We start from the raw sequence: 52,403 nt of genomic DNA on the forward strand, positions 1-52,403 counted from the left end.
ACTTTTAACTCCGTTAAAAATTGAGGGTTAAGCATACTCACTACACCTTCTAACGTATCATGAGAAGGACATCCATCACTCAAATCAACATATTGTCCAAGAAGGGATTCATTCATCTCAATAAAATATTCCATTTCTTTCCAAGTTTCAATACCTGCCAGCTGACTAACAAAAACAAGAAACAAAATGGTAGATAGGGAATAACGAACTTTCCACGGTTGGTGTTTATCTAATTCTTCACTTTGGGCTTCTAGTGAAACAAGAAAATCAATCATCGTAGTTATCACTTTCTCTAGTTTACTACTTTGATTGATTTTGTCACTATGTAAATAGTTTTCTGAAAACTATCTTTTCTTCATGCGTTTGACGTGTGAAATTGTTTTCTCAGGATTTACCGCGCCTTTCTTTTGGACTGACACCAAAAGACCATTCCGAGGCACAGGCCTTCATATAAGACGAAAAAGAGCAGGAAAGAGTGTAGGAAAAATTCAGCTGGTAAGATGTAGATTACGGGATCAGTATTGGGGTTAAAGAGCCAGCTACTATCCCCTACAAAGAGAATCTGATGAAAGAGGGTAAAAAAACTGTCAAACCCAATGATAACACCAAAGATACCAGTCAGAACTGGCAAGACTGCGGCCGTCACAAAAACAGGACGATACAAGTTCCCGTATCCTTTTTTCACAACATGTTTCCAAAAAGATAGAAAGCCCGGCAGACTTACCAACACAGCAGCTTGAGCAAGGTGAAAGAGCCACTTGACTTGCTGAAAATGGTGTAGGCCGTCTGCTGATGAGGGAAAATTTGGCATAGAGAGCGTCTGCTCCCACGGTAGGGTCAGATAGCGCAGGAGGATATTGAAATTATAGCTGATAGCTGCACTCTTCATGTAAACGACTTGTTCCAATCTCAACCACTTGATTTCTAGAGGATAGAAAAGCCACGCGCCATAAATCGTTGCCACAATGGCCGCTGCTAAAAGAAAGAGGAGGCTCATAACTACTGAGAATTTAGTTTTCATCGAAGCTCCATTCATCTAGGCTATTCAGCACATGGGTCGGTGCTACTGGGAGTGTCGCCACCTCTTCAGGCTTGGTGAAGCCTGTTAAGACAAGAAGCGTTGGAAAATCATTGTCAATTCCTGCCCGAATGTCTGTCAAATAATTATCCCCAACCATGAGGGTCTCGCTCCGCTCAGTCCCCAAAATGGCCAGAGCATTGTCCATGATAATGGCTTGAGGTTTGCCGATAAAGGTTGCATTAACCCGCGTCGCTGCTTCTAGCAAGGCAATCAAAGAGCCTGCTCCTGGCAGGAGTCCTCGTTCAGTTGGGATATTCAAATCAGGATTGGTCCCAATAAAGACCGCGCCTTTTTGAATCGCTAGGGTCGCAATGGTCAATTTTTCATAGGTTAAATCGGTATCAAGTCCGACCACGACATAGGCAGGATTGTCCGTTTCTTCCACATAGCCTGCTTCAAGAATCGCTGATTTCAGCCCCTCTTCTCCAATCACATAAGCTGTCTTTGCCTTGCCCAGCTGATTCATATAATCAACGGTCGCAAGACTGGCAGTATAAATGGTCTCAAGCGGGGTGTCGATGTTAAACTGCTCCTGCAACATGGTCTGAACGGCTTCTGGTCTGCGGGTAGTATTATTCGTCACAAAGAGATAGGGGAGCTTCCGCTCCTGCAAGGCATGAACAAAGCGTTCCCCTGCTGGAATGCGGTCCTTTCCCTTGTAAATGGTCCCATCCAAATCAATTAAATATCCTTTATAACTCATCTCATCTCCTCATTCAAATCGTGCTTCCCAGTGCTCTGCCTGATGCGCTTCAAAGCAGAGGGCTATCTGTTCTGCTGTATTTTTCCCAACGGACAGGGCAGGCAAGTCCTCCAAGGCGAAATAGGCGCTCGCAACCGTCTCTGAATTGGCTTGAAATGCCCCACCGAGCGCTCGGCATAGGTAAAAGACCTTGGTCACATGGTGGGCAGACCTGCTAGGATTGCTCTTTGCCTTGTCCAAAATGGCAACCAGGCGCAACACTTCGACTTCAAGCCCAGATTCTTCTCGCACTTCCTTGACCACATTTTCCATGGCCGAGCAATCGACATCACACCAGCCTCCAGGCAAGGACCACAAGCCATCATTTTCCTGAACCAAGAGGATTTTTTTGTCTTGGATAATGGCTGCGCGGGTATCGAGTTTTGGGGTCTGATAGCCTGTTTCGTTACAAAACAATTCTTCTACTTGCTCTAGCGGTAAGCCCGACGGCTCTACTAACATTTCTGCTGCTATCTGGCGAATTTCTTCAAATCGTTCTATATCATAGACATCCTTACCATAGGCAAGACCCGTCTGCGCCAAGGCCTGCAGGCGAACAGCCCACTTGAGCCAATTATTGTTTGCTGTCATCTCGACTTCCCCATTTAATCATTCCTTGGGCATTGAGCTGGCCGTTAGACCAGATTTCATGCTGACTGACACCATTTTCCACTACGACCTTGGTCGTTACAAGCGCTTCTGGTGCCACCTCCTTGATATACTTGAGTTGGAAATAAGTTGGTCGGTGAGTGATGAGAAATTCATATTCCAAACTCTCGTACATCCATTCCAGATACTTGCTATTATTGACATGTCCATTGAGGTCAATATCAAAATACCGCACCTCTTGTTCTTCTTCAACAGCTTCTTCTAAGGTGCCATATTTGGGAGCCCGCGCTACTTTTTTGACCCTTTCAGATTGGTAAGGCGCAATCAATTCCTCTGGAACTGGGCTGACCTTTCTGGTCTCAAAATCAATCAGGACAAAGTAGGCTAAAATCTTGATGAGCAACTCCCCTGCTTCATCATAAATATGAAAGGTCCGATAGCAGAAAAACTTATTGTAAGAAATCGCTTCTGTCTCAATCGTGACCGTTTCCTGATAGCGCGGCAGGCGGGTGATGTCCACCTCATAATCTGTCACCACCCAGACAAGGCCATACTGCTCAAAGATTTCCTTATCCCCGCGCCCTAGAAGATCCGATTGGCGACCAGATAAGGCTAAGCAATACGCTAAAAATCCTGGAATTTTTAATTCTTGCTTGACATCTACCATATCAAACGGTAGCGTGAGTGTTTCCTGATAACGTAGTCCCATTATTCCTCTCCTATGATAAATCGTTCTGCAACTGTGTCTCCGAGAAAGAGCCCTTTCTTAGTCATTCGGATAAAGCCATTTTCTTCCTGAAGGAGACCCTCATTCTTCAACTCTGCCACCACATGACCATAGCGCTCTTTAAAGGATGTTGCAAATTTTTCCTCAAAACGAGCAATCAAAACGCCTGTTTTCTTCCGCAATCCCAAAAACAGTTCTTCTTCCATTTGCTCTGCCTGCGATAGTTGCTCTTCGTGAAGCCTTGCATGACCTTTTTCCCGAATGGATTTTAGATAATGTTGAATGGGTCCCCGATTGCGATAGCGCATACCGCCTAGATAGCCAGAAGCTCCTGCTCCCAGCCCAAAATATTCCGCATTATCCCAGTACATGAGATTGTGCCTACTTTCAAAGCCCGGCTTGGTAAAATTGGAAATCTCATAATGGTCAAAACCATTTTTTTCCAATTCTTGCAGAATATACTCGAACATGTCCGATTCGACATCTTCGGTAGGCAGGTGTAGGTGGCCACGGCGCTGCCGATTCATGAAGACCGTATGATTCTCCAAAATCAAGCTATACAGGCTCAGATGAGGAATATCAAGCGCTAGAGCACGCGCCACATTATCTTTGACCTGCGCCATAGTCTGACCAGGTAGGGCATAGATCAAATCGATCGAAATATTATCGAAATTCGCAGCCTTTAAGGCGCTAATCGTTTCATAAATCTGTGCCTGATTGTGAGAACGACCGATTTTCTTGAGCATGCGATCATCAAAGGTCTGGACACCAAGCGAGACCCGATTACACTTAGATTTTTCCAGAACAGCAATTTTATCTTCCGTCAAATCTCCAGGATTGGCCTCAATTGTAAATTCTTCTATTTGGGAGAGATCAAGTAGCTCTTCCAGATTGGTCAGCAAGTAATCCAATTGTACAGCCGATAAGGCTGAAGGTGTCCCGCCACCGATATAGAGTGTTTTCAACGGAGGCAAGTCATAGAACCGCACCTCCTCCATCAGAGCCGCTAGATAGTCATCAACAGGCTGGTTCTTGATAAACACCTTTGAAAAGTCACAATAGTAGCAAATCTGGGTACAAAAAGGAATATGAACATAGGCTGAAGTCGGTCTTTTTGTCATGAAGTTATTATACCACACTCCCACCTTTTCGTCAGAACGAGGGCATGAAAAAGGGAGTGAGACAGAAAGCAACTTCTGTTCTTCTCCTCCTCTTATAACATAGCACTCACTTATTGCACTTCTAGCATTTCTTGAGCGCAAGATAAAAAGGTCCACCGGACCTTTTTATTCCTCCAAATGCCAAATGTCTTCGTTGTACTGCTCAATTGTGCGGTCGCTTGAGAAGAATCCGGCTTTGGCAATGTTGACAATGACTTTTTCAAGCCAAGCATCGCGGTCTTCATAGTCTGCTAGCATGCGTTCCTTGGTTGCAATGTATTCTTCCAAGTCAAGCAGGGTCATAAAGTGGTCATTGTGCTTGAGATTGTCTTGCAGTCTCCACAAGCGCTCATCGATTCCTCCAAATTGACGCACCAAATCGCTCGTGATAAAGTCAATCAGCGGGCGGATCGCTTCTTTTTCATAGAAGCTGTGTGGATGGTAGCTACCATGAGCATAGTGATCAATCACCGTCTGGCTGTCTTGACCAAAGATATAAATATTCTCATCTCCTACCAGATCATGAATTTCCACATTGGCCCCGTCATCGGTACCGATAGTCAAGGCACCATTGAGCATGAATTTCATATTTCCTGTACCAGATGCTTCTTTTGAAGCCAGAGAAATTTGCTCTGAAATATCAGCAGCTGGAATGATGAAGCTCGCTTCCGTCACATTGTAGTTTTCAATCATGACCAATTGCAAGTGCGGGCTCACCTCAGGGTCATGCTGAATCACCTGCGACAAGACCAAAATCAAGTGAATAATATCTTGGGCAATGGTATAGGCTGGCGCTGCTTTTCCACCGAAGAAAACAGTCAATGGCCGAGCTGGGATATTCCCCGCCTTGATAGCCAAATACTTATGAATCACGTACAAAACATTCATCTGTTGACGTTTGTACTCGTGCATCCGCTTAATTTGTACATCAAAGATTGAGTCTGGATTGACCTCTACTCCTTGCGTTTGGGCAATATGGCGTTGCAATTTCCGCTTGTTGTGGCGTTTGATGTTTTCTAATTCCTGTTTAAAGCCTGCATCATCCTTATAGGCCAACAAGTCTTCCAAAGCTTCTGCACGACGGTGGTAATCACGACCAATCAAGTCATCCAAATAGTGCGCCAAACGTGGGTTGGCATGCATGAGCCAGCGACGGAAGGTAATCCCGTTGGTCTTATTGTTGAATTTATCAGGGTACAAGTCATAGAAGGCCCTGAGCTCTGATGATTTCAAAATCTCCGTATGAAGAGCTGCCACACCATTGATCGAATAACCATAATGAATGTCCATGTGAGCCATGTGGACACGACCGTGTTCATCGATGATATTGACCGCTGGATTGTCCTCAATCGCTTTGGCACGGCGGTCCAATTCCTCGATAAATGGCACCAAGTGCGGTACAACCTTGTTCAAGAAGTCAAGTGGCCATTTTTCCAAGGCTTCTGATAAGATGGTATGGTTGGTATAGGCTGTCATGCTCCTTACAATCTCAACTGCCTCATCAAAGGAGATACCACGGAGTTCCAAGAGACGAATCAATTCTGGAATGACCAATGACGGATGTGTATCGTTGATTTGTACAACAGCATAGTCTGCCAAGTCATGCAAATTAGACCCCTTAGCAATCGCTTCGTCAATCAAGAGTTGCGCAGCATTTGATACCATGAAATACTGCTGGAAAATCCGCAAGATTTTTCCTTGATCAGTAGAATCATCAGGATAGAGGAAAAGGGTCAGATTGCGGAAAATGTCATCCATGTCAAAGTCAATACCGTCATCGATGATATTGTCATCAACAGAGGCCAAGTCAAAGAGACGCAGACGATTTTTCTTTTCGGTCTTATAGCCCGGCACATCAATATCATAGAGTTTTGAGGTCAAGGTAAAATGCGCAAACGGTACTTGGTAGGAAATCGGAGACTCTGTCAACCAAGAACGCGGTGTAATCCACTCATTTGGCACGGCTGACTGTTGGTGGTATTGGAAGAGCTGACGGAAAAGTCCGAAGTGATAGTTGAGACCAACACCGTCCCCATTCAAGCCAAGACTGGCAATCGAATCAAGGAAGCAGGCTGCAAGACGGCCCAAGCCACCATTTCCGAGCGACGGCTCCATTTCCACTTCTTCAATGGCAATCAAGTCTTTTCCTGCTTCTGCTAGCTGGTGCTTGACTTCGTCATACAGACCTAAATTGATGAGATTATTGGACAAGAGTTTTCCAATCAAAAATTCGGCTGAAATGTAGTAGACCTTCTTCTTCTGGTCGTTGGTACACTTGGCTTCACTGCGCTGTTTCGTAAATGCAAGCAAGGCATAGTACAACTCTTGATCAGAGCAATCCTCGATTCGTTTGGCATACATGGTTTGAACAAAATTTTGTAAATTAATCATGTTCTAGTAACTCCTCTTGTTTTCATTTTTACTTAGAAATAAATATGCAAGTTTTCCGTTTTTTTTGGAAACGTTTTCTAATAATATTATACTACATTTTATCAAAAAAGGCAAGAACCTCGCCAAAAAAAATTCACACCCCGTAGGGTGCAAATCTTCTTCCGATTTATTTTGAAATCAGGGTTTCTAGTCCCACCCTCATCATGTCGGTAAAGGTTGTTTGGCGTTCTTCTGCTGTCGTATCCTCGTCTGGGTTGACCAAGCTGTCTGAAATGGTCATGATACCAAGTGCTTCAACACCGTGTTGAGCTGCTAGGTAGTAGAGGGCTGCCGCTTCCATCTCAACGGCGTGAACCCCCATGGTGCCCAATTTCACATTTTGCTCATAGAAGTTTGAGTAAAAGACATCAGACGACAAGACAGATCCGACATGCGTGGTCATGCCCAAGTCCTTGGCAATATGGTAGGCCTTGTCCAGCAGATTAAAGCTTGCAATCTGTGGGAAGTCATACATCGGCCAATCGTTTCTGATGATATTTGAGTTGGTCGCTGCGGCCTGTGCCAAGACCAATTCACGCACGTGAACATTAGGATTGAGCGAACCTGCTGTTCCCACACGAATCAGGCGTTTCACTCCATAGTCCACAATCAACTCACGCGCATAGATCGAAATGGAAGGCATTCCCATACCCGTTCCCATGACGCTGACCCGCTCTCCTTTATAGGCTCCTGTATAGCCATACATGCCACGGATTTCGTTGAACAGCACCGCATCTTCTAAAAAGTTTTCTGCGATGTATTTTGCCCGCAAGGGGTCACCCGGTAGTAAAATCTTGTCCGCAATCTCGCCGACTTTTGCTCCAATATGAATTGACATTGTTTTCTCCTCTTATAATCCTGCCAAGATTGCTTTGACCAAGCCCTTGAAATCTTCTTTGATACGAGTGGTTACTTCCACCACTTCTTCATGATTGAGTGAGCTTTGGAAACCAGCTGCGTAGTTGGTAATAGCTGAAATTCCTAGTACCTTCATGCCTGAATGCACCGCTACAATCACTTCTGGTACTGTTGACATACCGACTGCAGATGCTCCCATGGTTTGGTAAGCACGGATTTCTGCTGGTGTTTCGTAGGTTGGACCAGACACACCGAGATAGACCCCTTCTTCAACCTTAACCCCAATGCTATCTGCAATTTCTTTGGCCTTGCTACGGTAGTCCTTACTGTAAGCATCTGACATATCTGGGAAACGTGGTCCAAATTCATCCAAGTTTTCACCAATGAGTGGATTGGTGCCAATCATGTTGATATGGTCGTTAATCATCATCAAGGTTCCTGGACCGTAGCCAATTCCTCCTGCTGCATTGGTCACGATGATGCTGTGGCATCCAAGAGCCTTCATCACACGAACGGGGAAGGTCACGACTTCCATCGGATTCCCTTCATAATAGTGGAAACGTCCTTGAAGAGCTAAAACTTTCTTACCAGCCAAGTCTCCATAGACCAATTTCCCAGCGTGACCAACGACTGTTGATTGCCCCCAGTTTGGAATATCAGCATAATCGATGACAATGGCATTTTCCACTTCATCTGCTAATTCTCCTAAGCCCGAGCCCAAAATCAAGCCAAATTCTGGCGCTGTGAAGCCTCTTGCTTCCAAAAAGCCCTTTGTTTCTTGTATTTTTTCAATTAGTGACATCTTTTCTATTCTCCTTCTTACTTCACAAAACTGCGTTTATACAGTCTGTGACTTTCAATATTTGTTTCTGCGTCCTTCTCATCCCAAATCTGTAGTTCCCAGGGATAGTAAAAATTGCTCTGATTTTTAAAGTAGATATGAATACCTACATAGCCCTCCCTATCTCTGATATACCAATTTTTTAAACCATACATTTCTTTCCAATCATCCAAACGATCCAAAATCTCCCGAACCTCTTCTGATGACAGAATCATTCGCGCGCCAAAAATATCATTTAAAATATTATTGACAGGATATTTCGTATCTCTTTTTTTATAGGAATCAATCTTATAGAGAATACTTTCCGTCGTTTTGACACGATAAAAATAATGAATGTCTTTTACATCTGCACGATACAAATAGTCATTAATCGATTCATGCAAATTCAGACGATAGGACAAGATATGTTCAATCGGCACTTTACTAAAGCTATGATAAATATTGACTTTTTCCACTTTCCCTGTTTCAAAATAGTCTTTTGAATATAGATGATGAATGCGATTGATTTCAGCAATCAAGCGCTCTACTTTTTCAATCATAGGACCACCCTATTGTGTTTCTTAACGTGTTGCATGCACCTTCTTCCACTTCCGAATCTTTGTTCGAAAGCTGGTAAAGGGGGCAACGGTATTGATATGAATCCATTTCCAAACAGGCCACTTGCTGGGCGTTGAGCTAGCCCATTTGCGCTGATTAGGGCAAAAGAGCTCCTCATTGGTGTAGCGGTTCACTTGCTGAACCATCGCGCAAACTTGCTCTTGAAACTGCACTATCAAATCGGGCAAAGAAAAGTCTACCACCTCTTCATCAAATGCCTGATAGAGTCCGCCCAGCTGATTCCACTTGAAATCGGGATGGGGTGTTATGACCAGACGCCCTGCCTGCTCATCTCGCTCCCAGCCTTGCACGAGTTTCAGCCAGCCTAATTGATAGGCAATCATCTGCGCTGGACTTCGGTCCACTCCATCTAGGAGCAGGTCCTTATCCTGTTCAGAAATCGCCGAAAATTCCCCAATAAAAAGGGCTGCTTTCTTCTCTATTTCTGCTATGAGGGCTTCCTTGGATTCATATTCTCTCATCTTATACCAACTTATCTAAGAAACTTTCTCCAATCTGGCTCTTTTCAACGCCAAAGTTCTCTGCAATAGTCGCTGAAATATCCGCAAAATGTCCTACAGGGATGTGACCAGCACCTTTGAGGGATTTTCCAAAGATGAGCAATGGCACATACTCACGTGTATGGTCTGTTCCGACATAGGTCGGGTCATTTCCATGGTCTGCGGTAATCATGAGCACGTCGTCTTCACGCATATTGTCGATGATTTCTGGCAAGCGCGCATCAAATTCTTCCAAGCAATCGCGGTAGCCTTCGGTGTCACGACGGTGTCCGTACACCGCATCAAAGTCTACTAAATTAGTGAACGAAAGCCCTTCTGTAAAGTCTTGATTTTGCAAGACCTTGATAAAGTTGTCCACACCGTGGTTGTTGGACTTATTGTGTCCCATATCATGAGAAATGCCTGCGCTGTTGAAAATGTCATTGATTTTTCCAACTCCGTAGGTGTCAATTCCTGCTGCTTTCAAGTTATCAAGTACAGTTGGAGCAAATGGAGAAACGGCATAGTCATGACGGTTGGAAGTACGTGAGAAATTGCCCGGAGTTCCTACGTATGGACGCGCAATGATACGCCCCAATAAAGATGGACGCTCAAGGGTGATGGAACGCGCGTATTCACAGATTTTATAGAGTTCTTCTAGCGGAATCACCTCTTCGTGCGCTGCGATTTGTAGCACAGGGTCCGCAGAAGTATAGACGATTAACTCGCCTGTTTCCATTTGACGTGGGCCTAAGTCATCAATGACGGCTGTCCCAGAATACGGTTTGTTAGCCTCACGAATGATTTTCCGACCTGAAAATGCTTCGATTTTTTGAAGAAGCTCTTCTGGAAATCCGTCCCAGAAAGTATCAAACGGGTCTGTGATGTTGAGCCCCATGATTTCCCAGTGGCCTGTCATGGTATCTTTTCCGCGTGATACCTCTTCTAATTTTGTCACATAGCCTGTCGGATTTTCTTCAGCAGCAACCGTTTTGAGCGGTGTGTCGCGTTCAATATTTCCCAGACCGATTTTGACCATATTTGGTACTGTCAAACCTGCGGTTTCTGAGATGTGTCCCAAGGTGTCGGACGTTGTGTCTGGCTCGCCTGCATTGAAAAACTGATCTGCGTCAGGCGCAGCACCAATTCCTACTGAATCTAATACAACAACGTGCATGCGTTTAAATCTTGCCATTTCTTTCTCCTTTAAATGAATAATCATTTCTATTATAACACAAAAACGCTTTCCTAGTCATTTCTAGGCAAAGCGTTTCATACATCTCATCGTTTTTCATAAGTTGATGATATAGCTATCGTCCAATCTACAATTTATCGTTTCCCACTCCATTCTTGGTAAAACTGCTCAAGATAGGTTTCCATAAAATCATGACGGTTTTGCGCCATTTTTCTTGCTCCTTGGGTATTCATTTGATCTTTTAAAAGCAAAAGTTTTTCATAAAAATGGATGATGGCACTGGATTTACCATCTCGGTACTCTTCAAGGGCCATCGATTCTCGCGGTACAAGGTTTGGATTATGAATGGGACGTTTGCTATAGCCGGAATAGCACATCACACGCGCAATTCCAATCGCTCCAATAGCATCGAGTCGATCAGAATCTTGAACAATCTTCCCCTCTAAACTGACTGGAACAGTTCCTCTTCCACCTTTAAAAGACATGGTTGCAACAATCTCTAGAACATGCAAGCGATTATTTTCTTTCACCCCCTGCTCAATCATCCACTGAGAAATTTTCTCCAAACCTGCCTCGTGAGAGGAATGGAACTTTTCATCCGCCACATCATGAAGTAATGCTGCTAATTGACAAATGAACGTATCTCCACTCTCCAATTCAGCTAGATGCTTAGCTGTATTGCTAACGCGTACTGCATGCCAATAATCGTGCCCACTGCTATCCTGACCCATTTCTGCTTGGACATATTGTTCTGCGGCCTCTAAAATCTCATTTTTTCTCACCCTAACCCCTCTTCTATGGCCAATCTCAAAGGCCAAAATCACATTTTCAAACTTTGCCATTGCCTGTAGAAACACTTTGTCCTTTTCGGATACCTTAGGAGTAATTGTAGCCATCGTTTCCTCTTTTAGTAATACCATTGTATTGCGTTTACTTTTTGATGTCAATCTAAAAATAGAAGTAAGAGTAATATCACCTTTGGATAATCGTACTCTCACTTCTATTTGGCATCTCATCGTTTTTCAAGGAAGCGTGGACCATCTGGATAGCCCACAATGACTTTGGACACCCGCTGGATAAAGAGACCGTGTTCTACAACTCCTACTGTATGGTCTAATTCATTCGCCAAGGCATCGGCATCTGGAATTTCTCTTAAGTCTAAGTCAATAATATAGTTTTTCATATCGGTCACGAGTTTTTCGCCATCTTTCATACGGAAACTTGGACGATAGCCTTTTTCTTCAAACACTCTAAATAAATTCTCTGCCCCATATTGAACAACTTCAACTGGTAATTTAAAGGCACCTAGGGTTTCCACAACCTTTGATTCATCGACAATCCAGATACAATCCTTGCTGTTCACCGCAACAATCTTTTCCATGAGGAGAGCTGCCCCACCACCTTTAATGCCATTGAAGGCCGCATCCACCTCATCAGCACCATCCACGGTGACATCCACATACGGCACTTCATCGATAGATTTTAAGGGAATTCCTAGAGCGGCTGCATGCTCCGATGTCGCATTGGACGTCGTCACCCCAACGATGGATAGTCCTTCTTCTTGGACGCGACGCCCCAACTCTTGAACAAAATAGTAGGCTGTCGATCCTGTTCCAAGACCAACAATCATGCCATCTTTTACAAACTCAGCAGCTTTCAGTCCCACTTGTTCTTTCAAATTTACCATGACCATACTCCTTTTTAAAACGTTTTCCCTTACAGTATACCATTTTACTATCCGTATTGGAAATGAAAATCGCATTTTGGCAGGTCAAAAAAACACCCTCTGCTATCACTAGAGAGAGGTGCCTGATGTTCCTATTTATCCTTCAAATTGACACTTGGAACAGTTGTTGCAGCGTCAGATGTGGCTTGAAACAAGTCAACTTTTTCATAGCCGAAGATTCCTGCGTAGATGTTTGTTGGGAACCGTTTGATTTTTTTATTGTAGGCTGTCGCAATGGTATTGTAATCCTTACGAGCAACCAAGAGGCGATTTTCTGTGCCTTCAAGCTCTGTAATCAAGTCAGAGACTTGTTGGTTGGAATTGAGTTGCGGATAATTTTCTGTCAAGACTAAGAGACGAGAGACTGCTGAATCCAGTTGGCTTTGCCCCTCGTTGTATTCGGCAGATCCTTGCTTGCTAGATCCGATTTTGGCCCGCGCATCAGCAATAGCTGTAAAGACTTCTGTCTCATGCTCCATAGCGCCTTTCACAGAAGCGACAACGTTTGGAATCAAGTCATAGCGTCGTTGCAACTGTGTATCCACATTAGACTGGGCATTTTCAACCTCAGCATAGCTATCAACAAGACCATTGTATTGACCAATGGCTCCCATCGCGATAAGAACAATCGCTAAAACAGGTATTACAATATAGAGTAATTTTTTATTCATATCTTTTCCTTTCTTTCCTACCAACCAGATGAGGCTCCTCCGCCTCCTCCACCGCCACCAGACCAACCGCCACCACCGAATCCTGAGGATCCTGAGGAATGCGAATGAGTGTTGTTGGAACTAGTAGAACTATTGAGCAGGAGCCATAACAGGGCATCACGACCACCGCCTCGGCCTCCTCTACCACCACGACCGCCACCTTTTGACAAGATGACCATCACAATGACAACAATGAGCGGGGGGAGAAGGAAGTAGATTGGTTCATCGTTTCCATGTTCTTCTTCAAACTCCTCCATGCGTACTTGGGCTCGATCGGTGCCATAGAAGCGATCACCTATCGCATCCACAATATAGCGGACACCACCGTCGTAATCTCCCTCTCGGAAGAAGCTACGCGCGTCCTCTAAGATGCGCCTTGATTCGACATCGGTCAGCACTGTTGCGGCATTATCTGATGTCTCTATCCGAAACTTGCGGTCTTCCAAAGCAATAATCACGAGCACCCCATTATTGGTGCCTGCAAAGCCGACCTGCCATTTTCGAAAGACTTCATTTGCCAAGGATTCAATATCGTCTGACAGTTGAGTCGTCAGGTACACCCCGACTTGGAGCTGTTCACTCGTTGATTTCCATGATCGATTCTCACTATTAATGGCTTGAATCGTGTCTTGCGACAGGGAATTGGTCTCGTCTAGCACCGTTGAGTCCCGCGGTCTGTCAGGGACTTGAGCAGAAACAGGAGCGCTGACCATCAGTAGCATCAGAGGGACCAACAAAAGTCCGACAATCCATCGTAAACCTTCCTTCATAGGACGACCTCCTTTTGACTATTATACCATGTTTTCCTTATTTATCTAAGATTTGACTCACTTTTTCTTGCAATTTCAGCACTAAATTGGTCCGAAACCAAGGATTTTTCGCCTGCCAGATATTGTTGCGCGGAGAAGGATGGACAAGGGGCAAATACTGCGGTAGATACTCCTCATAGGCTTGAACTGTCTCGGTCAAGGTCCGTTTTCGCCTGTCTTTTAAATAATATTCCTGTGCATACTGCCCAATCAGCAAGGTCAATTCCAACCGGGGCAGATTGGCTAATAGCTGTGAATGCCATCTTTGTGCAAATCCCTTTCTCGGAGGTAAGTCACTTGATTTTCCTTTTCCTGGATAGTAAAAATCCATGGGCAAAATCGCTAGTTGATTGGCATCGTAAAAAGTCTCTGTATCAACACCCAACCATGCCCGCAAGTTATCACCACTTGGGTCTGCAAATAACTGTTGACGCTCTTGAGCCTTTACCCCCGGAGCCTGACCGACAATCAAGATTTTCGCCCTGCAATCCGCTTGAAATAGAGGTTGTAGCCCTTGTTCTGTATAAGTGCGGTTGGCAGGGTCTGCCATGATAGCTGCTCGGATAGTCGCTAGACTTGTCATCACTCCTCCTTTGCAAAAGGAACTGAACCTCTAGGCCAGCTCCTACATACTTTTTCTATAAGGACTTATTTCACCAACTCGTAAATCGCTTCAGCATAAATGGCTGCCGCCCGCATCAGATCTTCCACATCCGCAAATTCATTGGCTTGGTGCATGGTGTCTGTATAGCCCGGGAACATGGCACCATAGGCAACACCTCGTTTCAAAAGTCGTCCAAAGGTTCCACCACCGATGACTTGTTCATGCCCTCTCAAGCCTGTCTGACGCTCATAGACATCCAACAAGGTCGCTACTAAAGGATCTTCCATTGGTACGTAGTGCGGTGTGTGTCCCTGTTCTGACAAGGTAACATCTACCACAGGCAACTTCTTCAAGACAGTTTGAATCGCTTCTGGGCTTGTCCCTTTTGGATAACGGAAGTTGAGAGCAATGGTGTTATCTGTTGCGGTTTCATCAAAGCGGAAAACACCAGCATTCATTGACAAGGCTCCCATTTTCTCATCGGCGTGAGCCACACCCAGTGCTTCCCCTTTATGGTCTTCAAACAAGATATCGCCTGCAATGGCAAGGTAATCCTTGGCTGGTCCTGCAAAGTCAAACTGGTTCAAGAAACGAGCAAGATAGGTCGCACCATTGATACCAGACTGCGGAGAGGCTCCGTGGGCTGATTTTCCGATAATGGTCACCTTGGATTTTCCAGCTTCTTCTGCTAATTCAAAGGTCACTTGGTATTCTGCTACAAAGGCTGCTAGTTTATCTGCAAGATCTGGCAAGGCTCCCGATACAAGAGCAGTTGCAGATTCTGGCACCATATTTTCCCGCAAGCCACCTGTAAAGCGATGAAGGCGAGCAGAACCACTATTTTCCCCAGCAAAGTGGAGATACTCGGTGATATTTCCTTTCTCACCATTGATAATCGGGAATTCAGCGTCTGGTGAGAAGCTGAAATCAGGATCTTTGACACCGCTATGTTCGAAGTAATAGTCCATGTCTGCCCAGCCAGATTCTTCATCTGTTCCGACAACAAAACGGACTTTCTTGGAAATCGGCAAGCCCAATTCCTTGATAATCTTGAGACCGTAGTAACAAGCCACGGTTGGTCCCTTGTCGTCACTTGAACCACGCGCATAGAGTTTACCGTCTTTAATGGTCGGAGTGTAAGGGTCTGTGTCCCAACCACTTCCTGCTGGCACCACATCCATGTGGGCGAAAATTCCCAGCACTTCATCACCGTCACCGTATTCAAAGTGACCTGCATAGTTGTCGACATTCTTAGTTGGATAGCCGTCACGCTCTGCAATTTCTAAGAATTTGTGCAAAGCCTTGACAGGACCAGGGCCAAATGGATGCTCCGCATCTGCCAAGCTATCATCACGCTCTGAGTTGATTTCAAGCAAGCTGAACAAGTCAGCCAGCAAATCCTCTCGGCGTTTTTCTACTTCTGCTTTAAAATCAATCGTCATCTGATTCTCCTTTTCAAGTATGAATTGATACTATTCTATCACAAAATGAAAGAGATTTCATACATTTGGCAACGAAAAAGCAGGAAAGAGGCGGAAGCAAGATTATTGCCCTCTCTATTACTATAACCTATTCAATCACACAAAAGATTTTTGAGGAGATGTTTCCCCACAATAGCAAAAAAGTCCTAAAACCCGAATAGAGGTTGGACTTTTTCATATCCCTGCTATTGGACATTGCCAACTACAGACACACAAGTAGGAGGCAGGAGGACACTCCCTAGCTCTTAAACTCCCTACTATACAGCACAGACCAGACTATCTATATGAAATATCAATGTTGAACCATTCCTTTGCGTAGTACCACAGCACTTCCGAAAGCCCTATCGTAATAGCCCATATCACCATACTTCCAATCGTTGCCAGCACGACCAGCTTCCACTGCTTGACTAAGCAAGAGACTGCTACTGCCAGAAGATACAAGGCACCGACCATTTCAAAGCCGATAATATGAATATTCAGGGATTCCAAGACCAATCCTGTAACAGGAATGATCAGAAATAGGAGGGCAACGAGAAACTGATCTATTCTAGTCAACAGGTTCTTTTTATGATGGTTCGTGGGTTTTTCCGACATCACAGCTACCTCCTCTATTTAGGGTACAGAACGTTCTATGATTTATCCCCCTGCAATAGTTTATATGTTTTTTTCCAACTCACTCCGTTCGTTATCATGCGAAATTGAGAAAGGAATAGGATAAGGAAAGGAGCTACAGATAGAACTGGCGTTCATCAAAGCGACTGAACGATATCCTAACCTTTACCTTATTCAATTTACCATAGATAGAAGATACCTCACTTTTACACTCGTTAAACACCAAATCCTCCCCATTTCAAAAAGGTTAGAAAGGTGATACGATGATCATCTTCCTAACCTTTTTCGACTGATATATGGTAGCTCACGACAACTGCTTACATGTCATTAAAATCCCAGATATCGTCCACCCAGCCTTGGTAGAAATCAGGCTCGTGGCAGACCATGAGAATGGAGCCTTTGTAGGCTTGAAGGGCACGCTTCAATTCGTCCTTGGCATCGACATCTAAGTGGTTGGTTGGCTCGTCTAAAATCAAGACATTGTTCTCTCGATTCATCAAAAGGCAGAAGCGTACCTTGGCCTGCTCCCCTCCTGACAAGACCTGAATCTGGCTTTCGATGTGCTTGGAGGTCAGCCCACAGCGTGCTAGGGCTGCACGGATTTCTGCTTGATTTAGGGCAGGAAAGGCATCCCAGACCGCTTCAAGCGGGGTCTTTCGATTACCACCTGCTACTTCCTGCTCGAAATAGCCAATTTCCAGATACTCTCCCTGCTCGACTTGCCCCCCTAGGGACGGAATCAGCCCTAGCAGGCTTTTTAGCAGGGTTGACTTCCCAATTCCGTTGGCTCCGATAATGGCAATTTTCTTATTGCGTTCAAAGGTGAGATTCAGGGGCTTGCGATTGAGGACACGGTCATAGCCGATTTCCAAGTCCTTGGTCTGGAAGATAAAGCGACTCGGTGTCCGCGCCATTTTAAAGTCAAAGGAGGGCTTTGGTTTTTCAGCCTGTAGTTCGATGATGTCCATTTTATCCAGCTTTTTCTGGCGGGACATGGCCATATTGCGGGTTGCGACCCGAGCCTTGTTGCGGTTGACAAAGTCTTGGAGGTCTGCGATCTCCTTTTGCTGGCGCTCATAGGCCGCTTCCAACTGAGCACGCTTCATGGCATGGACTTCTTGGAATTGGTAATAGTCGCCTGTATAGCGGGTTAATTGCTGATTTTCCACATGGTAGACGATGTTGATCACCTCATTCAAGAAGGGAATATCGTGGGAAATGAGAACAAAGGCATTTTCATAGTTCTGCAGATAGCGCTTGAGCCACTCGATATGCTCGGCATCCAGATAGTTGGTCGGCTCGTCAAGAAGCAAGATGTCAGGCTTTTCAAGCAGGAGCTTGGCGAGTAAAATCTTGGTTCGCTGACCACCCGACAGCTCCGTCACATCACTATCCATGCCAAACTCCATGACACCCAAAGCACGGGCTACCTCGTCAATCTTGGCATCCAAGGTATAAAAATCACGACTTTCCAGACGATCTTGAAGCTCACCTACTTCTTCCATGAGGACATCTATATCCGCTCCCTCATCCGCCATGGACATGTAAATCTCGTTAATCCGCTCCTCGGTCTTAAAAAGCTCATCGAAGGCTGTCCGCAAGACATCACGGACAGATTGCCCTTTTTCCAGCTTGGCATGCTGGTCGAGGTAGCCTGCTGTCACATAGCGGGACCACTCAACTTTCCCCTCATCGGGGAGCATTTGCCCTGTCACAATGGACATGAAGGTGGATTTTCCCTCACCATTTGCCCCAACTAGACCGATATGCTCCCCTTTTAGGAGGCGAAAGGATACATTTTCAAAAATGGCACGGTCTCCAAAGCCGTGGCTTAAATTTTTTACTTCTAAAATACTCATTTCATTCCTCATAAGAAAGGGTGGTTCCCCACCCTCGTTCATTTAATTTTTTGTGAAAAATTTATCCGCATACTCAGCAGAAATCTCTGGGTAATGTTGACGGGTTACTGTGATAAATTCCCTCATACTCTTTGAAAATCAAATTCAAACTTCGTCAGCGTCGCCTTGCCGTACGCCAGTACAGCCTTCGGCTGGCTTCCTAGTTTGCTTTTTGATTTTCTTTGAGTATCAAGTAACCCGTTTGAAGCCAGCGGAAGGCATGCAAAATTCCGACAAATAAAGCCCCCACAAGTAGGAGAGTCATTGGTGAAGCACTGCCCGTTTTTAGGGCTGAAGCAAGTTGCATCAAGAGGAGCAACCCCAATAAAATCGGGATTCCTATTTTTAAACGCTTGGTCCGTAAGTCCTCTGTCTGCCGGTCCTTTTCCAGTTCTTGAAAGAGGCTTTCTGCAATTTCACGAACGGTTCCCTCATCAAGCAGCCCTTGTTTTAATTCCTTACGGAGCTTACTATTCAACTCTTTTCTATGAATGCTAAAAATAACATTCTTTACTCCAATCCAATCTCAGCTCGTACAACATCCGCAATGGCGTCCACATAGTAGTCCACCTCTGCATCCGTTGGTGCTTCTGCCATGACGCGTAAGAGTGGCTCTGTTCCACTTGGACGGACGAGAATGCGACCATTTCCTGCCATTTCTGTCTCCATTTGCGCAATAATGGCTGCGATTGCCTCAACCTCCATTGCCTTATCCTTCATACTGTTTTCCACACGAATATTGACTAGTTTTTGGGGATAGATGGTCACTTCGCTAGCTAATTCAGATAAGGTTTTGTCTGTTTCTTTCATGATTTTAGTCAGTTGGACAGCGGTCAACTGCCCGTCACCTGTCGTATTGTAGTCCATAAGAATGACGTGACCAGATTGTTCCCCACCGACATTGTAGCCTGATTTGCGCATTTCTTCCACCACATAGCGGTCGCCAACAGCTGTAACGGCTTTGTCGATGCCTTCACGTTCCAAGGCCTTGTGAAAACCAAGATTGGACATGACGGTGGTCACAATGGTATTTTGTGCCAATAGTCCGCGGTCAGCAAGGTACTTACCGATGATGTACATAATACGGTCGCCATCGACCAATTCGCCCTTTTCATCGACTGCAATCAAGCGATCGCTGTCACCGTCAAAGGCAAGCCCAATCTGACTGTTGGTCTCCCTCACCAAGGCTTGCAAGGCTTCGGGATGAGTCGAGCCGACACCTTCATTGATATTCAAGCCATTTGGCTTTTCTGCCATAACAGCTAATGTTGCTCCTAAATCCGCAAATACAGGACGGGCTGAGGTACTGGCTGCACCGTTTGCTGTATCGAGTGCTACCTTCATTCCCTCCAAATCAAAGCCTGTTGACACGAGGAATTGTTGGTATTTGCGCAAGCCCTCTGGATAATCAACCACATCTCCCAGACCTTGAGCAGATGGACGTGGCAAGGTATCTTCTTCGGCATCCAGAAGGGCTTCAATCTCTGCTTCAAGAGCATCGTCTAGTTTAAAGCCATCGCTCGCAAAGAATTTAATCCCGTTATCTTGGGCAGAATTATGGCTGGCTGAAATCATGACACCTGCACTTGCTTTTTCTGTCCGAACCAGATAGGCCACCCCAGGAGTAGCAATCACACCCAGCTTGTAAACATGAATCCCCGCAGAAAGAAGACCTGCAACCAAGGCAGCTTCTAACATTTGACCTGAAATCCGTGTATCACGTCCGACAAATACGCGCGGTGTTTCTGTCTCGTGCTGACTGAGGACATAGCCCCCAAAACGTCCTAATTTAAAGGCCAGTTCTGGTGTCAACTCAATATTTGCTTCACCACGAACACCATCTGTTCCAAAATATTTTCCCATTATTTCCTAACTCTCTTTCTTATTTTTTTGTCTTGGTAATCGTCGCTTGCAAGGTCGCTCCGTCCTGTGATAGGACAACTGGCAAGACATTTCCTTGATTATCCACTGCTTGCAAGGTTGCTTCTCCGCTATAATCGTCATCTAAATTACTCGCATCAGGTACTATGGCCTCCACACGATCGATACGAGACAGGGTGTCTTCATCTGTTGTAACTTTGACCGATGAAACATTTACTGTGACTTTTCCTAAGCTGTAGCCGTCTGCTAATTGACTATTGGCAATGACACCTTGAACGCTGTAACTCTTGCTCACTTTCTTACCAATCTTCACGGTGATGGCATCAGGAACCAATTTAGCCTTGACCCCCGTTGGGAGGTTGGACACAACGAGCTCAACCATATGCGTGCCTTTTTCCACTCCACTTAAATCTGCTGTCACTTCAAAGGTCCGCGTCGCTTCATCTGTTTCCCTTTGTAAAATCACTCGATTGGAAGCGGTTAGGGAGACGGTTGTCGTAGGCGAAAAACCTGAGATGAAGTAGTTTTCTTTATCATACTTGATGTCAATCGGTACGCTGGTAATCGTATGCGTATAGTTTTCTGATTCAGTGACCTTCTTCGTTGTATTGGCTGTTGTAATCGAATTTTTATAATTGGTCGTTGTGGCATAAAAGAAGAGGACAAGGGCAATAAAGGCTGAAAGAAGTAAATGCCCTACTTTTTTGAGTTTATCGTGCATGTTTGCTACCTCCTAGGCGTTCTAACCAACTTCTCTTTCTCACGTCATCAGGAGTAAATACGCTCCGCAACTCGCTTTCAAATTCATCTAGGCTAAGACCATGCTTGAACAGTCCATTGTAGGCAACAGAGATACTACCTGTTTCTTCTGAAACGATAAAGACAAAGGCATCAGACACTTCTGCTAGACCAATCGCTGCTCGGTGTCTGGTTCCAAATTCTTTTGAAATCCCCGCACTTTCTGTCAGCGGGAAATAAGCACACGATACCGCAATCTTATCTTCTTGAATAATCACCGCACCATCATGAAGCGGTGTATTGGGAATAAAAATGTTAATCAACAACTCACTTGAAATATCGGCGTCAAGTGGAATACCAGTTGAGCAATATTCGCGCAAGGTCTGGGTCCGTTCGACTGCGACTAAGGCTCCGATTTTCCGGGGAGCCATATAGGCTGCTGCCTTGATAAAGGCTTGGATAAGGGCTTCTTCTGCGCTCAATTCCACCCGTGCAAATAACTGCGTTGTCCGACCAAGTTTTTCGAGGCTGGTCCGAATCTCAGGCGCAAAAATCACTACTCCTGCAATAACTCCGTAGGTGATGACCTGATTCATCAACCAGGAAATGGTCTGTAATCCCAATAAGCTAGCCAAAATTTGGAAAAACAAAAAGAGAAAAACCCCACGAACCAAGGTCATAATTTTGGTGCCTGCCAAGGCCTTACTAAAACGATAGATTAGATAACTAACCAGTGTAATATCAACTAAGTGCATCAAAGCAGTCCAAGGACTCACCGACAAACTGGACCAGTAATTAACATCAAATAATTGACTATAATTGAGCATCTGTTTCACATACTTTCTAATTCTTACTGCTCACATTATACCATACTTTTAGGTAATTTTTCTTAAAAGACCCCTAAAAATCCACTCTTTCATTTGAGCATACTTCCTCACCGTCAGCAGACTTTCCCAAAAATGTCCTTTCAAAATGCTCACGCTGTCTATCACGAGATTTTTAATGGAGTTCGGCTTTCTGTCCTAGAAAAAGCGATGGCTTTATGATAAAATAAGCCTATGATAAAACTAAATACAGCTTTAGGGCTTCTTGCAGGAAAAGCATCTCAGGCCATTCTCAGTCGCTTGGGCCGCGGAACCACCTTGCCAGGAAAAATCGCCCTTCAATTTGACAAACAGATTTTAGATAGCCTCGCAAAAGACTATGAGATTGTCGTGATTACGGGGACCAATGGCAAGACGCTGACGACTGCCTTAACGGTGGGCATTTTAGAAGAAGCCTTTGGAGCGGTGACGACCAATACCAGCGGAGCCAATATGCTGACAGGGATTACCGCAACCTTTTTGTCTGCTAAGAAAAACAAGAATGGCAAAAAGATTGCTGTGCTAGAAATCGACGAAGCCAGCCTTGCCAAAGTCACTGCATTTATCAAGCCGAGCCTCATCGTCTTTACCAATATTTTCCGCGACCAGATGGACCGCTACGGTGAGATTTACACGACCTATCAGATGATTGTAGATGGTGCTGCGAAAGCTCCGACAGCGACCGTTCTTGCAAATGGTGACAGTCCGCTCTTTCATTCGACAAAATTGGTTAACCCTATCCGCTACTATGGATTTGCGACAGAAGAGCATGCGCCAGAGCTTGCTCACTATAATACAGAGGGGGTTCTCTGCCCTCACTGCCACCACATTTTGCAATACAAGATGAACACTTATGCAAATCTGGGCAGCTATATCTGTCTTTCTTGCGGATTTGCTCGTCCCGAGTTGGACTACAAGCTCACCGAACTCAAAGAGATTACCCATGTATCTTCAAGTTTTGTTATTGACGGACAGGAATACAAGATTAACATCGGCGGACTCTACAATATCTACAATGCCCTTGCAGCAGTCAGCGTTGCTGAATTTCTAGACGTATCACCAGATATCATCAAGGCTGGATTTGACAAGAGCAAGGCCGTCTTTGGTCGTCAAGAAACCTTTACAGTAGGAGATAAGGACTGCACCTTGGTCTTGATCAAAAATCCAGTCGGTGCTACACAGGCGCTAAAAATGATTCAATTGGCACCTTACAAATTTAACCTAGCTGTCCTGCTCAACGCCAACTACGCAGACGGTATCGATACCAGCTGGATCTGGGATGCGGACTTTGAACAAATAAACCAGATGCAGATTCCACATGTCTTTGCAGGCGGGGTTCGTGCTTCTGAAATCGCCCGCAGACTGCGGGTGGCTGGGGCTTCTCCTCAAGATATGACGCAAGATCCGTCCATTGAAAAGATTTTGGAGTTGATTGCAGCGCATGAGACCAAGCATACCTATATTCTTGCGACCTATACTGCCATGCTGGAACTCCGCGAGATTCTTGCACAGCGCCAAATCGTTGGAAGGGAGATGAAATAAGATGGTCTATACATCACTTTTAAGTCCCGCTAAGGACTACACTTATCAGATCCACATTGCTCACCTCTACGGGGATTTGATGAATACCTACGGAGACAATGGCAATGTCCTCATGCTCAAATACGTTGCTGAAAAGCTAGGAGCGGGGGTTCAGGTAGACATCGTATCCTTGGAAGATTCATTTGATAAGGATTTCTATGACATTGCCTTTTTCGGTGGTGGGCAGGACTTTGAACAGTCCATTCTTGCAAAAGACTTGCCGACTAAAAAAGAAACTCTCTCAGCCTTTATTGAAAATGATGGCGTTATGCTTGCCATCTGTGGCGGCTTCCAACTGCTGGGTCAATACTATATTGAAGTAGGCGGACGCAAGATTGACGGTCTAGGCATTCTCGGCCACTATACGCTCAATCAGGCCAACAACCGCTTCATTGGTGATATTAAAATTCACAACGAAGAGTTTAATGAGACCTACTACGGCTTTGAAAATCATCAAGGACGAACTTTTCTAGCGAATAATCAAAAGCCACTTGGCAAAACCATCTACGGACACGGCAACAATAACGAGGACGGTGGCGAGGGGATGCACTATAAAAATACCTTTGCCAGCTACTTCCATGGGCCAATCCTCTCCCGCAATGCCAATCTTGCCTACCGCCTTGTTACAACAGCCTTACGCAAAAAATATGGTCAAGACCTTGTCCTTCCTTCCTATCAGGATATTCTTTCACTTGAAACGCCTGAAGAATACGGTGATGTCAAAAGCAAGGCTCGCTTTGAAGAATAGGAGAATGCCATGAAAACAAAACTACGCTATATCGCTGTCCTGCTGTTGATTTTGCTAATTTCATGCTTAGCACTTGCCAATATGGCAACTGTGAAAGTCAGCTATCTCTTCGGTTATTTCAAATTGCCCCTGATTATTTTGATTCTAGTCTCTGTCTTACTCGGTGCTGTTATCGCCAGTCTCATTGGTACAAGCAAACATTGGGCAATCAAATCCGAGTTGAAACAAGCCCAAAAAGAATTAAAGAAGCAAACACAAGATTTCGAAGCAAGTTGAAAACAAATCCAGTCAGAAATTGAGCAGGAAACGACAGAAACAGTTGCTCACCGAGTAAGTATAGTGAATTGAATAAAGGTTAGGACATCGTTAAGTCGCTTTGATGAACGTCAAATTCTATCTACAGCTCCCTTCCCTTGTCCTATTCCTTTCTCAATCCACTATGTGCCAGTCCTCAACGAACATCAAAACCACTCGTAAATAAACGGGTGGTTTCTTTGTTGGCAGTTTACGGAGGTGTTTGCTTACGGATTTGGAGATAAAAAAACTATCGCAAATTGCTTGAACGATAGTTAGGGGTTGTCGGTAGCTAGGGGCTCGCTACGAAGTGATTCGCAACTTTTGTTCAACTGCCCATTTGCCGTAGCCGCTGCGAACTCCGTTCGCTGAACGGATTAGATACCCTTGTGGTACAGTCGCTTTTTTAACACCCTGTATCTCACTTAATTGAACACGCCCTAAACTCTGTGCGAAAAAGATAGGCAACTGTTTCGGCTTTAGCCGATTACAGCTGAGAATCCCTTTAGGGATAGCTTGCCTTGTGTTCGTTGAACACGGCAGCAATCTCCTATTTTCGCTTTGAGTTTTTCACGCACCAAATATACAGTGTATATGTGGTGTATAGTTGATGAAAACTTGCGTAGCAAGTTCACTGCTCTCGTATCTTATGCAATTGAATTCGGGCTAAGCACTGTGTGAAAAAGATAGGTAGCTGTTCTCGCTTTAGCGAGTTACAGCTGTGGCTACCTTTAGAGATTGGGCTGAAAACCTCCACTGGAGCTTTTCACTCGTCAGATTTCCTATATTTCTGTAGCTGTTACGAGCTTGCTCGTTTTACAGATACGGATACTCTTGAGTGCACTTTGTGCTTTTAACGCCCTCATATCTTACATTTCCAGTTTCTCCGTTAGGTTTTCCCATTCTTGCATGAGTTCTTCTTGCTGGTATGATAGGGTGTCGATTTCCTGTTGGAGATCGGTCAATTCGCCCACATCATTGGTCTCAAGCATGGCTCCTTGAAGTTGGGCTAAGCGATGTTCCATTTCATCAATTGTCGTTTCGATTTCTTCAATACGGCGTAGCATTTTGCGCTGCTCTTTTTGGGTTTCTTTTTGTGCTTGGTAATCGCTAGCACCTCTCGGAGTGGTCGTGTCCACTACCTCTGCTCGCTCTTCTCGTCTTGCTGACTGCTCTGCTTTTTTCTCCAGATAGTAATCGTAATCTCCCAAGTAAAGGGTACTACCTATCTCCGATAATTCGAGGACTTTGGTTGCAACTCGATTGATAAAATAGCGGTCGTGGCTGACAAAGAGCAGGGTGCCGTCATACTCAATCAGGGCATTTTCCAAGACTTCCTTGCTATCGATGTCCAAATGGTTGGTTGGCTCATCCAGAATGAGAAAATTATTGTTTTCCATGGACAATTTCGCTAACAAGACCCGCGCTTTTTCCCCACCAGAGAGCATGGCGATAGATTTTTTGACATCATCACCTGAGAAGAGAAAGGCACCCAGACGATTGCGGATATCCACTTCAGGGGTTGTCGGAAACGCAGACCATAACTCTTCCAAAACAGAATTGGACGGAGTGAGGGCTGACTGTGTCTGGTCGTAATAGCCGACTTCCACATTGACACCAAATTTGGCTTCCCCCTTGATAAATGGTAGCTGACCGATGATGGATTTGAGCAAGGTTGTCTTTCCGATTCCATTTGGTCCGACGATCGCAATGGCATCGAGCTTGCGCTGGTCAATGCTAATCGGCTCTGAGAGAGTCTCACCATCATAACCCACCGCCGCTTGCTCGACTGTCAGAACAATATTGCCCGAGATCTTGTCCGAATGAAAGGTCATATTAGCAGATTTTTGTCCCAAGGTCGGCTTATCCAAGCGCTCCATTTTCTCCAGTTGCTTGCGCCTTGCTTGCGCCCGCTTAGTGGTGGATGCTCGAACGATATTCTTCTGGACAAAGTCTTCTAGCTTGGTAATTTCTTTTTGCTGCTTTTCATAGTTTTGCCACTCAGTCAGCAACTTCTGCTCTTTTAACTCGACAAAAGTCGAATAATTGCCCACGTAGCGGTCCAAGGACGTCGCTGTTAAGTCCAAGGTCACAGTTGCTACCTTATCCAAGAAATAGCGGTCATGGCTGACAATGATGAGCGCTCCCTTGTAATGAACCAAGTAGTTTTCCAACCAAGCAATAGTCTCAATATCTAGGTGGTTGGTCGGCTCGTCAAGGACTAGCAATTCTGGTTTTTCAAGGAGCATTTTCGCCAAGGCCAAGCGGGTATTTTGTCCTCCTGAGAGGGCCGAAATCTTCATCTGCCACATAGAATCGTCAAACTGGAAGCCATTTAAAATAGCACGAATATCGGCTTCATAGGTGAAGCCACCCGCTAGGCGAAATTCTTCTGATAGGCGGTCATAGGTCTGAATCAACTGGTCCAGCTCAAGCCCTGTCACTTCCCCCATTTGCATTTCCATATCCCGCAAGTCTTGTTCTGTCTGGCGAAGCCCATCAAAGACTTGCAGCATTTCCTCATAAATGGTATTTTCGGATTCAAACCGGCTATTTTGCGCCAGATAGGAGAGGGATAAATCTTTCTTGCGATTGATCTCTCCGCTGGTCGGAGATTCTTCGCCTACTAAAATTTTCAGCAAAGTCGACTTCCCCGCACCATTTTTCCCGACAAGGGCAATCCGATCCCGTTCGCCCACCTGCAAATTGATATTTTCAAAGAGCACCTCACCAGCAAAGGAGCGCTCAATCTTATTTCCTTGTAATATAATCATAACCTTATTGTATCACATCTTCTGTCTTGCCCGTGATTAAGACAAGCGTTCTTCTAGCTGGAAGTCAATCGGTAGAAAAGACAATACCTCCTCTAACTGCTTGTCCCAGTAGTACCACTCATGTCGACCAGGCGCAGTCTGATAGTCAACCTCATAGCCTAACTCCTTAAAGGATTGAGCTACAAAGTTATTCGCAGGCAAGAGAAAGTCCTGCTCACCACACCAGATATACATCTTGGTCATTTTGTCTGCTTTTTTAGCCAGATTGATGAGAGAATGGGGATTTGTTGGACTTTCCCAGTCTGTCATCTCACCGAAGATCCCTGTCCAATAGGCCGGACTCCCCAAATTTTCTTTTCCTGGGTCAAAATCCTTAAAGCTCAAAGCTCCTGATAGGCTAGCGACATGAGAAAAACGGTTGGTTGCTAGAGCCAAACGCATTGCTCCATAGCCACCCATAGACAGCCCTGCAATAAAGGTTTTCTCCCGTTTGTCTGTCATATTGGGGAAAAATCGCTTCAACACATCTGGCATTTCAATTGCTAGCGCATCAAAATAAGGATAGCCATACTGGGTATTGACATACCAGCCATTGTGGGTATCTGGCATGACCACGATGAGATTGGTCTTTCTCACGAGGCGTTCTAAAGACGTCAAGCGTAACCAGGTCGTATCTCGTCCACCCATGCCGTGAAGCAGATACAAGACAGGTATATCTGTATCATCGGGATTGTCCACCCGCCCCTTATCAGGGTATAAGACTTGCACGGACAAGTCCAAATCCATTACTTGAGAATAATAGGTAATATTCATGAGGGCCATCTTTTTTCTCCTTTTCAATAGAAAAAGGTGCTGCCCTATTCAAGCAGCTGCCACCTTTTTTCTTGTTATTCTTGCATACTTTTAACTAGCCACTAGCCTTTCCGTTTTGATTTAGTGCTAGGCAAGATGCGTTAACGATATAATCCATTCAAACTGGAAAGCTATATTATTTTACCTCCATAATGACTGGCAGAATAGCTGGCCGTCTCTTAGTTTGGTCAAAGAGGTATTTTGCGAGTTCATCACGGACAGACGACTTGAGCTCTGCCCAGTCAAAACTATCCTTGGTAAAGTAGTTTTCTACCGTTGTATTGACCAATTCAGACGCTTCACGCAGAATATCACGGCTCTTCTTGACATAGACAAATCCGCGCGTATTGACCTTAGCTTTTGAGATAATGCATTTTTCACGACGGTTAACCGTAATCGCTACGATAAAGATACCATCTTCTGATAAAATCTTGCGGTCACGCAGAACGATATTTCCAACATCGCCGATAGCATTTCCGTCAATCATGACATCACCTGCTGGAACAGAACCATTATGGACAAATTCACCCTGCTCATAACTCATGATGTCGCCACGCTTGACAATGAAAATATTCTCTGGGTAAAGGCCGATTTCAAGCGCTGCTCGTGCATGGGCATCAAGCTGGCGGTACTCGCCTTGGACTGGGAACAAATACTTGGGGCGTAGGATATTGAGCATCAACTGTAAATCACGCGCATTCCCGTGACCTGATACCCGCAAGTTTTTGGTGATCGATTTGACCATACCACCTGCTTGGTAAATCATGTTTTCCACCCGCGCCACCACTGCTTCTTTGGAAATGGTTGGCGTGGTCACAATGTAGACCAAATCTCCGTCCTTGATTTCCACATAGCGGTGACGGCCGATGGACATTTTGCGCAAGCCATTCAACGGCTCACCCATACGACCGGTTTCCAAGATAATAAGCTCACTGTCATCAAACTTATTCATTTCTTTTGGCTTAATCAGCAAACGTTCGCTGACCAAGCGCAATTTTTTCAATTGAATGGCAGTGCGGACGATATTTTCCACATCATACCCTGTCAGTACGACACGGCGCCCCGTCGCCTCAGCTGCATCAAAAATCTGCTGGATACGAACAATGTTACTTGCAACCGCAGCCACGATGACCCGCCCTTCCCAATCCGCAATGGTATTGAAAATCTCCTCAGCTTCTTCATGCATGCTGGCCACCTGAATGTTGCTGTCTGCATTAGCAGAATCAGATAAAAGTGCAAGCACTCCTTCACTTCCAATTTCAGCTAAGCGACCAAAATCGGTCTTATAGAAGGGATCGGCTGCTTGATCAAACTTGAAATCGCCTGTATAGACAATATTTCCCTCGTCTGTCTTAATGACAACCCCTAGACTTTCAGGAATCGAGTGGGTCGTTTTAAAAAAAGATACGACAGACGTTCCAAAATCAATCTCTGTTTCGGCATTGATCACGTGAAAATCTTTAAATTTCTTAGTCGCATTGTAATTTTTAACGACTAATTTAGCGAGTTCAATGGTCAAATGAGATCCAAAAACAGGTACCCGTACATTTTCTAGCAGATAAGGCAAAGCCCCAATCGCATCGGCATGCCCGTGGGTCAAAAATACACCCGCTACACGCTTCTTATTTTCCACCAAATACTCAAAATTCGGTACAATCACATCGACACCAAGCTGTTCATTTTCTGGATATTTCAGCCCAGCATCCAAGACGAAAATTGTGTCATTGACCTCAGCGATGTAGAGATTTTTCCCATTCTCACGAACACCACCCAAAGCTATAATTTTTATGTCAGTCATGATAACTCCTTATTGATGATAATTACTAACGGTCCTTGGAGTTCCAAGTCGAATTACAGTCTTGCAATTTCTTGCATATCTGTACCATTATACCCTTTTTTCACGATTTTTTCAAAATATAGCTCAAAAAATCAGGACAAACGCATGAAGAAAATCACTCGTTGAAAAAACAATGAAAATCGCAAATTGTTATACATGTCTCACCGTTCAACTCTTTTTCCTGAGACCAAACTGTAAAAAATCTCTTTTTTATAATTTGGGAAGTTACGTTTTCTAGAAAAACAACGAGTATTTTCTATTTTTCAAAACATACTCACTCTTTTCAGAAAAAACAGGGTAATTTTTCTTCATGCATTGTCGTGTCAAAAAATCCCCAGTCTATCGTCTAACTGGGGATAATCGTCTATTCAAACAAATGGTAGTAATCTTCCAAGGTCATTGCTTCTTTTTCGGCTTTATTCAAATCTTTGATAATCCGTCCATCTTTCATGACGAGAAGACGATTGCCGTACTTGAGAGCGTCTTCCATCTGGTGGGTAATCATAAGGGCTGTCAACTGATCTTTGGTGACAAAGCGGTCTGTCAAGTCCATGAGAGCCACGCTCGTTTTAGGGTCAAGAGCCGCTGTATGCTCGTCCAAGAGCAATAATTCTGGGCGTTTCAAGGTTGCCATCAAGAGGCTCAAGGCTTGGCGTTGACCACCTGAAAGAAATTCAATCGGTGTGTCCAAGTGCTTCTCAAGTCCGTTGCCAATCTGGTCAATGGTCGCTTGAAATTCTTCCTTATAGCTATTTAGCTTACGAGGCACGAGCCCTCGCCCTTCTCCACGGAACTTTGCAATCAAGAGATTTTCTGCAACCGTCATTCGGGGAGCTGTTCCCATTTTCGGGTCTTGAAAGACACGGGCTAGGTACTTGGCCCGCTTTTCAGGTGAGAGTTCGGTCACATCTTCGCCCATGATGCGAATGGTTCCGCTCGTAAGGGGCAAGGTTCCAGCAATCACGTTGAAAAGCGTTGATTTTCCTGCCCCATTTCCCCCTAAAATCGTGATAAAATCATGCTCATGAATGGTCAAAGAAACCTGATTTAAGATGACCTTTTCTTCATCAAAGCCATTATTGACCACTTTGGTGGCATTTTCTAATTCTACAATTGCTGTCATTTGCTAATGGTCACTCCTTTGAAGAATTTTGCTTTTAGGGTTGGAATCATGAGACAGATTGCCAAGATTACAGCGCTATAAATGCGGAGATAGCTCGTGTTAAAGCCAAGTGCAATTACCGCCCAGATAAGAAATTGATAGGCAATCGCTCCTAAAACAATGGTCATCAAGCGTTCTGCCAAGGTCAGGCTCTTAAAGAGCACTTCGCCGATAATCAGACTGGCAAGACCAACAACGATAACCCCAATCCCACGGGAAACATCTGCATAACCTTCCTGTTGGGCAATTAGAGCCCCTGCTAAGGCAATCACACCGTTTGATAAGACCAAGCCCATCAGCTCCATGCTGTCCGTATTGATACCAAAACTCCGTGCCATATCGGGATTGTCTCCCGTTGCGATATAGGCCTGTCCTAGTTTCGTATCAAGGAAAAAGAGGAGGGCCACAATAACCAAGACCACAAAGACAAGACCTGCTATCAAGTTATTGATCGAACTACTAAAGGGAAGGTAATCCTGAATTTGCTTCGTTCCTAACAACCCAAGATTGGCCCGTCCCATAATCATCAGCATGATGGAGTGGCAAGAGGTCATGACCAAGATTCCTGAAAGAAGCGTTGGAATTTTCCCCTTGGTATAAAGGAGTCCCGTTGCCAAGCCTGCTACACAACCTGAAAGGATCGCTACTAGGGTCGCAAGAAAGGGATTGACGCCACTACTAATCAGAGTGACTGCTACCGCACCTCCCAAGGGGAAGCTTCCCTCTGCTGTCATATCTGGAAAATTCAAAATCCGAAAGGTCATGTAAATGCCAAGCCCCAAGATAGACCAGACGAGACCTTGTGATACTGTTGATACAATCATATTTTCTTCCTATTATTTGTAAGAAAAGAGCGAGCCATTTGAGGCGATAGCCCATCCTCACTCGCTTCTCTCCTTTTTGTATTTACTCGACAATTTCACCAGCAGCTTTTTCGACGTCTTCTGGAATAGTAATGCCTAGTTCTGCTGCCACTTTTTTGTTAATGATTGGTGTACCTTGATCCACCACATCAACTGAGGTCTCAGCAGGTTTTGCACCTTTCAAAATCTTCGCTACCATTTTTCCTGTTGAAATTCCAAGACCGTGTTGACTGACAACAACAGATGCCAAACCACCTTCTTTGACCATGGTGTCCGCACTCGGGAAGATGGGCACTTTTGCTTCTTTGTTGCTAGCAACTACTGTCTTAAAGGCTGAAGCAATCGTATTGTCTTGTGGAATCCAGATAGCATCGACCTTGCTGGTCATAACAGACATGGTTGCAGCAATCTCGTTGCTAGACGGTACAGGATAGGCAAGCACAGTATAGCCTTCTTTTTCTGCTAACTCCGTAAATCTTTCCACATTCAATTTTGAATTGTCTTCATTACTTGAGTAGAGAACACCGAGTGTTTTTGCATTTGGCATCATTTTTTTAATCAAATCAAGTTGTTGAGCAATCGGTTCTGGGCAGGCAACCCCTGTCACATTGGCACCTGGTTGTTCAAGACTTTTCACTAATTTCGCACCAACTGGATCCGTGATAGCTCCCATTACAACTGGCAGATCACTGGTTGCGTTGGCAAGACCTTGAGCTGCTGGTGTAGCGATTCCGACCAAGACTTGATTGCCGTTTGAGACCAATTGCTTACTCATGGTCGCAATTTTCCCTTGGTCACCCTCAGCATTCATAAAGTCAATCTTAATCTTATCACCTTTGTAGCCCTCTTCTGCAAGACCGTCTTGAATTCCACGGTAAATCTCATCCAATGCTTCGTGAGTTACAAACTGAAGCACCCCAACCCTAACCGTCTCACCCTCGACCTGCGGCTTCTTGTCATTCTTTTGGTTAGTGAGGAAAATTCCACCAACAACAACGGCTACTAAAGCTACAATCGTTAACAATAAATTCTTGTTTTTCATATCCAATCTCCCTTTGGTTTACAAACTATTTGTATCTGTTTATGCTCTATTTACCTTTTTGATATTTTGGTAAGTATAGGAATTATGAAAGATAGAACTAGTAACACCAGTGTCCTCTAAGTTGCATCACTTACAGACCGTCCATCATTCTAAAAGTCATTTTTGCCACATACTACCAACGCCATCGCTTCTTCATCATTTCATCCTCCTCATATAGCGCCTCTTTTATCACACTATAGAAAAAGCCCCCGCATACAAAAACTGTATGCGAGGGCGTCAATGACACGGTGCCACCTCACTTATGGAGACTGTCTAGAATATCTCCATCTCTCAAGCTCCTCTATCAAGGAGTTGCACGGTAAGGGGTGCCAACCGAATTCTCATTGTTTTGAATTCAAATCATAACCTCAGCCCATTTCATAAACATCCGCTACTTGTTCGCAATACCCACAAGCTCCCTGAAAACATCCTGCTTATTACTTCTTCTGATTAGTACACATTATAGACCTTCTCTGTTGCTTTGTCAATAGTTTTTTGAAAAAAATTTAAAAAATGGTATAATTGAGAGGCGAAACAAGATACGAGGGCGTGAAAAAAGCGACTGAAAAATAGGAGCTTTCCTTGTGTTCAATGAACACAAGGAAAGCTATCCCTAAAGGGATTCTCAGCTGTAATCGGCTAAAGCCGAAACAGTTGCCTATCTTTTTCGTACAGAGTTTAGGGCGTGTTCGATTAAGTAAGATACGAGAGCGTGAAAAGCACAAAGTGCACTCAAGAGTATCCGTATCTGTAAAACGAGCAAGCTCGTAACAGCTACAGAAATATAGGAAATCTGACGAGTGAAAAGCTCCAGTGGAGGTTTTCAGCCCAATCTCTAAAGGTAGCCACAGCTGTAACTCGCTAAAGCGAGAACAGCTACCTATCTTTTTCACACAGTGCTTAGCTCGAATTCAATTGCATAAGATACAAGGGCCTATAAAGCACAAAGTGTCCTCTGCTTGAAGAAACGCTCCACTGGATAGTTTCCAACTCTGACAGGCTTTACAGTTGATAGCGAACAAGTACAGGTACTAAGAACCTAAACGACGGATATACAGAAACTAGAAATACGAGGAATCGACATGTCTTTTGACGGATTTTTTTTACACCATATCACAACTGAATTACGAGAGGCGCTTGAGGGGGGAAGGATTCAAAAGATCAATCAACCTTTTGAACGGGAGCTGGTCCTTCATATCCGTAGCAATCGGACGAGCCACAAACTGCTACTCTCTGCCCATCCAGTCTTTGGACGTGTCCAGCTGACCCAGACTGAATTTACCAATCCCAAGGTCCCCAACACCTTTACCATGATTGTTCGGAAATATTTGCAGGGCGCTATTATCGAATCAATCCGCCAATGGGAGAATGATCGTATCTTAGAATTGATTGTATCAAACAAGGACGAGATTGGCGACCATATCAAGGTCAGTCTCATCATCGAAATCATGGGTAAGCACAGCAATATTCTCCTCATTGATAGGACAGAGGAACGGATTATTGAGGCGATTAAGCATGTTGGTTTTTCACAAAATTCCTATCGGACGATTCTACCGGGCGCAAGCTATATCCGTCCCCCTGAAAACAATCAGTTCAATCCCTTTACGATTGGGAATGAAAAGTTATTTGAACTACTCAGTACGAAGGAACTTACCCCCAAAGGACTACAAACGCTTTTTCAGGGCTTGGGGCGCGATACCGCAACGGAATTGGCAGAGCGTTTGACAACAGACAAACTCAAGACCTTCCGCAACTTTTTTGGACAAACTTGTAAGCCAACAATAACGCAAAAATCTTATTCTGCCGTGCCGTTTGCTGACAGTCAGGAAACATCTTCTAGCCTTTCTCAGCTCCTTGACTACTACTATCAGGACAAGGCAGAAAGAGATCGGGTGGCCCAACAAGCGCAGGAATTGATCAAACGGGTGGCGAGTGAATTAGAGAAAAATCACAAGAAACTTCTCAAGCAGGAACAGGAACTCCTTGACACCGAAGGTGCTGAACTCTTACGTCAAAAAGGGGAATTACTGACGACCTACCTCCACCAAGTGCCCAACGACCAATCAAGTGTCACCTTAGATAATTACTATACCGGTGAGCCCTTGACCATTGAGCTAGATGTCACCCTTACCCCTAGCCAAAATGCCCAGCGCTATTTCAAGAAATACCAGAAATTAAAAGAAGCAGTTAAACACCTTAATACCTTAATCGAAGAGACCAAGTCAACGATTACCTACCTTGAAAGTGTTGACACCATGCTGGGACAGGCCAGCCTTGCTGAAATTGAGGAAATCAGAGAAGAATTGATTGAGACGGGCTATCTCAAGCGCCGTCATCGTGAAAAAAGGGCAAAACGCCAGAAACCGGAGCGCTATTTAGCGTCAGACGGAAAAACCGTTATTCTTGTCGGAAAAAATAATCTCCAAAATGATGAATTGAGCTTCAAAATAGCCAAAAAAGGGGAACTCTGGTTCCATGCCAAAGATATTCCAGGAAGTCATGTCATCATCATGAACAATCTTGAACCGAGCGATGAAGTCAAGACTGATGCCGCAGAATTAGCGGCCTACTTCTCCAAAGCTCGCTACTCCAACCTCATTCAAGTCGACATGATTGAGGCCAAAAAATTACACAAACCGACTGGTGGAAAACCTGGCTTTGTCACCTACCGCGGGCAAAAGACGCTCCGCGTGACACCAGATGAAACGAAGATTAAGTCAATGAAACAATAAAGGATCGAAACATGAGCGAAACAATCAAAAATTATGTCAATGTTTGTATCAAAAAAGGCCAGCAAGTCCTGCTCTTAGACCGCCAACATGATGATTTCAATGGCTGGATTCAGCCCGGTGGCAAGGTCGAATTTCCAGAGAGTTTCTTTGAAGCAGCTGTGCGCGAGGTTAAGGAAGAGACGGGTCTGACCGTCCTCAATCTCCAACTAAAGGGAATCTCAGGCTTTACCAATCCAATCGGAAACGAACGCTATGTCTACTACGACTTTCTCTGCGAGGAGTTTGAAGGCGAGGTTCTAAGCAGCTCACCTGAAGGGACACCAAAATGGTGGCGGATTGACCAGCTCGACCAGCTTGACATGCAAGACGATATCCGCGACCGACTGCCCCTCTACTGGCGTAAGGGTTCCTTTGAGCGGATTCACTACTGGGATGAAGAAAACCATTGCGTTTCACATACAGAGGAAAAACGCTATTATTGACACTCAAAAAAGAGGTTGCGACCTCTTTTTTGTTTTCTTCACTCTGCTTTGTCAATATCTTCTCGTACCTCTTTGGCATTGAATTTGGCAAAGAGGAACTGGCGGTCCTGAACGGGGAAGCGTTGATCCAGCTGGTCAACTGCTCCCACTTCAACAAAGCCTTGACTGATGACATAGTCCATGACATGCCCGCCAAATCTATGGTCATCAGAGATAAAGTGCAGATGATAGCCCGCGACACTGACCCCATGGAAAATCTCAGGAGTCCAGATTCCCACAATAGTGCCCGAGATATCTTCTGCGGTGTATTCTGGCTGGTGCGTGGCGACTTCCGCAAACTTCATATCTGACGTGGATTTCGGAATCATTCGCACATGCATTTTGGAAAAATGCCCACGAATTTTAATCGAACGAAAAAGGTTTTCCCCGTCGTAGTAAGACTCAATTCGCTCCTGCAATTCCTTATCGGTCATCTCAAAACGTTGCTTGAAAATGACCTCTGCTTGATGAAAAATAACTGCTGCATAAGGTACCTTGACATCATGCGCTACTTCTACCACCTCGGGCCTATCCCCTGACCCCTTGGCCTGATAGGCTTTACCGTCCAGTACAATCAGTTCTCCGTCAATTGAATCAAGCGTTCCTAAGCCCAAATCACCGTGTTCTAACAATTCTCCGACTGTCAGAGAGCCACCATACAGACCAGCCATCAAGGCACCGAGTGTGTTATACTGAAATAATTTATTTGCTTCCATTCCTTATCCTTGATTATAAAATTCTTGCATGAGAAGATCATCTGGCACCAATTGCAGGTAACGACTGGCCAAATCTTTAGCCTCTTGCACTCGACCTAGCTTTCGCAATAACTCGGTATAATCTGCCAAAAATTCAGGATTTTCCGCCAAATCTTGCTGCAAATGCTCAAAGAGAGTAAGTGCCTCTTCATCTCGTTCCAAGGCCTGATAGGCTTTGGCGATATTCCAAACAGCTAGGACATGGTCCAACTCTTCCGAATAGAGAGCAATAGCTTCCTCATACCTTTCCTGATCTAAGTAAAGATTGGTCAAGCGTAGAATGACTTCATTTTCATCGTCCACATCAGGCTTAGCCTGTAAGAGATAGGCTTCTGCCGCCTCCACATCATGGTCCTCGTAGGCATACTGAGAAGCCAGCAATAACAGGGCTGGATCGTATTCATTTTTGGTAAGTCCTTTTGCTACCATCTCCCGTGCCTCCGTCAACTTATGCTCTCCATGTAACGCCTGGGCATAGACATATTCATAGCCTTCAAATTCTGGATTCATGGTGTCTAATTGCTTGAAATAAAGAGCTGATTTCTGATAGTCTTCTCGGTCTAGCAAGAGGGTCGCAAGCTCAAAGACCGTCTGATCATCGTAGGCCAGCTCAACTGATTTTTCCAAAAATTCAATTGCCACTTCAAACTTTCCAAGGCTGGCATAGGCAAGACCAATCCGCTGATAGGTCGACACCCCTGTCCATTCATGGATTGCCCGATTGTCCAACTGGGCATAATACTGAATGGCTTCCTTGTACTCCTGCAACTCCATATCTAGCTCGGCTAGACCAAACAAAATCACTGGATCATCCGATAAGCGACTAGCTTCCAAGAGTTTTTCTCTGGCAACATCGGCCAAACCCTCTGACTGATACAAGTCTGCCTTGACCACCAAGGCTTCCAGATAGGCTGGATTGTCTGGCTGAATCGTTTCCAAATAACCAAATGCTTCTTCTGTCAAACCGTCTTCATTGGCAATTTGGGCAAGCTGAATCGCAAGCTCAGGGTAGCTGTCCTGCAAACGCAGGTAAATTTCCTTTGCCTGCGGCAGAAAACCAATGCTTTCTAGATAAGCTGCCAGGTCTAGCAAGAGCTCATCGGAATCAGTCTCCAAGGCACGCTGAAAATATTTCATCGCCTTTGGTAAGTCTTGTTGTTCTAAGCAGACCAGCATTTTTTCACTATTGTTCATCCAACCCCTCAATTCCTTCCGCTTCTGGCTCATACAAGCCACTGTAATCCTTGTACCATTCAAAGATAGCCTTTAAGACTACCTTGATAGAGGCATAAATCGGAATTCCAAGGAGCACTCCCACCACGCCAAACATCTGACCAGCTGTCAAGAGGACAAAGAGAATGGTAATCGGATGGATATTCAAGGAGCTTCCGATAATCAACGGCGTCACAAACCGTCCCTCAATCGTCTGCTCCACCGCAAAGACAATGACGACCTTAATCAGCATAAATGGCCCTGCAATAGCCCCCAAGATAAGGGCTGGAATCATGGCAAGGAAGGACCCAAGATAGGGAATCAGGTTCAAGAAACCAGCCACAATCCCTAAAGTAATCGGGTAGCTAAGACCAATCACAGAAAACATAATCGAAAACATCAAGGCCACAATGGCTGCAACCGTCACCTGACCGCGAACGTAGTTGGACAACTGGCTATTGACATCGGTCAAGACATCACCGATAGATGCGCGCCATTGGGTTGGGAGATATTTGGTGATGTGTGCTTTCAGGTATTGCCCGTCACGCAGAAGATAAAAGAGGATAAAGGGCATAATCAAGACCGCTACCACCACCTGCGAGGTCGCACTAATCAAGTTTTTAGCCCAATCAACTGCGCTTGACGACAATTTTTGCGCAAAGGAAATAATGTAGCTATTAACATTGTTTAACACTTCCAAGGCTGTTGGTCTGAACTGCTCAAAGCGATCGTCCTGTAAGAGAGACGTCACCTGTAGTTCAATTTCTTGAATATAGGTCGGGAGATTACGAGCAAAGCTGACGACCTGCTTTTGAATACTTGGAATGGCAACCGCTAAGCCCCATACCAAAAGAAAGGCGATCACCACAAAAAGAATACCAATCGCAACGGTTCGTGACACCTTGTATTTTTCCAGCAAATCAACCATGGGATTGAGCAAATAGTAGAGCAAGCCCGTCAAGAGCATCGGCAAAAGAATAATCTCAAGGAAACTAACAATTGGGCTGAAAATAAAACTAATCTTGGTCAAGACCAGTATGGTCAGCAAGACCAAGAGCGTCACTAGAAAAAATGTCACTGCCTGATTGTTGACAAACCATTTAAAAAGCCAAGACCTGTAAAACTTTGGTTGCTTATCGTCCATATCAAACCTCTTTCTTGTATCATCGTTTCATTTTGATGTAGTACTCGGAGTTAGACAAGACGCGTTACAAGGTACTAGATTAAAACGAAATGACTCTATTTTTTCTATTATACCATGTATCCCTCATTTTCGGGTGATAGAAATCATCAGGACAAACGCATGAAAGATTTTTAGAGAGAAAATAAAGTTTTCTGTATTTCATAGTTCAGATTTTTCATAAAGCATTGAGAGGGTTTAGTGTTTTTACTATAGAAGAACCTTACACTAAACTGTTTCTATTCAGGGTATCATTCGAAACGGTTGTTTCGTGCGTTTGTCCTGAGAAATCACTGGTTCAAAGGACTTTCTCCACAAAATATGGTATAATTCTTTAAATACTAAAATGTGAGGACTTGATGATGACACTTTATTTTGGAACCTATACTCGGAGAGATTCAAAAGGTATCTACACAGCTGACTTTGATCCAACAACAGGTGAGTTATCCAACCGTCGTTTGGTAGCAACTGAGCCAAATCCGACCTATCTTGCCTTTGCAGACGACCATGCGCTTTATTCTGTAGGAGCTAAGGACAGTCAGGGGGGACTAGCTGCTTTTTCGCCAACCTTTAACCTCATTAACCATGCCGTCGCAGAAGGTGCGCCGCACTGCTACGTATCTGTCGATGAAGAACGCGGTCTTGTCTACGGTGCCAACTACCACAAGGGGCAAGTCTTGGTCTACAAACGCTTAGAAAATGGCGGACTAGAACAAACAGATATGCAACAACATGAAGGTTCAGGCCCCCATGAAAATCAGGCTGGACCACACGTGCATTTCGCTGATTTGACCCCTGACAAATACCTCGTAACCTGCGATTTAGGAACGGACGAGGTTGTGACTTACAAGGTATCCGACCAAGGCAAGCTAGCACCACTTGCCCGCTACCATGCAACACCAGGCGCTGGTCCCCGTCATATCGTTTTCCACCCAACCGCTAAAATCGCCTACCTTATCTGCGAGTTAAATTCTACCATTGAAGTGCTGATTTATGACGGCCTAGGAGAATTTGAACTCATGCAGACCATCTCAACCTTACCAAGTGACTACACAGGTTTTAATGGCACTGCAGCCATCCGCCTGTCAAACGATGGAAAATTCCTCTATGGTTCAAACCGCGGTCATGATTCGATTGCTGTTTACAAGGTGTTAGGAGATGCCAGTCTTGAACTGGTGGAAATCGTTCCAAGCCTTGGCAAGACCCCGCGCGACTTCATCCTTAGCCCTGACAATCGCTTCCTGATTGTGGCTCACCAAGACTCAGATAATGTCAGCGTCTTTAGGCGCGATGCAGAAACAGGCAAACTGACCAACCTATCTTCTGACTTTATCGTCCCTGAAGCTGTCTGCGTCACATTTGCATAAGATAAAACGCTTGAAGCCGATCATTGGCTTCAAGCGTTTTTTATAATCGTTCCATCAAGTCACTCAGGTGTTGGATAGTCATATCGCTGACATTCTCTCTTTGCCTACCGTTATGCGGCCCCATTCCTTGTAAGACATGCACCGTCCGCATGCCAAGTTCCTTAGCAGGAAGAATATCATTGTCCATGCGGTCACCGACGTAGATACAATTCCTCGCAGGGCTCTCGGCTTGTCTTAGTCCATAATCAAATATCGCTCGGTCAGGCTTTCGATAGCCAACTTCCTCTGAACAGACAATGATATCAAAAAAATGCCGAATCCCAAAGGCTTCTAAGCGCTCCGCGAGTCCCCTACCTTGATTAGCAATAATGCCGAGACTGTAGGACTGACTGAGATACTCTAGCGTTTGAAGGACGTCAGGATAAAGTGTTTCCCCCGCATGATTCCATCGAGGGCGCAACTTATCTGGCAAACCATACCAAGCCCAAGCATTTCTGATCGGAGCCTGACCACTTTCTGATAATTCTTTCATTTTTTCAAAAAATGCTGCCGCCGTAACTGTCTGACCATGATTCGTTAATACCTTTGCACATTCTGCCGCAAATCGCTGATAGGTCGCTGTTTCATCTACCAGAGTTGAGCCGACATCAAAAAATATCCAGTTTAGCACTCTCTTCTCCCACTATTTTGTTTCCCGTTTCCAATCAAAATGGGTTCCGTTGACACTGTAAGCCTCAAAGCCACTGCGATTTAAAACCGCAGCTGCTTGATTGGCATAGGTACAAAACAAGCCTCGACAATATAAGATAATCGTCTTATCCTTGTCCAGTTTTTCCAAATTATCCTCTAACACGGCATAGGGGATATTGAGCGCACCTGCTACATGGTCAATTTCAAACTCGACCTCAGACCGCAAATCGACTAGTTGAGCTTGGCGGGCAAAGACCTTATTTTTAGCTTCTGCCAAGTCAGTGGTCTTAATCTGATCGTCGGTCGCAATGAATTGTTGCTCAATAAAGCCCAACATCGGTGATTGCTCCTCGCTAATCTGGTGAATATCGTGCAACAAATGCTCAACTATTTCAGATGAAACACTGTACCAGACATATTTCCCCTCTTTTTTCAGGGTCACCAGACTAGCTTCTTTCAACACTTGGAGATGCCGAGAGGTATTGGCAATGGTCATATCTGTCATTCGAGCCAGCTGCTCTACGGATTTAGGGCCATGAATAAGCCTGTGTAAGATTTCTAACCGTTTTTCACTGGATAGTGCTTTTCCGATGCGCACGTATTCCTTGAAAATCTGATCCATGTACTGTCTACTATCTACCAAAGTCCTTGACACTCCTCAATATATTCCAACCACGCATCAATAAAATTCTATTCAATTAACTACTAATTTTCAATATCTTAAAACATCCTTCATAAATATTAATTTTAATTTAAGATGATTTATAATTTGAATTTTTCAAGAACATTAATGCTTAATCTTCCTATTGTTTTATTTTTCTCATAGTCAGATAATTTTTTCAAAAAATCTATCCCTCGTGGAAATTGATATAAAAGATATCTATACTTAGATGAATCAAACGAAATTAAAGATATGAGTACTTGTTCAAGTACCTCCTCATCAGTACAGAATATTAAATTCATTAGTAGAAGAAAGGCATTCAAGTCATCATACCCGTCTAAGCAGTAAGCTAACTTGAACTTGTAGGATGGTTTTTTAATCTTACATCCGTCATATAATTTTTTCCATTCATCTTGATTTAAAGATGGTAGGAGGGTATCCATAATATATTCAACATCCACATCATAAAATGTATCACCTAAATAAGGGTGTGACAAAATTTTATCTAACTCTTTATAGTAGTTCATCTAAAATCCCCCTGGATAAGAAAGATTATTACCTGTAGGATAGGCACTAATAACATCAGTTTCACGTTTAATTACATCAATACTCACTCCATTTATTTTGTTACGATGGAATGTAGCTCCATCGCTGTCTCTTATTGCTAATGGAACCCCTTCTCCAACTGTTTTAATCGAATCTATCATATCTTTATCACTCCAAGTTTGAGGGAACAAAGTTGAGTTTTTTATGTTTGAAACTTCTCCGTTATCTAATTGCTTAACAAAGTCAACAGAAGCAGTCCCATCATTATTAGTTCTTACGGTTTGAATTGCATAATTTAGATTTGAGTTATTAATTTTAGGTGAATGACCGTGATGATGTGACAAACGCCTATAGCACTAGGGAAATATTATTAAAAAACATATAAAGCTATTTTTTGCTGCACTTCTTACTAAAACTAATAAGTATTTCGCCAGTTGCTTCAAAATCTAATCAATAAAATTCAATTTCCCAATAGGTACTGTCATGAATTTCTAACCTAATCATTACATATTCCACACCTTTTTCAACAGATACAAAATTAATGGGAATTGTAGAAGAAATTAATATCAAATTATTTATATCGTTAATTGCCTTTGATAATATAAAAAGTTCTTCCCAATCCATTCTATAGCCGTATTCAGCATTTAATACCAAATCTTCAAATTCTTGCATAGTCATATTTCCTGGTGCAATTCCTATGGCATCAAATTCAAAAATATACCAATTATCATGATTATACGGTATTTTAGAAAGCAGTTCATAAAAAGTCACTTTCACACCGTCATTTAACATATACCCACTCAGTTTCATGGAATCTCTAGCTCACTTTCTCCTAGCCTTTGTCGACCTCCCCCTGTAGAATTATTTACATAGTTATGTTGATGAGGATTATGGTATTCTCGAGGACGTCCATAGTCAGTATCGTCATTTCGTTTATACCTAAAGGTAGCCACAGCTGTAACTCGCTAAAGCGAGAACAGCTACCTATCTTTTTCACACAGTGCTTAGCTCAAATTCAATTACTAAGATACAAAAGCTCGTTGACACGAGTTACACTCGTTTTATTTCCAACCTCCAACAGTCTTCCAGACTATTGGAGCGAGTACTAAAAGGAAACGAAAAGACTATAAAATCAATATCTATATTTATCACTAAATTACCATTGGAATCATACTCCCTCACTTATAAATTTTAATAAAATTCTATGAAATTTATAGCATAAAAACTATCGTTCAACATCACTGGATGTTCCTCTATTCCATTGGCATCTTTCTGAAAACAAAACATACCGAAATCACCTTCACAAATAGTTAGCTGAGAGGAATTAGTAACATTATTCTCCCTATTCAACTCATTAATATAAACAATATCATCTCCAACTACATTATCAAAATCAAGCTCATATATACTAAATATCTCATCACCAAATACTTCGCCACCTCCATAATTTTTTAACCACCATTTAAAACTTTCCGGAAATGGAAACGATAATCTTTTTTCAGCTTTACCAATCCAATAATCACTCATTCCTTCTCCGTAAGGTGCAAAATCAACACCCTCAGTACTCTCTATAACATATTTTAGTCTATTTATTAAATTGTTATCCATGTTTATTCACCTCATTCTACCAAATTCTTAACTCTATTTTCCCAATAATTTCTTCGCCAATTATCAAATTCTGAGCGGTTGATACCAGATGGTAGTTGACCTGTATTGATATGTATTGCGTTGTAGTTTTTGTTATGGAAAGACTGGTAACTTCTGCAACAGTACCATTATCATTTTTATTTACCATTAATAAAAACTAATCTAACAATGTTAAATATCTAAAGGTACAACTTCTAAGTATTGTACTGGAACTTCATCTACTAACCATATATTACCATCTGGATTATAAAATTCTATGCCATCTTTCCAAGCTAATGACGAAGCAATACAAAAAATTGTAACTTCTACATTATATCTCAACGCAACCTGATAAGCTGTCTCTATATTTTCTGATAGATGTACATACTGCCTAGATTGTTTTGATAGTCCCTGTTTTAAGATAGATATTTTATTTTTACTAGGTGAACCATGATATAAATACTTTGGGGGCTTTTGAGAATCGTATTGAATAGGCTTATCAATTGAATGTCCATATAAAGCCCGGATTCTGCCTGCACTAACTTCATGACTTTTTTAGGAGAGTTTAATATCACATTGTGAATATCTGACCAACCAAACTTCATTCTTGAGACATCAATAAAAGAATCAATGCACACCCAACCATGAGAATCACTTTTCAAATGGTACTTTTCAAGCGCGGGTCTCAGAATATACGAACACTCTTTGCTTAATTTATCCAAATCCATCATCAATCACCTCAAAACCTGAACATATAATATTGTAAGTATCGTAACTATCAAGTAGTAAATTAAAGTGTCTAAGAGGGGTACTGCTATTTTGAAGGACATTAAATAGTTGACGATTGTTTAACTTCAATTGTTGAAGCCTATCCGAGTTAATAATTTCTAAAACCCTGTCGTATGCTTTTCCATGATTAGCAAAATGGGAATATGTTTTCCTGAATTCAAATACTCCATAAAATTTCAATATAACTATATAAAAATTATCATCATCGTCGTACCCTCTTAAAGTAATATTCACATCCCTTCCTTTAAATTCCACCTCTGGAGAGACAGAGAGTAAAGCAGAAAACATTGGTAATTCATACAGTATCTTATTTTCCATACTACTGACCTCCACTCTTTCCTACCAATTGGCACATCTTCCGAAGAATGTTCTTAAGGTTATAGATCATTACGCCACCCCTACTCTATCTTTACATCACCAATAACATTAGTAATGGATTGCTTTAAAGAATCACTGTTAATGCATTCAGAGAATTTAACATGATAGAGGGTTCCTTCTATCAAATCTAATTTAAGAACGATATTCCTATACTCTGCTAAATTTCTATATAATTCTTCCACCGTATAATGTCTATTAGTGAGAATCAATGTGCACTCCTCAATATATTGGCACTGATACAAATAGTCAAAAAAAGCTTTTATTGTTACCTCTGTAAAGTGATTAAATCTGGTATCTGCATTAAAATCAATTAATTTGTCTCTCCTAGTAATACTTTCCTGAAGATCTCCTTCATATTTTGAATACGAAAGAAGATTAGATAAATATATATAGCCAGATCCTGTCTTCTTTATAACTTCATATACCACAGTAGCAATTATAGTAGCATTATCGAAATATTTATCATATTGAAATTTCAACTCTTCCATATTTAATCTCCCAGCCACTTAAGAAATGAAGGACCCATTCTATAATCAATTTTATAACCTTAGGTGGGCGGGGAGCTAGGAAAAAGAGGACGGAAAACGAGGAAATCTTTCTAGTGTTTTCAAAGTCCTCGCTGACTAGCTCAAGCGCCTACAGCACCACGGAATACTATCTGAATATATCCAATCGTTCTATTTTAACATTTCCCAGATTATCAAAGGAATACCGTTGACTGCCTTTTTCAAACCAACGTTTGAGAACAACATCATATAGCATATAATCTGACTTTTCACGAATCCAATTGGCATCTAGCCCATAGGGCTTTATACTCTAACACTTCCTTGGTATCCGTCAGCTGTAAACTTGGTAAACCTTTAGTGGAGCTGAAGTTATATATCCCTTCTAATGCTTCCTTCAGAGTCTCTCTTCTTTTTGTAGCTTCATCTTCTACATCATAAGCAGCGGTCGCAAAAACTAAAGATGTGTCTGAATTAGAGATTTCTAAACCTTCAATCATTCTATTACCTTTATAGTACCAGCTCATATATAAAAATATATTTGATGATATTTTTTTTTGTATTCCAATGCTATTACATCATTAAATCCTATCACAACTGCTAGACTTTCATCTTTTTGCAGTAAGGTATTTTTTATTGGTAAACTTTTAATACTATCTGGATATCTAAATGCTTGACTGCTATTTAACACATTACTTAAATTAGGAAGCCTAACAAGGTCGTCTGGATAAAGCGCTGCATAATTCATCTCTTTAAAGACATTATCTAATGATTGATATTCTCGCCCTCTCTCTACATGTAGGTATATTTTATAGGAAAGAATAAGTAAAAGCGGAATGGCAACTATATAAAGCAGCCTTCTCATCGTTTTCTTTTTCATCTAGTCACCTTTCTATTCACTATAATCTGACTTATGTCGTGCCAGATGCCCAATAAAGTTATAGGCTACTGGATTCTTCGTGCGTAATTGAATAAGCGCATCTCCGTCACTACCAGCCTTAATCCCAACCGCATCATAGACTGTCTGCTTAATATTCGATAAACCGCCATTGTTTTTGACAAATAGATCCGCTCGATTATATCTTCCTGATGCGATGCCATCATAATATTGGGTACTCGCGGTCGCATAATCGCTATTATTTTGCTTCATCAACGCTACAATATTCACCGCATCTAAATCAGCTTTATAATCTGGATTATTGATACTTGGATTTTTTCCTAATGTAATATCTCCAAGCCAGCCAGATAAATGATTAGTATATTGATGACTGTTCGTTCCTTGACCTTTCAGAACTCCATATAAATTGGCTAAACGTAACGGATTACTATACAAATGTGTTGCAGTCGTAATACTTTGATGTGCAAAATCTGAATATTGAAAATCTATATCATTTGATTTCTTATATTGAGTTTTTATAACATTACTCAACCTATCATAATCACTCTGAGATAACTTGTAGTTAAACCTCATCTGCACAGATATACCAGCAAACCTATCATCATCGCTCTTAGGATCATCCACCACACCAGCAGTTCCATTCCACTGTACTGACGCTTTAAACCATTGCATTTTCTTCTTAAAACCCTTAGGAGGGGTTTCATCATTATAAACAATCCCACCTATCAATCGATTGAAGATGTAGTCCGCATTTTTACCATCTACTTGTTGGACTTTTTGATATAACTTCCAGATAAGCTCAGCTTCGTCACTCTCAAATCCGTATTGTTTCATCAGATTTTGCTTAAAGTCATAGGCTACTGTCGTCTGACCACTATCAAAGGATATCGTGCTGGCATGAACGGTTGTTCCCCCAGTTGCTTTGCCTGCAGATTGACACACATGGCGCATCGTGTCTGCCAAGGCTTTCGTCCAGTTTAGTGCGAGATTGCCTGCTTCACGAATATGGAAAGCGGCTTTTGCTCCGACAGCTGATGCATAGTCACTTCTAATCTTCGCTTTCTGCGCATCTGTATAATGGTTTGGTTGAGCTTTCATCATCGTATGCTGGACAGTGGCGACAGCCGCTCGGACAGTAACGGAAACAAACTGAGCAGTTGTCTTAATCGGTGCTACAATCATAGAGGCAAACCTCTTTATGCCAGCTATGAAAGCAGACGCACTCGAAGAAGATTTCCTTCCTCCACCCATGGTGGTAAGTACAAGGCTATGCCCACTCGGGTCGGTGTAGTTGACAGGATTATTCTGGACATAGGCATAGCGATTCTGGCTGAGGGAATTCGTTAGCTCTCCCTGGTAGCTGTCTTCTGTCAGGAAGGTGCCCGCTCTGCTATCATAATACCTTGCACGTAAGTAGTCTAATCCTGTGACATCTCTTGCTTCGCCATTATAGGCATAGGGATGGCCTGTCTCATCTGTCGTGGTCTTGGTTGCACCGTAGAGATTGTAGCTGGTTGACGCTACTGCCTCACCACCTTTCGTCAAGCCTGTGACAGAACCTGACTGGTTGGTCAGATACTGGTAGTCATGACCTGTCTGGTTGTTCAGGTAGGAGTTTCTACCATAGCCATAGCTATAGGTCTCCCGTGCTTTCAGGTCATGGTCATAGCTTTGAAGGACTTCGGTATGGTTGCGATTGATGTCATTGACATAGTTGCGTTCTTCATAATACTCATAGGTATATTCTCGTGTGGTGTATGGGATGAGGACATCTTTCACCTCTGACGCATAGGTCACTTTACCCTCTCCTGGTAAATTACCAAAAGAAAGTAAAACACTCCTGTTTCCGGTTTATACTAGTTTGAACAGGAGCGTTTTATTGTTTCTCATCTCAGGGAGGCAATCTAGATTTCCAGTGCTTTTTCACTGTATCTTACATACTTAGAAGTGCGATATCACTTCTATATTACCTAGTCCTATCCCAGAAAAAATGCTGTTCCTTTATTTGAACTTTTGCTATAACAATGTCTTGGCATATGATATCAATAGACATATTATCCATAATGATCTTGGCTCTTAGCAAAAAGTGACTGTGCTGTGAAACCGCTATATCTTGAGCAGAATAGGTAGTATTTGGTAAAATGAATGTATCTTTAACATCGTACTCTCTGCCAAACACATCCGAAAATCCCTGTATATCTTTACGTTGTCTTACCCAACCAGCATCTGTTTCATAGCTTACTTTAAAGCAGCGTAAAAATTTAATTTCCCAACAAAATTCTGTCTCCCTATACTCCTTGTAGCTTTGAATATAGAGCTTCGCTTCATCTCCAAAGTATTGTATATTAAAATCTAATACCTGAGAATCCCAATAATCCATTCGATTGATTTTTTCTTTTATTTCTTCAATATCTGACATTCTGAGAACTCCTTGTTTATTTTCCAAGCCATGGTATATGAGCATCTGGACTCTTCTTAGATACAATATTGCCATTCACATCTAAAGAATCGTTGAACCTATCATAAAAATGTATATGATCATATTTGGTAACTGTATCAGGTGGATCTATGCGGATAATAGGATGCGGACTAGAGCCATCATAAATATGTATAAACCCATTGTGTTCATGAATAGTCCAGCCCTTATCTGTTGGTACTGATCGACGAATATCATCAAGTGACATAGATTGAATATCTTTAGGAGACAATTTATCAAGACTAGTTATTGCCCTATTAGCATCCCCCACATCGTCAATGGCATCCGCAGTTTTCAGCCCCTTAGAGGCTCTATAAGCCCTCGTCGCATCACTAATATCGTCTACTGTGTCAATCGTTTTAGCGGCTGTTGCAACTTTTCCTATTTTACCAACTTTGCCAACTTTCCCTAATTTGGTAATTGGAAATGCATAGGTTGCCAAATCAAGGGCTAATCCTCCAGCTGCTACCCATCTATTGGCTTTATCCCCTGTCACAGGGTCTTTTCCAGTCAATACACGCTTGACATTATACCAACCACTGAGTTCACCACCGAGCGTCTTAAAAAGTTGTAGCGTTGCTTTCCTAGATGCGTCTAGTTCTTCATCGGTCATCAATTTCGGCCCAACAGAAGCGTTAGATTGAGGTTGGTTACTTGTACTAGAAGTTCCACTCCAACTGGCAACACCACCTAAACGAACTCCATAATTACTGTCACTGACACGGCTGGCATTACCTTTCTTTCTTGTAGATTGACCAGAAGTAGTTGAGTGATAACGGGAACTTGGCCCAGCTGTACTATCCCAGCTGGCAACTCCTCCACCTCCAAAGCTAATAGTTCTTGGCCTCCACCCTTTATCTCGTGCCTTGGTCGCTTTCGGATCACACACATGTCGCATCGTGTCTGCCAAGGCTTTCGTCCAGTTTAGTGCGAGATTGCCTGCTTCACGAATATGGAAAGCGGCTTTTGCTCCGACAGCTGATGCATAGTCACTTCTAATCTTCGCTTTCTGCGCATCTGTATAATGGTTTGGTTGAGCTTTCATCATCGTATGCTGGACAGTGGCGACAGCCGCTCGGACAGTAACGGAAACAAACTGAGCAGTTGTCTTAATCGGTGCCACAAGCGTAGAGGCAAAGCTCTTTATGCCAGCTGAGAAAGCAGATGCAATCGGAGATTGTTTTCGTCCCCCTCCCATGGTGGTGAGGACAAGGCTATGCCCACTTGGGTCGGTGTAGTTGACAGGATTATTCTGGACATAGGCATAGCGATTCTGGCTGAGGGAATTCGTTAGCTCTCCCTGATAGCTGTCCTCTGTCAAGAATGTTCCAGCTTGGCTATCGTAATACCTTGCTCTGAGGTAGTCAAGTCCTGTACTATCACGAGCTTCGCCATTGTAGGCATAGGGATTACCTGTCTCATCTGTACTCTGCTTAGTAGATCCATAGAGCTTGTAGCTGGTTGAAGCTACCGCCTCACCACCTTTGGTCAAGCCTGTGACAGAACCTGACTGGTTGGTCAGATACTGGTAGGTTTCATTGGTTTGGTGATTGAGGTAGGAGTTTCTACCATAGCCATAGCTATAGGTCTCCCGTGCTTTCAGGTCATGGTCATAAGTGTAGATTAGCTTGGACAGTTCCCTTACCGTCCTTGTCTGAAACCGTCATGGTCTCAGTGTATCATAAATAGAGAATGCCGTGGCGATGTGAAAAGCACCCATGGAGGGGAGCTCCATAGGTGGCGGGGAACTAGGAGAAAGAGGACGGAAAACTAGGAGCGTTTTCAAAGTCCTCGCTGACTAGCTCCAGCGCCTACAGCGCCACGGAATTTCTTTTAATAATCAATCAACCAAATAAACATTAAATGACTTTTTCTTACCTTCAACAACATATTTTTCTACATCTCCATCCCACCATTTTACTGTATCTTTGAGAATAGCTAAAAAAATTCTTTTAGAATTTGCATCATTCGCAAATAAATATCTAGAATTATCTATAAAAATATGTATATTGTCTGGAATTATATAACTTGGACGTTCAAGCCTATCTTGTAAGGCATCCCAATTCCCATCAACCAAGTCATCAATATCAAAAAGACTAGCTAACTTCAAAACAGCATCGTACTCAGTTTGTATATTTTTCCCATCAAAACTTACGGTAAAGCAATTTCGATATTTAATTCTTAAAAATATCTTATTGAACTTGCTTATTTTACTAAATATATTCATTATTTATCATTCCACCTTAATAAAATTTTTGTAATGCTAATCAGTATAGTATACACTTCCATCACTTCCGCGGACGAATCTCTCTGCATCTCGACTATCACCTGCTATTTTAGAATTAATATCATATTCCTTATAAGTAATTTTGTTACCAGAATTATCAAAATTAGGCAAATAATTTTTATCATTTTTAAATTGACCACCGGCTTTCGTACCAGTAGTTTGTCCCTTGTACGTTCCTTTCCAATTATTACTAGAGTATCCTTTGTAAGCATCTTGAACATTATCTGGTAAATCAGATAGCGCCTTTGAACCACTTAATCCTTTTACACTATCCCCCACATCATCAATGGCATCCGCAGCTTTCAGCCCCTTAGAAGCGCTATAAGCCCTAGTCGCATCACTAACATCATCTACTGTGTCAATCGTTTTAGTGGCTATCGCTAGTTTTCCTACTTTGCCACCTTTCCCTAATTTGGCAATTGGAAATGCATAGGTTGCCAAATCAAGGGCAAGCCCTCCAAGTGCTAACAATCTATTGGCTTTATCCCCTGTCACAGGGTCTTTTCCAGTCAATACACGCTTGACATT

57 protein-coding genes and 1 pseudogene are annotated in these 52,403 nt (G+C 43.2%); 6 read left to right on the plus strand and 52 right to left on the minus strand.

What is annotated here, in order from left to right:
- The 24 genes from E4T82_RS09335 to cdaA form a co-directional block, all read right to left on the minus strand.
- The coding region (locus tag E4T82_RS09335; protein ID WP_135182565.1) for a transposase family protein at positions 1 to 275 on the minus strand (275 nt) is incomplete at its 3' end.
- Between the two features lie 116 nt (positions 276 to 391).
- Positions 392 to 1,021 carry a TIGR01906 family membrane protein gene (locus tag E4T82_RS09340; RefSeq protein ID WP_135182566.1) on the minus strand — a complete coding sequence of 210 codons (630 nt, stop codon included), beginning with the start codon at positions 1,019 to 1,021 and terminating at the stop codon, positions 392 to 394.
- Positions 1,011 to 1,784, minus strand: coding sequence for a TIGR01457 family HAD-type hydrolase (locus E4T82_RS09345; RefSeq protein WP_135182567.1), 774 nt, complete (start codon positions 1,782 to 1,784; stop codon positions 1,011 to 1,013). The genes E4T82_RS09340 and E4T82_RS09345 overlap by 11 nt, the downstream gene beginning before the upstream one ends.
- Positions 1,785 to 1,793: 9 nt before the next feature.
- Entirely contained in the window at positions 1,794 to 2,414 is a 621-nt protein-coding gene (locus E4T82_RS09350) for an NUDIX hydrolase N-terminal domain-containing protein (protein WP_135182568.1), read from the minus strand.
- Positions 2,398 to 3,141, minus strand: a complete 744-nt coding sequence (locus E4T82_RS09355; RefSeq protein ID WP_135182569.1) for an acyl-ACP thioesterase domain-containing protein — start codon at positions 3,139 to 3,141, stop codon at positions 2,398 to 2,400. The genes E4T82_RS09350 and E4T82_RS09355 overlap by 17 nt, the downstream gene beginning before the upstream one ends.
- Positions 3,141 to 4,280 (minus strand): radical SAM family heme chaperone HemW, encoded by a 1,140-nt coding sequence (hemW, locus tag E4T82_RS09360; protein WP_135182570.1) that lies wholly within the window; start codon positions 4,278 to 4,280, stop codon positions 3,141 to 3,143. Before hemW ends, E4T82_RS09355 begins: the two co-directional genes overlap by 1 nt.
- A 165-nt stretch (positions 4,281 to 4,445) precedes the next feature.
- Complete coding sequence (locus E4T82_RS09365; RefSeq protein ID WP_135182571.1) at positions 4,446 to 6,710, minus strand: glycogen/starch/alpha-glucan phosphorylase; 2,265 nt, start codon at positions 6,708 to 6,710, stop codon at positions 4,446 to 4,448.
- Between the two features lie 166 nt (positions 6,711 to 6,876).
- Positions 6,877 to 7,587 (minus strand): purine-nucleoside phosphorylase, encoded by a 711-nt coding sequence (deoD, locus tag E4T82_RS09370; protein ID WP_135182572.1) that lies wholly within the window; start codon positions 7,585 to 7,587, stop codon positions 6,877 to 6,879.
- A gap of 12 nt (positions 7,588 to 7,599) precedes the next feature.
- Complete coding sequence (locus E4T82_RS09375) at positions 7,600 to 8,409, minus strand: purine-nucleoside phosphorylase (protein ID WP_135182573.1); 810 nt, start codon at positions 8,407 to 8,409, stop codon at positions 7,600 to 7,602.
- 17 nt (positions 8,410 to 8,426) lie between these two features.
- The gene (locus E4T82_RS09380) at positions 8,427 to 8,987 is read right to left on the minus strand and encodes a GTP pyrophosphokinase (RefSeq protein ID WP_135182574.1); all 561 of its coding nucleotides are present in this window, start codon (positions 8,985 to 8,987) and stop codon (positions 8,427 to 8,429) included.
- Positions 8,988 to 9,008: 21 nt separating this feature from the next.
- On the minus strand, positions 9,009 to 9,527 hold the full coding sequence (locus tag E4T82_RS09385) for a ClbS/DfsB family four-helix bundle protein (RefSeq protein WP_135182575.1): 519 nt from the start codon (positions 9,525 to 9,527) through the stop codon (positions 9,009 to 9,011).
- Between the two features lies 1 nt (position 9,528).
- Positions 9,529 to 10,740 carry a phosphopentomutase gene (locus E4T82_RS09390; RefSeq protein WP_135182576.1) on the minus strand — a complete coding sequence of 404 codons (1,212 nt, stop codon included), beginning with the start codon at positions 10,738 to 10,740 and terminating at the stop codon, positions 9,529 to 9,531.
- 134 nt (positions 10,741 to 10,874) lie between these two features.
- A complete protein-coding gene (locus E4T82_RS09395; protein ID WP_135182617.1) occupies positions 10,875 to 11,582 on the minus strand; it encodes an HD domain-containing protein in 708 nt (235 codons plus the stop codon).
- A gap of 170 nt (positions 11,583 to 11,752) precedes the next feature.
- A complete protein-coding gene (gene rpiA / locus E4T82_RS09400) occupies positions 11,753 to 12,427 on the minus strand; it encodes a ribose-5-phosphate isomerase RpiA (protein WP_135182577.1) in 675 nt (224 codons plus the stop codon).
- Positions 12,428 to 12,558: 131 nt separating this feature from the next.
- Positions 12,559 to 13,137 (minus strand): LemA family protein, encoded by a 579-nt coding sequence (locus tag E4T82_RS09405; protein WP_135182578.1) that lies wholly within the window; start codon positions 13,135 to 13,137, stop codon positions 12,559 to 12,561.
- Positions 13,138 to 13,154: 17 nt separating this feature from the next.
- Complete coding sequence (locus E4T82_RS13040) at positions 13,155 to 13,946, minus strand: TPM domain-containing protein (RefSeq protein WP_135182579.1); 792 nt, start codon at positions 13,944 to 13,946, stop codon at positions 13,155 to 13,157.
- 37 nt (positions 13,947 to 13,983) lie between these two features.
- Positions 13,984 to 14,568, minus strand: a complete 585-nt coding sequence (locus tag E4T82_RS09415; RefSeq protein ID WP_135182580.1) for a uracil-DNA glycosylase family protein — start codon at positions 14,566 to 14,568, stop codon at positions 13,984 to 13,986.
- A gap of 65 nt (positions 14,569 to 14,633) precedes the next feature.
- On the minus strand, positions 14,634 to 16,031 hold the full coding sequence (pepV, locus tag E4T82_RS09420) for a dipeptidase PepV (RefSeq protein ID WP_135182581.1): 1,398 nt from the start codon (positions 16,029 to 16,031) through the stop codon (positions 14,634 to 14,636).
- A 315-nt stretch (positions 16,032 to 16,346) separates the two neighbouring features.
- Complete coding sequence (locus tag E4T82_RS09425; RefSeq protein WP_135182582.1) at positions 16,347 to 16,664, minus strand: hypothetical protein; 318 nt, start codon at positions 16,662 to 16,664, stop codon at positions 16,347 to 16,349.
- Between the two features lie 335 nt (positions 16,665 to 16,999).
- Positions 17,000 to 18,541 (minus strand): ABC-F family ATP-binding cassette domain-containing protein, encoded by a 1,542-nt coding sequence (locus E4T82_RS09430; RefSeq protein WP_135182583.1) that lies wholly within the window; start codon positions 18,539 to 18,541, stop codon positions 17,000 to 17,002.
- Positions 18,542 to 18,740: 199 nt separating this feature from the next.
- Positions 18,741 to 19,058 (minus strand): hypothetical protein, encoded by a 318-nt coding sequence (locus E4T82_RS09435; protein ID WP_135182584.1) that lies wholly within the window; start codon positions 19,056 to 19,058, stop codon positions 18,741 to 18,743.
- Positions 19,059 to 19,090: 32 nt separating this feature from the next.
- Positions 19,091 to 20,443 (minus strand): phosphoglucosamine mutase, encoded by a 1,353-nt coding sequence (gene glmM, locus E4T82_RS09440; protein ID WP_135182585.1) that lies wholly within the window; start codon positions 20,441 to 20,443, stop codon positions 19,091 to 19,093.
- A gap of 19 nt (positions 20,444 to 20,462) precedes the next feature.
- The gene (locus E4T82_RS09445) at positions 20,463 to 21,182 is read right to left on the minus strand and encodes a CdaR family protein (protein WP_135182586.1); all 720 of its coding nucleotides are present in this window, start codon (positions 21,180 to 21,182) and stop codon (positions 20,463 to 20,465) included.
- Positions 21,172 to 22,026 carry a diadenylate cyclase CdaA gene (gene cdaA / locus E4T82_RS09450; protein ID WP_135182587.1) on the minus strand — a complete coding sequence of 285 codons (855 nt, stop codon included), beginning with the start codon at positions 22,024 to 22,026 and terminating at the stop codon, positions 21,172 to 21,174. The genes E4T82_RS09445 and cdaA overlap by 11 nt, the downstream gene beginning before the upstream one ends.
- A gap of 234 nt (positions 22,027 to 22,260) precedes the next feature.
- Here cdaA and murT point away from each other — a divergent pair, with 234 nt between their 5' ends.
- From murT to E4T82_RS09465, 3 genes are read left to right on the plus strand one after another with little or no spacing between them, the layout of a single operon-like run.
- Entirely contained in the window at positions 22,261 to 23,604 is a 1,344-nt protein-coding gene (gene murT, locus E4T82_RS09455) for a lipid II isoglutaminyl synthase subunit MurT (RefSeq protein ID WP_135182618.1), read from the plus strand.
- A gap of 1 nt (position 23,605) precedes the next feature.
- Positions 23,606 to 24,391 (plus strand): lipid II isoglutaminyl synthase subunit GatD, encoded by a 786-nt coding sequence (gatD, locus tag E4T82_RS09460; protein WP_135182588.1) that lies wholly within the window; start codon positions 23,606 to 23,608, stop codon positions 24,389 to 24,391.
- A 9-nt stretch (positions 24,392 to 24,400) separates the two neighbouring features.
- On the plus strand, positions 24,401 to 24,667 hold the full coding sequence (locus E4T82_RS09465) for a LapA family protein (protein WP_135182589.1): 267 nt from the start codon (positions 24,401 to 24,403) through the stop codon (positions 24,665 to 24,667).
- Between the two features lie 887 nt (positions 24,668 to 25,554).
- Here the strand turns inward: E4T82_RS09465 and E4T82_RS09470 are convergent.
- The 6 genes from E4T82_RS09470 to trpX all read right to left on the minus strand — a co-directional run bounded on the left by E4T82_RS09470 (position 25,555) and on the right by trpX (position 33,215).
- Positions 25,555 to 27,459 carry an ABC-F family ATP-binding cassette domain-containing protein gene (locus E4T82_RS09470; protein WP_135182590.1) on the minus strand — a complete coding sequence of 635 codons (1,905 nt, stop codon included), beginning with the start codon at positions 27,457 to 27,459 and terminating at the stop codon, positions 25,555 to 25,557.
- Positions 27,460 to 27,495: 36 nt separating this feature from the next.
- A complete protein-coding gene (locus tag E4T82_RS09475; protein WP_135182591.1) occupies positions 27,496 to 28,281 on the minus strand; it encodes an alpha/beta hydrolase in 786 nt (261 codons plus the stop codon).
- A 166-nt stretch (positions 28,282 to 28,447) separates the two neighbouring features.
- Positions 28,448 to 30,109: a ribonuclease J gene (locus E4T82_RS09480; protein WP_135182592.1), complete on the minus strand. Its 1,662-nt coding sequence runs from the start codon at positions 30,107 to 30,109 to the stop codon at positions 28,448 to 28,450.
- 403 nt (positions 30,110 to 30,512) lie between these two features.
- Complete coding sequence (locus E4T82_RS09485; protein WP_135182593.1) at positions 30,513 to 31,271, minus strand: ABC transporter ATP-binding protein; 759 nt, start codon at positions 31,269 to 31,271, stop codon at positions 30,513 to 30,515.
- Complete coding sequence (locus tag E4T82_RS09490; protein ID WP_135182594.1) at positions 31,268 to 32,134, minus strand: ABC transporter permease; 867 nt, start codon at positions 32,132 to 32,134, stop codon at positions 31,268 to 31,270. Before E4T82_RS09490 ends, E4T82_RS09485 begins: the two co-directional genes overlap by 4 nt.
- 82 nt (positions 32,135 to 32,216) lie before the next feature.
- A complete protein-coding gene (gene trpX / locus E4T82_RS09495) occupies positions 32,217 to 33,215 on the minus strand; it encodes a tryptophan ABC transporter substrate-binding protein (protein WP_135182595.1) in 999 nt (332 codons plus the stop codon).
- A 1,121-nt stretch (positions 33,216 to 34,336) separates the two neighbouring features.
- Here trpX and E4T82_RS09500 point away from each other — a divergent pair.
- Together E4T82_RS09500 and E4T82_RS09505 are read left to right on the plus strand one after the other, a co-directional pair.
- A complete protein-coding gene (locus E4T82_RS09500; RefSeq protein ID WP_135182596.1) occupies positions 34,337 to 35,986 on the plus strand; it encodes an Rqc2 family fibronectin-binding protein in 1,650 nt (549 codons plus the stop codon).
- 11 nt (positions 35,987 to 35,997) lie between these two features.
- Entirely contained in the window at positions 35,998 to 36,468 is a 471-nt protein-coding gene (locus tag E4T82_RS09505) for an 8-oxo-dGTP diphosphatase (protein WP_135182597.1), read from the plus strand.
- A gap of 38 nt (positions 36,469 to 36,506) precedes the next feature.
- Here the strand turns inward: E4T82_RS09505 and budA are convergent, their stop codons facing one another.
- Genes budA through E4T82_RS09520 form a run of 3 tightly spaced genes read right to left on the minus strand, consistent with a single transcriptional unit; the run spans position 36,507 to position 39,618 of the window.
- Positions 36,507 to 37,223: an acetolactate decarboxylase gene (budA, locus tag E4T82_RS09510; protein ID WP_135182598.1), complete on the minus strand. Its 717-nt coding sequence runs from the start codon at positions 37,221 to 37,223 to the stop codon at positions 36,507 to 36,509.
- Between the two features lie 3 nt (positions 37,224 to 37,226).
- Positions 37,227 to 38,456 carry a tetratricopeptide repeat protein gene (locus tag E4T82_RS09515; RefSeq protein ID WP_135182599.1) on the minus strand — a complete coding sequence of 410 codons (1,230 nt, stop codon included), beginning with the start codon at positions 38,454 to 38,456 and terminating at the stop codon, positions 37,227 to 37,229.
- Entirely contained in the window at positions 38,446 to 39,618 is a 1,173-nt protein-coding gene (locus E4T82_RS09520; RefSeq protein WP_135182600.1) for an AI-2E family transporter, read from the minus strand. Before E4T82_RS09520 ends, E4T82_RS09515 begins: the two co-directional genes overlap by 11 nt.
- 398 nt (positions 39,619 to 40,016) lie before the next feature.
- Between E4T82_RS09520 and E4T82_RS09525 the strand changes: the two genes are divergently transcribed.
- Positions 40,017 to 41,021, plus strand: coding sequence for a lactonase family protein (locus E4T82_RS09525; protein WP_194185888.1), 1,005 nt, complete (start codon positions 40,017 to 40,019; stop codon positions 41,019 to 41,021).
- A gap of 40 nt (positions 41,022 to 41,061) precedes the next feature.
- Here E4T82_RS09525 and E4T82_RS09530 read toward each other — a convergent pair whose 3' ends face one another.
- The 19 genes and pseudogenes from E4T82_RS09530 to E4T82_RS09625 form a co-directional block, all read right to left on the minus strand.
- Entirely contained in the window at positions 41,062 to 41,691 is a 630-nt protein-coding gene (locus tag E4T82_RS09530) for an HAD family hydrolase (RefSeq protein ID WP_135182602.1), read from the minus strand.
- Between the two features lie 12 nt (positions 41,692 to 41,703).
- The gene (locus tag E4T82_RS09535; RefSeq protein ID WP_135182603.1) at positions 41,704 to 42,354 is read right to left on the minus strand and encodes an ArsR/SmtB family transcription factor; all 651 of its coding nucleotides are present in this window, start codon (positions 42,352 to 42,354) and stop codon (positions 41,704 to 41,706) included.
- A gap of 119 nt (positions 42,355 to 42,473) precedes the next feature.
- Positions 42,474 to 42,899, minus strand: coding sequence for a hypothetical protein (locus E4T82_RS09540; RefSeq protein WP_135182604.1), 426 nt, complete (start codon positions 42,897 to 42,899; stop codon positions 42,474 to 42,476).
- On the minus strand, positions 42,900 to 43,262 hold the full coding sequence (locus E4T82_RS09545; protein ID WP_135182605.1) for an EndoU domain-containing protein: 363 nt from the start codon (positions 43,260 to 43,262) through the stop codon (positions 42,900 to 42,902).
- 106 nt (positions 43,263 to 43,368) lie between these two features.
- Positions 43,369 to 43,728: a hypothetical protein gene (locus E4T82_RS09550; RefSeq protein WP_135182606.1), complete on the minus strand. Its 360-nt coding sequence runs from the start codon at positions 43,726 to 43,728 to the stop codon at positions 43,369 to 43,371.
- A 381-nt stretch (positions 43,729 to 44,109) separates the two neighbouring features.
- Positions 44,110 to 44,526 (minus strand): SMI1/KNR4 family protein, encoded by a 417-nt coding sequence (locus tag E4T82_RS09555; RefSeq protein WP_135182607.1) that lies wholly within the window; start codon positions 44,524 to 44,526, stop codon positions 44,110 to 44,112.
- Positions 44,527 to 44,537: 11 nt separating this feature from the next.
- Positions 44,538 to 44,660, minus strand: a pseudogene (locus E4T82_RS13200) (HNH/ENDO VII family nuclease); the annotation flags it as partial.
- Positions 44,661 to 44,736: 76 nt separating this feature from the next.
- Positions 44,737 to 45,072 (minus strand): RNA 2'-phosphotransferase, encoded by a 336-nt coding sequence (locus E4T82_RS13205; protein WP_135182620.1) that lies wholly within the window; start codon positions 45,070 to 45,072, stop codon positions 44,737 to 44,739.
- The gene (locus E4T82_RS13210; RefSeq protein WP_135182608.1) at positions 44,961 to 45,275 is read right to left on the minus strand and encodes an RNA 2'-phosphotransferase; all 315 of its coding nucleotides are present in this window, start codon (positions 45,273 to 45,275) and stop codon (positions 44,961 to 44,963) included. Before E4T82_RS13210 ends, E4T82_RS13205 begins: the two co-directional genes overlap by 112 nt.
- Positions 45,259 to 45,651 carry a hypothetical protein gene (locus tag E4T82_RS09575; protein ID WP_135182609.1) on the minus strand — a complete coding sequence of 131 codons (393 nt, stop codon included), beginning with the start codon at positions 45,649 to 45,651 and terminating at the stop codon, positions 45,259 to 45,261. Before E4T82_RS09575 ends, E4T82_RS13210 begins: the two co-directional genes overlap by 17 nt.
- 80 nt (positions 45,652 to 45,731) lie before the next feature.
- Complete coding sequence (locus tag E4T82_RS09580) at positions 45,732 to 46,199, minus strand: hypothetical protein (protein WP_135182610.1); 468 nt, start codon at positions 46,197 to 46,199, stop codon at positions 45,732 to 45,734.
- 166 nt (positions 46,200 to 46,365) lie between these two features.
- Positions 46,366 to 46,473: a TipC family immunity protein gene (locus E4T82_RS13215; RefSeq protein ID WP_416222663.1), complete on the minus strand. Its 108-nt coding sequence runs from the start codon at positions 46,471 to 46,473 to the stop codon at positions 46,366 to 46,368.
- A gap of 13 nt (positions 46,474 to 46,486) precedes the next feature.
- A complete protein-coding gene (locus tag E4T82_RS09585) occupies positions 46,487 to 46,714 on the minus strand; it encodes a hypothetical protein (protein WP_135182611.1) in 228 nt (75 codons plus the stop codon).
- A gap of 23 nt (positions 46,715 to 46,737) precedes the next feature.
- Entirely contained in the window at positions 46,738 to 47,094 is a 357-nt protein-coding gene (locus E4T82_RS09590) for a hypothetical protein (protein WP_135182612.1), read from the minus strand.
- 12 nt (positions 47,095 to 47,106) lie between these two features.
- On the minus strand, positions 47,107 to 48,909 hold the full coding sequence (locus tag E4T82_RS09595) for an RHS repeat-associated core domain-containing protein (protein WP_135182613.1): 1,803 nt from the start codon (positions 48,907 to 48,909) through the stop codon (positions 47,107 to 47,109).
- A 169-nt stretch (positions 48,910 to 49,078) separates the two neighbouring features.
- Positions 49,079 to 49,531, minus strand: coding sequence for a hypothetical protein (locus tag E4T82_RS09600; RefSeq protein WP_135182614.1), 453 nt, complete (start codon positions 49,529 to 49,531; stop codon positions 49,079 to 49,081).
- A 16-nt stretch (positions 49,532 to 49,547) separates the two neighbouring features.
- Positions 49,548 to 51,080 carry an RHS repeat-associated core domain-containing protein gene (locus E4T82_RS12850; RefSeq protein ID WP_228065132.1) on the minus strand — a complete coding sequence of 511 codons (1,533 nt, stop codon included), beginning with the start codon at positions 51,078 to 51,080 and terminating at the stop codon, positions 49,548 to 49,550.
- Positions 51,081 to 51,428: 348 nt separating this feature from the next.
- On the minus strand, positions 51,429 to 51,815 hold the full coding sequence (locus E4T82_RS09620; protein WP_135182615.1) for a barstar family protein: 387 nt from the start codon (positions 51,813 to 51,815) through the stop codon (positions 51,429 to 51,431).
- 36 nt (positions 51,816 to 51,851) lie between these two features.
- Positions 51,852 to 52,403 (minus strand): ribonuclease domain-containing protein (locus tag E4T82_RS09625; RefSeq protein WP_135182616.1); only part of this gene is annotated, 552 nt, incomplete at its 5' end.

Source organism: Streptococcus cuniculi, assembly GCF_004570575.1.
Classification (GTDB): domain Bacteria; phylum Bacillota; class Bacilli; order Lactobacillales; family Streptococcaceae; genus Streptococcus; species Streptococcus cuniculi_A.

Bases quoted from the DNA above. Each gene is read 5' to 3' on its own strand.
- E4T82_RS09375 (WP_135182573.1), bottom strand. From the start codon at position 8,409: ATGTCACTAATTGAAAAAATACAAGAAACAAAGGGCTTTTTGGAAGCA.
- E4T82_RS09340 (WP_135182566.1), bottom strand. From the start codon at position 1,021: ATGAAAACTAAATTCTCAGTAGTTATGAGCCTCCTCTTTCTTTTAGCA.
- deoD (WP_135182572.1), bottom strand. From the start codon at position 7,587: ATGTCAATTCATATTGGAGCAAAAGTCGGCGAGATTGCGGACAAGATT.
- E4T82_RS09500 (WP_135182596.1), top strand. From the start codon at position 34,337: ATGTCTTTTGACGGATTTTTTTTACACCATATCACAACTGAATTACGA.
- E4T82_RS09580 (WP_135182610.1), bottom strand. From the start codon at position 46,199: ATGGAAGAGTTGAAATTTCAATATGATAAATATTTCGATAATGCTACT.
- E4T82_RS09380 (WP_135182574.1), bottom strand. From the start codon at position 8,987: ATGATTGAAAAAGTAGAGCGCTTGATTGCTGAAATCAATCGCATTCAT.
- glmM (WP_135182585.1), bottom strand. From the start codon at position 20,443: ATGGGAAAATATTTTGGAACAGATGGTGTTCGTGGTGAAGCAAATATT.
- E4T82_RS09425 (WP_135182582.1), bottom strand. From the start codon at position 16,664: ATGTCGGAAAAACCCACGAACCATCATAAAAAGAACCTGTTGACTAGA.
- rpiA (WP_135182577.1), bottom strand. From the start codon at position 12,427: ATGGTAAATTTGAAAGAACAAGTGGGACTGAAAGCTGCTGAGTTTGTA.
- E4T82_RS09405 (WP_135182578.1), bottom strand. From the start codon at position 13,137: ATGAATAAAAAATTACTCTATATTGTAATACCTGTTTTAGCGATTGTT.
- E4T82_RS13040 (WP_135182579.1), bottom strand. From the start codon at position 13,946: ATGAAGGAAGGTTTACGATGGATTGTCGGACTTTTGTTGGTCCCTCTG.
- E4T82_RS09515 (WP_135182599.1), bottom strand. From the start codon at position 38,456: ATGAACAATAGTGAAAAAATGCTGGTCTGCTTAGAACAACAAGACTTA.
- E4T82_RS09550 (WP_135182606.1), bottom strand. From the start codon at position 43,728: ATGAAACTGAGTGGGTATATGTTAAATGACGGTGTGAAAGTGACTTTT.
- E4T82_RS09505 (WP_135182597.1), top strand. From the start codon at position 35,998: ATGAGCGAAACAATCAAAAATTATGTCAATGTTTGTATCAAAAAAGGC.
- E4T82_RS09555 (WP_135182607.1), bottom strand. From the start codon at position 44,526: ATGGATAACAATTTAATAAATAGACTAAAATATGTTATAGAGAGTACT.
- E4T82_RS09415 (WP_135182580.1), bottom strand. From the start codon at position 14,568: ATGACAAGTCTAGCGACTATCCGAGCAGCTATCATGGCAGACCCTGCC.
- E4T82_RS09525 (WP_194185888.1), top strand. From the start codon at position 40,017: ATGACACTTTATTTTGGAACCTATACTCGGAGAGATTCAAAAGGTATC.
- E4T82_RS13215 (WP_416222663.1), bottom strand. From the start codon at position 46,473: ATGCTATATGATGTTGTTCTCAAACGTTGGTTTGAAAAAGGCAGTCAA.
- E4T82_RS09475 (WP_135182591.1), bottom strand. From the start codon at position 28,281: ATGGCCCTCATGAATATTACCTATTATTCTCAAGTAATGGATTTGGAC.
- E4T82_RS09350 (WP_135182568.1), bottom strand. From the start codon at position 2,414: ATGACAGCAAACAATAATTGGCTCAAGTGGGCTGTTCGCCTGCAGGCC.
- E4T82_RS09600 (WP_135182614.1), bottom strand. From the start codon at position 49,531: ATGTCAGATATTGAAGAAATAAAAGAAAAAATCAATCGAATGGATTAT.
- E4T82_RS09620 (WP_135182615.1), bottom strand. From the start codon at position 51,815: ATGAATATATTTAGTAAAATAAGCAAGTTCAATAAGATATTTTTAAGA.
- E4T82_RS09585 (WP_135182611.1), bottom strand. From the start codon at position 46,714: ATGATTGAAGGTTTAGAAATCTCTAATTCAGACACATCTTTAGTTTTT.
- gatD (WP_135182588.1), top strand. From the start codon at position 23,606: ATGGTCTATACATCACTTTTAAGTCCCGCTAAGGACTACACTTATCAG.
- E4T82_RS09590 (WP_135182612.1), bottom strand. From the start codon at position 47,094: ATGAAAAAGAAAACGATGAGAAGGCTGCTTTATATAGTTGCCATTCCG.
- E4T82_RS09575 (WP_135182609.1), bottom strand. From the start codon at position 45,651: ATGGAAAATAAGATACTGTATGAATTACCAATGTTTTCTGCTTTACTC.
- E4T82_RS13210 (WP_135182608.1), bottom strand. From the start codon at position 45,275: ATGATGGATTTGGATAAATTAAGCAAAGAGTGTTCGTATATTCTGAGA.
- E4T82_RS09485 (WP_135182593.1), bottom strand. From the start codon at position 31,271: ATGACAGCAATTGTAGAATTAGAAAATGCCACCAAAGTGGTCAATAAT.
- E4T82_RS09395 (WP_135182617.1), bottom strand. From the start codon at position 11,582: ATGGCAAAGTTTGAAAATGTGATTTTGGCCTTTGAGATTGGCCATAGA.
- cdaA (WP_135182587.1), bottom strand. From the start codon at position 22,026: ATGCTCAATTATAGTCAATTATTTGATGTTAATTACTGGTCCAGTTTG.
- E4T82_RS09345 (WP_135182567.1), bottom strand. From the start codon at position 1,784: ATGAGTTATAAAGGATATTTAATTGATTTGGATGGGACCATTTACAAG.
- E4T82_RS09540 (WP_135182604.1), bottom strand. From the start codon at position 42,899: ATGAACTACTATAAAGAGTTAGATAAAATTTTGTCACACCCTTATTTA.
- E4T82_RS09365 (WP_135182571.1), bottom strand. From the start codon at position 6,710: ATGATTAATTTACAAAATTTTGTTCAAACCATGTATGCCAAACGAATC.
- E4T82_RS09385 (WP_135182575.1), bottom strand. From the start codon at position 9,527: ATGAGAGAATATGAATCCAAGGAAGCCCTCATAGCAGAAATAGAGAAG.
- E4T82_RS09390 (WP_135182576.1), bottom strand. From the start codon at position 10,740: ATGGCAAGATTTAAACGCATGCACGTTGTTGTATTAGATTCAGTAGGA.
- budA (WP_135182598.1), bottom strand. From the start codon at position 37,223: ATGGAAGCAAATAAATTATTTCAGTATAACACACTCGGTGCCTTGATG.
- E4T82_RS09355 (WP_135182569.1), bottom strand. From the start codon at position 3,141: ATGGGACTACGTTATCAGGAAACACTCACGCTACCGTTTGATATGGTA.
- E4T82_RS09445 (WP_135182586.1), bottom strand. From the start codon at position 21,182: ATGCACGATAAACTCAAAAAAGTAGGGCATTTACTTCTTTCAGCCTTT.
- E4T82_RS09465 (WP_135182589.1), top strand. From the start codon at position 24,401: ATGAAAACAAAACTACGCTATATCGCTGTCCTGCTGTTGATTTTGCTA.
- hemW (WP_135182570.1), bottom strand. From the start codon at position 4,280: ATGACAAAAAGACCGACTTCAGCCTATGTTCATATTCCTTTTTGTACC.
- E4T82_RS09490 (WP_135182594.1), bottom strand. From the start codon at position 32,134: ATGATTGTATCAACAGTATCACAAGGTCTCGTCTGGTCTATCTTGGGG.
- trpX (WP_135182595.1), bottom strand. From the start codon at position 33,215: ATGAAAAACAAGAATTTATTGTTAACGATTGTAGCTTTAGTAGCCGTT.
- E4T82_RS09480 (WP_135182592.1), bottom strand. From the start codon at position 30,109: ATGACTGACATAAAAATTATAGCTTTGGGTGGTGTTCGTGAGAATGGG.
- E4T82_RS09520 (WP_135182600.1), bottom strand. From the start codon at position 39,618: ATGGACGATAAGCAACCAAAGTTTTACAGGTCTTGGCTTTTTAAATGG.
- E4T82_RS09470 (WP_135182590.1), bottom strand. From the start codon at position 27,459: ATGATTATATTACAAGGAAATAAGATTGAGCGCTCCTTTGCTGGTGAG.
- pepV (WP_135182581.1), bottom strand. From the start codon at position 16,031: ATGACGATTGATTTTAAAGCAGAAGTAGAAAAACGCCGAGAGGATTTG.
- E4T82_RS09430 (WP_135182583.1), bottom strand. From the start codon at position 18,541: ATGAGTATTTTAGAAGTAAAAAATTTAAGCCACGGCTTTGGAGACCGT.